Here is a 55,838-nt window from a genome sequence, read left to right on the forward strand (position 1 = left end):
GAGATTTTGCAAGCACTGACGATCAAGAAACCGACCCTTCCCGCCCAGTTGACCCTTTTGTAGTGGCACACGCGCGGGGCGCACCTATATAAATCAACACGTTACAAATTTAACTGTCGAACTCGGGTGGGCTTTCTTGTAATTTGTCGGGTAGTCCGGACTGAACAGCACCGAATTATTCAGCCTGCTAGACCATGACGGCAAACTTCCAGACAAACAAGACGCGTCGAAGCACCGAGGTGTTAGCCTAACACTTGCCGTCGTGGCCGCGCCTGGTTGGATGCCATTCCAATAGGTTGGCCGGATGCGGGAACAGCGCGGTCTCTACCCCAGGCACGAATGCTGTCAATCTGCTCAGGAGCGGTTTTTGACAAAGGCACAACATTAATGAAACTGCGGCGAAATAGATCTGACGTGACCGCCTGTTACCGGCTGAACATCCGCGAGTGTCTAAACAGCGCTTATTGGCAGTTCTGATCAGCGTGCCGCAGCTGCCCTGCTGTCTGTCGGCTAGCCGGACAGTGGCTCAACTCGCTGGCGGTTCAGCGTTGTCCCACAAGCGCGCGCCTGCCACCTCAAGGTGCGTCAGGTAAACACGCACCTCGAATTCGAGCTGGTGGTAGCGCGGCTCCATGTAGTTGCAGAGTTGGTAAAACGCCTTGTCATGCGCGCGCTCTTTGAGGTGAGCGAGCTCGTGCACTGCGATCATTTTCAGAAACTCAGGCGGAGCCTGCTTGAACAAACTCGCCACGCGAATTTCACGCTTGGCCTTGAGCTTGTTGCCCTGCACGCGAGCGATCGTGGTGTGGGTGCCCAGCGCGTGCTGCACCACTTGCAGCTTGTTGTCAAACAGCACCTTTGCCAGTGGCTCAGCCCCGCGCAGATGCTCAGACTTCAGCGCCTGCATATAGTCAAACAGCGACCGATCGGTGCGCACGGCGTGGCCCTGCGGGTATTTGCGCAAGAGCCAGTCGGCCACCCGGTCTTCCTGCAGCAGCTTTTCCACCTGCGCTAGCGTGTCTGGCGGGTAGCCTTGCAGGTAGCGCAGCGCTGCGGCTACAGGTTGATTCAGTACTATATTCATAGCTACTAGCGCTTTAAACATAAGGGCTAGAGGCCATTTTGGCTTAAACTTCTCGACGCAGTGCTGGGAACAAAATCACGTCGCGGATGCTGCTGCTGTCGGTCAGCAGCATCATCAGCCGGTCCAGCCCAACACCGCAGCCACCGGTGGGCGGCATACCGTATTCCAACGCGCGGATGAAGTCGTGGTCGTAGTACATGGCTTCGTCGTCGCCACTGTCTTTGGCGGCCACCTGGGCCTGGAAGCGGGCGGCTTGTTCTTGCGCATCGTTCAACTCGCTGAAGCCGTTGCCGAATTCGCGCCCGGTGATGTAAAGCTCAAAACGCTCGGTGACTTCGGGGCGGTTGTCGTTGGCGCGGGCCAGCGGCGAGATTTCGGTTGGGTGCTCCATGATGAAGGTCGGGTTCCAGAGCTTTTCTTCCACGGTTTCTTCAAAGTAAAACACCTGCAGGCTGGGCAGGCTGCGCTTCGAGATGTGGTGCTTGGCCTCGGTGATGCCCAAGTTGGGCAACACGCTGCGCAGCCAGGTGGCGCTGTCCACCTTCAGGCCCGAGCCGTCGTCGAGCATCTGGCCGGCGTCGGTGTATTTGCAGATGGCTTCATGGATGGTCAGGCGCTCAAAGGGCTGTTCCAGATCGACCGGTTTGCCTGCGTAGCTCAAGTGCAGGGTGCCCAAGGCCTTTTGTGCAGCATCGCGGATCAGGGCTTCGGTGAAGGTCATCAAATCCTGGTAGTCCCAATACGCCGCGTAGAACTCCATCATGGTGAACTCGGGGTTGTGGCGCACGCTGATGCCTTCGTTGCGGAAGCTGCGGTTGATCTCGAACACGCGATCAAAGCCGCCAACAATCAGGCGCTTCAGGTACAGCTCGGGCGCAATGCGCAAAAACATCTGCTGGTCCAGCGCGTTGTGGTGCGTGGTGAAAGGTTTCGCGTTGGCGCCGCCCGGAATCGGGTGCAGCATCGGCGTTTCCACTTCCAGAAAGTCGTGCGCGACCATGAATTCGCGAATGCCGCTGATGGCTTTGCTGCGCGCCACAAAGCGCTTGCGGGTGGTCTCGTCGGTCATCAGGTCGACATAGCGCTGGCGGTATTTGACCTCCTGGTCGGCCATGCCGTGGAACTTGTCGGGCATCGGGCGCAGGCTTTTGGTGAGCAGGCGGATGCTGCTGGCATGAATCGACAGCTCACCGGTCTTGGTCTTGAACACTTTTCCCTCTGCGGCCACGATGTCGCCCAGATCCCAGTGCTTGAAGGCGTTGTAAAGCTCTTCGCCCAGGTCATCGCGCTTGATGTAGATCTGAATGCGTGCGGTGCTGTCTTGCAAGGTGCAAAAGCTGGCCTTGCCCATAACGCGCTTGAGCATCATGCGTCCCGCCACCTTGGCGCTGTGGCCTTGCTCTAGCAGGTCGTCGGGCGCGGTGTCGGCGTGGTCGGTGAGCAGGCTGGCGGCGTGGTGGGTGGGCTTGAAGTCGTTTGGGAAGGCAACGCCTTTGCCCTGCTGCTGTGCCTGGCGCAACGCGGCGAGCTTGTCGCGCCGCTCGGCCATCAACTGGTTTTCGTCTTGGGGCACGGGAGGTAGGAGGGGTTCGGACATGGCTGACAATCAAAAGGCGGGTGAAGGGTGGCGAAAGCCCGCACGCTGTTGGGGCCACGCAAAAAACCCGTTATTTTAAAGTGCCAGGGGTCGCTATCATTGACCGCTCCCTTCTTGATTGGCTTTTGCCCATGCTGTTCCAAATTGTCTCTTTGTTGTTGGAGGTGGTTGTCGCCATTCTGAGTGGTGCCTGCCTGTTGCGCCTGTACATGCAGTACCAACGCATCCCGATGTCGGCGCGCTCGGGGAACCCGTTGGGGCGCTTCGTGTTTGCCCTGACCGACTGGATTGTTCTGCCGCTGCGTAAAGTAATTCCAGCGGTGGGTGCGCTTGACACGGCTAGCTTGGTTGGCGCGTTTGTGCTGCAGTTTGCATCGTTTGGCTTGCTCTGGCTGCTGGTCGGCGGGGTAGGCGGATTTTTTTCCGTGCCGATTTTGGCCTTCTTTGGTCTGCTGCGCATGACGTTGTCAGCCATGACCGCCGCAGTCATCGTGTACGCGATCTTGTCCTGGGTGCAGACAAATTCAGTGTTTGCTGATGTGCTTGAGCGTCTGGTAAGCCCGGTGCTGGCACCCATCCGGCGGGTGGTGCCGCTGATTGGCGGGGTCGACCTGTCACCGCTGGTGCTACTGGTGCTGCTGCAGGTTGCTTCCATCGTGCTGGGAAGTCTGCAGGGTTGGGCGCTGCTGCTGTTTTGACGCGACGGCGCGTGCTTGCAGCTATCCTCGATGCTCAACAACAGGAGATAGATATGACGCAATCGTGGCTGCCCTCATTGATCACTGCCACGCCTCAAGAGGGTTTTGATCTGGTCATCACGCTCAGCCGACGCGGGGTCAAGTACACCCAACCAGACTCGGACAAGCTCATGGCGATGCGTTCGGCATATGCGGAATCTGCAGACGGGCTGACTGCAGCGTCACAAGTCATCGCCATCAACTTCCAGACGATATCGGCTGCCAACAACTATTGGCGCGGCTAGGCCATTGATGCCATGAAGCGCGCGGCGTCGAGGGGCGATGTCATTGATTCAATTCCCACCCCTGTCCAGCCACACCGTTCACGGTTGATGCGTGGGTTTCTGTGGACCGTTGGCAGCGTGTCGCTCATGCTTGGCCTGATCGGTGTGGTGCTGCCCGGCCTACCCACCACCCCCTTCATCCTGCTTGCCGCCGGCTGCTACGCCAAGGCCTCGCCTAAGCTGCACGCCCGTCTGCTCAACCACCGCTGGTTCGGGCCCATGCTGCGCGATTGGGACCGCGACCACAGTCTGACCCAGCGCACCAAGACGGTGGCGTTAGTGTCGATGACGCTGATGGTGGTCCTGTCGATCTGGGGCTTTCAGGGCCGACCGTTACTGCAAGGCGTGCTGCTGGTAACTGGCATCATCGGAGCTGTGGCGGTGCTGAGGATTGCGACGCGCCGATGACGATCCGCCAGCCATTGTTTTCTCCGGGCACCCTGGGCTGGATTACCCCGTTCCTGTAGCGCTGCGACAGATGGCATCTTGTCGCCATGCTTACAAAGCGTTTACGGTCTGGTAGCAGGGATGCAGCCTTTACAGCCTGCGCCAGGCTTAAGCTTCTCCCCAATGTCGGCGCTGTGCCGATTGCACTGGAGGCAATCAAAATGGCAGTGGATCGAAAAACCTTGGACAAGGCCGTTGGCGGCACCTTACTGGTGGGTGTGCTTGGCTTTCTCGTTCTGAGCTCACCTTGGACTTGGTCGCTGACCCATCCGGGCCGAACGCTGCCCGACTTGGCTGGCGCAGATCTGGCCAATGGACGCAATGTCTTACTGGCGTCGCATTGCGCGAATTGCCATGAGAGCGCTGGACAGAACAACGACACGCTGCTCGGCGGCGGTCGCAAACTCGACACCAAGTTCGGGGTGTTTCACATGCCCAACATCTCCCCCAACAAAACCACAGGCATCGGCAACTGGACTCTGGAACAGTTTGATCGCGCCATGCGCGAGGGCGTCGGTCCCGGAGGTATCTTTCCCGACGGGCGTAACCTGTATCCGTCATTTCCCTATACCTCTTACCAGCGCATGACCGGCGAGGATGCGCGCGATTTGTACGTCTCCATGATGAGTCTGGCACCGGTCAGCCATCAGGCGGCTGATCATGAGTTGAAGCTCCCCATCAACCTGCGCCGCGGCGTTGGGGTGTGGCGCTTGGCGTTCCTGGATGGCAAGCGCGGGGAAGAGGGCCCGTCTCCCGAGGGGGTTGATGTGGCACTTTACAAACGCGGTGAATACTTGGTGGAAGGCGCGGGGCACTGCGCCTAATGTCACTCGCCACGCAATTCCATGGGCAACATCATGAAAGACCAGCGCTACGCTGGCGGAACCAATCCGCAGGGTGACGGCTATTTCCCGAACATCACGCCGGATGAAACCGGCATCGGTTTCTGGTCTGTGGCGTCAATCAGCAACTACCTGCATTGCGGCATTAGCCCAATCGGGCGCGCCTCAGACGGCGATATGGCTGAGGTGGTCAAAAATACCTCGTGCTTGCCGCTGAGCGATATTCAGGCCATGGCGGTGTATCTGTAGCACGTCTTGGCGGTGGATCGACGTGCCCCAGGCTTGCCCGTGCCAAACCGGACCGAAACTTTGGCGATGTTGAAAAATGCGGTCCAAGCCAAGCCCAACCTGCCGACCTCGCCTGCCTCGGCCATCAGTGGTGATGCACAAGCCCCGGTGGTTGCGGCTAAAAACGTCTGGCTTGAGGCATCCGGCATCGGCGGATCGACGCCAGAACAGGGCAAGTTGCTCGGTGGTGCGCAGGTGCGCATCGCTCAGCGCGATGGCGACAAATTGCAGCTGGTGCTGAAGGGCTGGCAGATGGAGGAAGCGCCGTCAATCGTCTGCCAAGCCAAGGGGCATCAGGTGATGCCGGCAGTCTTGTCCGACGCGGTGGCGGCCACTGTCCAGCGCGGCACGCCGGAAACCGAACCGGATACCGGCCAGTCCTGGGTGCCCGTTGAAATGACGCTGTGGTCGAACGTTTCGGACTTGAATACAAACCGTCAAGCGCTCTGGGATTACAGCAAGGACTCTTATCAGAAGGCATGCGCCGGGTGCCATGTGCTGGCGCAGAAGACGCACTTCACGGCAAAGCAGTGGATCGGCACCATGAAGTCGATGAAGCGTTTCACCTCATTCACCGATGACGAATATCGCCTGATCCAGGCGTATCTGCAGAATCACTCGAAAGACCTGGGTGGTGGCATCAAGGGGCCAGTGCAAAGACTGGCAGCACCGACAACGGCGCGCCAGAGGCCGCCGATCTTGCCTTCGTGGCTAAGTGGCTGGCGCAGCAATTCCAGAGCGCGCCCTTGCGTCGCACGCCTGCAAGCCATGCGCACGACGCAAGGGCTGGTGGCCCTGCAATAGATCGCAGAGACGCTCGATCAGCCGGCTGTAACGCAGGCAATCTGTGTCGACCTAACCGGTGGCACGCCCGCCGATATGTCTGTGATCCTGCAGCGTCGTCACGCAGCCTTGTTTGAAGGCATCTTTCGCCACCGCAGCGTTGCGCCGAATGCCAGCGTGTGGGATGGCACGGGGCGGCAGTTCGGGCCTGCGGTTGAGCGCATGCAGCAGCTACTGCGCGACCTTGACGTGCGTGTAGCGTGCGATTGCAAAGAGCCGGCTGACCATGTCGCCCTCGAACTGGTGGCACTTGCACAGGCGTTACGGCAAGGCCGCACGCAGAGCATTCAGGCCCTGCTATCTGAGATGCAAGGCTGGACGGCTGGTTTTGCGCCGGCATTGATTCGCGCCGATGGCAATGGCTTCTACGGGCAGGCAGCACAGTTGCTGACCGCACTGCTGGAAAAGATCGCTTTGAAACCGTCACCGCAGCTACCAGGCGTCATGGATTCGCTGTATTCGGAATCGCGTATCCGTTATCCGATGGTGCGTCGTGCCTGGCTGGAAAAAGGCCCCGGGGCCGATCCCGATGGTCGAGGCAAAGGCGATTTCGTCCGCGTCAGCTGGGACAAGGCCATTGAGTTGGTGGCGGGCGAACTGGTCCAGGTGCGAAAGACCTACGGCCAACAGGCGGTATTCGCGGGCTCCTACGGCTGGAAGAGCCCAGGCAAGCTGCACAACTGTCAGACGCTGTTGCGGCGCATGCTGAACCTCACCGGTAGCTTCACGAACAGCGCTGGCGACTGCTTGACCGGGGCTGCGCAGGTGATCCTGCCCTACGTGTCCGGCTCGATCGAGGTGTATGAGCAATGCACCACTTGGAAGAATCTCGCGGAAAACTGCCAACTGATGGTGCTTTGGGGATGCAATCCCATTAACAATTCGCAGATCTCCTGGCAAATCGCTGATCACGGCGCCTGGCCCGGCATCGAGATGGTGAAAAAAGCCGGCACCAAGGTGCTGTCCATCGACCCGCTACGTACCGAGACTTGCGAAGCCCTGAATGGCGAATGGCTAGCCCCGCGCCCGCACACCGACGTGGCGATGATGCTCGGCATCGCCCACACGCTGTATGTCGAGGGCCTTCACAACCAAAAATTCCTGAACCGCTTCACCACAGGTTTCGACAAGTTCTTGCCTTACCTCCAGGGCACGAGCGACGGCACGCCGAAAACGGCCGACTGGGCGGCAAATATCTGTGGCATTTCTGCCGACACGTTGCGCGACCTGGCACGTCGCTTTGCCAAGAACCGCACTATGCTGGCGCTAGGCTATTCGACCCAGCGCCAGCAATTCGGCGAGCAGGTTCACTGGATGCTGATCACGCTGGCTTCAATGCTCTGGCAGATCGGACTGCCGGGCGGCGGCTACGGGCTGAGTTACCGCTATTCGTCGGGCGGCGCACCGACGCACACCACCCCCATTCTGAAGGCCATCGACGATGCCTCAGGGCAGAGTCAGGCGCAGGCGGTCTAGCTGGCAGGGGGCGGTGCGGTGTCGATTTCCGTCTCGCGTTTGTCTGAGACGCTGCTGAATCCTGGCAAGACCATGCAGTTCAACGGGCATCAGCTGAAACTGCCGTTAATCAAACTGGCTTACTGGGTGGGCGGGAACCCGTTCTCTTACCAGCAAGACCGCAACGAGATGCTGCGCGCGTGTCGCGAACTCGACACCTTCATCGTCCACGATGTGCAATGGACCGCATCGGCTCGCCACGCCGATATCGTGCTGCCTGCCACCACCTCTTACGAGCGCAACGATATCGAGCAAGTGGGCGACTACGCCATCAGCCACATCGTGGCGATGAAGAAGATCGTCGAGCCACTGTTCGAGGCACGCAGCAATTTCGACATTTTTGCCGACATCGCGAAAAAACTTGGCAAGGGTTATGCGTTCACCCAGGGTCGCGACGAGATGGATTGGACCCGCGGCTTCTACGAAGCGGCCAAGATCGAATCCCGCGCCAAAGGGATGGAAATGCCAGTCTTCAGTGTTTTCTGGAACAGCAACAAGCCGTTGGCATTTCCCCTGAGCGACGCGCAGGCAGACTGTGTGCGCCACGCCGATTTCCGCGCTGACCCGCTGCTTAACGTATTGGGCACGGCCTCGGGCAAATTCGAACTCTATATCAGGGCGATTGAGAAATACAACTATGCAGACTGCCCGGCGCATGCCACCTGGATCGAACCCATTGAGCGCTTGGATGGCCCTGCCACCAAGTATCCATTGCACGTCGCAGCCAACCATTCGCAAATGCGCCTGCATTCGCAGTTGTGTGGCACCGTTAATCGCCAGAGCTACGCGATCGCCGAGCGTGAACCGTGCGTGATGCATCCTGACGATGCGTAGGTGCGCGGGCTGTCCGATGGCGATGTGGTGAGGGTGCACAACAACCGTGGGCAGATTCTGGCGGGCTTGAAGATCAGCAAAAACATCCGCCAAGGGGTGATCCGCATCAACGAAGGTGGCTGGTTCTACCCGTTGAACCCGGGAGAGATCGGTAGTCTGTGCCGTTACGGCGACGTCAATATCTTGATGACCGGGCTAGCGACTTCGCGCCTCTCTCAAGGAAACTGCGGTCATACCGGTAAGGCCGAGGTTGAACGCTTCAAAGGCACACTACCGCCGGTGACGGTACTCAGCCAACCGGGCTGACTTTCGGCCCGTCCATCAACCGACTGCATCCGCGCTTTGCCGCGTCAGGATGGCCAGCGTGTTGGCGATGGTTGCACGCAGTTCGCGGCGGTCGCAGATCAGGTCGACGGCGCCTTTGGTCTGAAGGAATTCAGCACGCTGAAAGCCCTCTGGCAACTTCACACGCACGGTAGATTCAATCACCCGCGGCCCGGCAAAACCAATCAGTGCCTTGGGCTCGGCAATCACCACGTCACCCAGAAAGGCAAACCCGGCGCTCACACCGCCCATGGTTGGGTCGGTCAACACGCTGATGAAGGGCAGGCCTTTTTTTGCCAGATGGGTGAGTGAGGCGTTGGTTTTGGCCATTTGCATCAGGCTCAGCAAGCCTTCTTGCATGCGCGCGCCACCTGTGGCTGTGAAGCAGATAAACGGTACTTTTTGCTCGATGGCGCTTTGCACACCGCGTGCAAAGCGCTCGCCCACCACGCTGCCCATGCTGCCGCCCATGAATTCAAACTCGAAGCAGGCCACCACCAGGCCAATGCCCATCACCGAGCCGCCCATGACCACCAGCGCATCGGTTTCGCCGGTGTTTTCCATGGCTTCTTTGAGGCGCTCAGGGTATTTGCGGCTGTCTTTGAACTTGAGCGCGTCCACTGGCAGCACTTCCTGGCCAATCTCGTAGCGGCCTTCGTTGTCCAGAAAGAAGTTGAGCCGCGCACGCGCGCCAATGCGGTGGTGGTGGCTGCAAGTGGGGCAGACGTTCTGGTTTTGTTGCAGATCGGTCTTGTAGAGCACGGTTTCACAGGCCGGGCATTTGATCCACAGTCCTTCAGGCACCGTGCGCCGGTCTTTGGGGTCGGTTTGCTGGATTTTGGGGGGAAGCAGTTTTTCGAGCCAACTCATAGGAGTCTCCGGTCAGAGGGATAGGGTTGCCGCATTTTCCGTCATTGCGAGGAGCGCAGCGACGCGGCAATCCATGGGTTCTGAGGGCATGGACTGCCGCGCTGCGTTCGCATTGGCAAGGCGTCGGTTCATTGAGCTGCGGATTATGAATCCAGCGCGGTGCGCATGTCGCGCAGAAAGGCTTGCGCGGTGGCGGCCACCTGGTCGCGCGGCAGAGGCTCGATCAACTGGATGATCTTGCTGCCAATCACCACCGCGTCGGCCACCTTGCCAATGGCGCGCGCGGTGGCAGCGTCACGGATGCCAAAGCCCACGCCCACCGGCACGCTCACATGCGCGCGGATGCGCGGCAACATGGCGCTTACCGCGTCAATGTCGAGCGCACCTGAGCCGGTGACGCCTTTGAGCGACACGTAGTACACATAGCCGCTGGCGATCTTGGCGACCTGGGCCATGCGCGCGTCGGTGGAGGTGGGGGCCAGCAAAAAGATCAAATCCATGTCGTGGGCCTTGAGCTCGGCGGCAAAGTCTAGGCACTCTTCAGGCGGGTAGTCCACAACCAGCATACCGTCCACGCCAGCGGCTGATGCATCTCGGACAAAAGGCGATGTAGCCCTTGTGTCGTCTGCATAGCCTGCTACAGCTTTTGTTGCGCCATGGGTCTGGTTGTAGCGCTCCACCGGGTTGGCGTAGCCCATCAGCACCACGGGTGTGGTTTGATTCTGCGTGCGAAACACCCGCACCATCTCCAGCACCTGCGCCAGGCCGATGCCGAAAGACAGGGCTTTGTCGCCCGCTTTCTGGATCACCGGGCCATCGGCGCTGGGGTCAGAAAACGGCACACCGAGCTCGATCACGTCAGCGCCACCGGCAACAAAAGCGTGCATCAGCTCGGGGGTAACGTCGGCAAACGGAAAACCTGCGGTGACAAACGGGATCAGCGCCTGGCGCCCCTGCGCCTTGAGCTGGCTGAAAGTGGCGGCGATACGGCTCATATAAATGCTCCTGAAACAATAGCTTCTGGCGCTTGTTTTACAAGGGCTACAGGCTTATTTGTCATATCACCTTTGACCGACTGGCCCTGGCAGCTGGGGCGGCAGAAGAAGTCAGCGCCTGACAGATCGGCCACAGTGCCAATGTCTTTGTCACCCCGGCCCGACAGGTTGACCAGAATCGACTGGTCCGGGCGCAGGGTTTTGGCCAGCTTCATGGCGTAGGCCAGTGCGTGGCTGGATTCGAGTGCGGGGATGATGCCCTCGGTGCGGCACAGGTAGTGGAAAGCCGCCAACGCCTGTGCATCGGTGATGCCGACGTATTCGGCACGGCCGATGTCGTTCAAAAAAGCGTGCTCGGGGCCAACGCCAGGGTAGTCCAGCCCGGCGCTGATGCTGTGGGTCTCAGTCACCTGGCCGTTGTCGTCTTGCAGCACATAGGTGCGGTTGCCGTGCAGCACGCCGGGGCTGCCGCGCTGGATGCTGGCCGAATGTTTGCCGCTGTCCATACCCGCGCCGGCTGCTTCCACGCCGATCAGCCGGGTGGCCTCGAATTCGATGTAGGGGTAGAAGATGCCCATGGCGTTTGAGCCGCCGCCGACACATGCCACCACCACATCGGGCTGGGCGCTGCTGCAACCGGCGGCCCGCAGCATCTCGGGCATTTGCACCAGGCATTCCTGGCCGATCACGCTCTGAAAATCGCGCACCATCATCGGGTAGGGGTGCGGTCCGGCTACCGTGCCGATGATGTAGAAGGTGTTGTCCACATTGGCCACCCAGTCGCGCATGGCTTCGTTCAGGGCGTCTTTGAGCGTCTTGCTGCCGCTGGTCACCGGCACCACGGTAGCGCCAAGCAGTTTCATGCGGTAGACGTTGGGGCTTTGACGCTTGACGTCTTCGCTGCCCATGTAGACCACGCATTCCAGCCCGTAGCGCGCGCAGATGGTGGCGGTGGCCACGCCGTGCTGACCAGCACCGGTTTCGGCAATCACGCGCGGCTTGCCCATGCGCTTGGCCAGCATCGCCTGGCCGATGGTGTTGTTGATCTTGTGCGCGCCGGTGTGGTTCAGGTCTTCACGTTTCAGGAAAATTTGCGCGCCACCCGTCTCGCGGCTCATGCGCGCAGCGTGGTAGATGGGCGAGGGCCGACCGACAAAGTGCGCCAGCTCGGACTCGAATTCTTCAATAAAAGCCGGGTCAAACTGGTATTTGGCGTAAGCGTCTTTGAGCTCGTTGACCGCGTGAGTGAGGGTCTCGGAGATGAAACTGCCGCCGTAGATGCCAAAGTGGCCCCGCGCGTCGGGTTGTTGGTAATCAGACATGTTGTTATTAATTTAGTAGCTACTAGCGCAAGTTATATAAGGGCTAGAGGGTTATTTTGTATATAAAGCTTGATCAGCTTGGCGAACTGCTGCGACGAACTCGCGCATTCGGCCTGCGTCCTTGATGCCTTTGTGGCCCGGCACCTCAATGCCCGAGCTGACATCCACCGCCAGCGTTTTACAGCGCGGGCGTACCTGCGTGATGCCGTCGATCACGTTGGCAGCGGTTAGCCCACCACTCAAGACGAGGTGAGCGTTGACGTTTTTTGGAAGCAGTGACCAATTGAATGTGTGCCCGCCACCGCCGAACCCGTCAACCTGCGCGTCCAGCAAAATGGCTTGAGCCTGTGAAAAATCGTGGGCAAATTTTAAGAGATCAAAGCTCACCGCGGTTTCGTCACGGGGAATACGCGCAGCACGCAGAAACGGCCGCTGTCCCAAACCACTCGCGGCCCAGCAATCCTCTGGCGACTCATCACCATGAAATTGGGCGCTAGCCCCCGCCACGCTTGCGCAGGCAGCTATCACATTTGAGGCAGTCTCGTTGACGAACAGCAACACCGGCAGCACAAACGGTGGCAGGCGGCGGGCCAGTTCTGCCGCGCGCTCGGGCGTCACATAACGTGGGCTTTTCGGGTACAGCACAAAACCCAACGCGTCAGCCCCGGCGGCTACAGCGGCATCCACGTCCTCTTCACGGGTGAAGCCGCACATCTTGATGCGGGTGCGAAACGGTGGCGGCGCGTTAGTCTGCGAGACACGGGATGGGTGCGTGGGCGTGCCGTTGACAGGAAGGCTGGGGTCGGTGGTCATCAAAGGGCTCCGGGGAGTCCGTCCAACAGCGTCGGATGCTCGGGCAACCCCCAGCGCGCATCGTAGCGCGGGCCGACAAAATACAGGCCGTAGGGCGAAAACGTGGGCGCTGCGGCATCGCGGTCACGGGCGGCGAGCACCTCCAGCACCCAGTCAGGCGCCTTGCGGCCATCACCCACCATGATCAGGCAGCCCATCAGGTTGCGGATCATGTGGTGCAAAAAGGCGTTGGCCTCAAACTCAAAGCGCCAGTAGGCGCCGCGGCGCGTGATGTCGATGCGCATCAGGGTTTTAACCGGTGACAAGGCCTGGCAGGCACTGGCGCGAAACGAGCTGAAGTCGTTTTCGCCCAGCAAGTGTTCTGCAGCTTGCTGCATGCGCTCCAGGTTCAATGGCTTATAGACCCAGCCGACACGGCCGGTGTCGATGCTGGGGCGCACCGGGGAATCCAGTAGCACATAGGTATAGCGCCGTGAAGTGGCGCTGGCGCGGCAATGGAACTCTGGTGGCACCTCTTTGGCCCACTGCACCGCAATGTCGCGCGGCAGCAGGGCGTTGGGGCCGCGTACCCAGCTCGGCTCAGGGCGCTGGGCGGGCGTGTCGAAGTGGATTACCTGCATCAGGGCGTGCACACCGGCATCGGTGCGGCCCGCACACAGGGTTGAGACGCGCCGGCCAGTGAACTCGCCCAGCGCTTTTTCCAATTTGTCCTGAATGGTCAGGCCAGACGTCTGGCTTTGCCAGCCGTGGTAGGTCAGCCCGTTGTAGCTGATGCCCAGCGCCAGCCTCAATGCGTGACCCCCCAGGCAGAGTAAATGGCGACTCTGAAACGGCTCAAAGCTTGTTCAGCGCGCTCTGGGCTTTGGCGCGCAGGTCGCCCACTGCTTCGGCAATGACCTCTTCAATCAGCGCGCGCGCACCATCTTCGTCACCAATGGCGCGGAACTCGTCGGCCAGGGCCAGCTTGGTTTCCAGGGGATCCATGGATTCGTCGATGAAGTCGCCCGGTACGGTGGCTCTGTCCTCCCCCAAGTCAAGCGACAGTGAGCCCAGGTCAAACGACATCAGTTCGTTCGCTGCAGATGCGTCCGGGCTGGGCTCAGTATCGGTGACAGTAGGTTCTTCAGTCAGGCTGGTGGGGGGGTAGTCAAGCGCCATTCGCAATGATGGCACCTCAAAGTTCAGGTTCTCGTCCAGCGGGTCGCGCACCGTGGTAGGTTCAGGTTGAACGTCGACCGATTCAGAGGAGGTTTCTGCGGCAGGTGGCAACGCTGCCGAAATGGTCGGCAGTGGTGTCCCACCAAACTCGCCCAAACCTGAAAAGGCGGTAGGCACATCGTCGCTGTAGGGCGGTGCTGCTGGGGGTACTGGTGGCGCTGAATCCGGGGCGACGTCGTCTGTCGAAAAATCCAGATCCAGATCCAGGTCGCCAGGCCCGGTGGCAATCGGGGCCTCGTCACGTGCATCGTCGCCCGCCAGTTTGCTGCTGGATGTCGGCGAGAAGACCGGCTCGGCTTTGTCAAAGTCTGGCAGTTGCGAGGTCAGGGGCTGTCCACCAGGCAGGTAAAGCGCATTGTCCGGGTCAATGGTGATGCCTTTTTCGCAAATTTGCTCCCACTCGGTGCCTGTGCCGTCGGTCAGGTTGAAGGCCAGGGCGGCCACTGACTCGAAGGCTTTGACATCACGCCGCTTGGCATAAATATCGAGCAGCTTCTGGTGGATCGCCACCCGCTGCGGGTTGGTGCGCAACGCGTCTTTCAGAATTTCTTCGGCCTGCAAGTCGCGGCCATAGGCCAGGTAGACATCGGCTTCGGCCACTGGGTCAACGTCGTCCACCGCGTCGAGCTGGCTGGGTGAATAGACCATTGACGAGCCGGTGGTCACGCTGTCGCCGGTATCCACATTCTGGCCGCCGCTGGCGCCTGAGAAGGCGAGATCGCTGTTGGCGAAGGTGCTGTCGAGCTGCTCAGCCTTCTTGCGCTGTCTGGCTCGGTACAGACCCAGACCTGCGAGAAGTGCGATCAAGGCTACCGCACCTGCGGGCAGCATGGGGTCGTCCATGAGGTCGTCGATGAAGCTGGGCTCGGCCATCGGTTCTGGCATGACCGGCGGCGGTGCAGGCTTTTTGGGTTCTGCTTCGGCGGTGGGTGCAATCGGCGCTGGCGCAGAGGCGGACTCGGCAGCTTCTGCAGCTGCCAGTGCCTCGGGCGCACTGGCCGCGAGGGCGGGCACGGGTTCAGCGGCTGCCGAGACCGGTGCGCTCGCGGCTGCGGCTAGCTGGTCCAGATCTCTGATGTTTTTCGCCAACTCAGCCGCACGGTCTTCGGCTAATTTGGTGTTGCGTGCCTGTGTCAGCGCTTCTTCGTCAGACTTGCCATGCACCGCACCTTTGGACAGGGTCAGCTTGTCAGGAATGGCTGCGGTCGGCTTATTGTCTTCAACGGTGGCCTCAAGCTTGCCGCTGACAGCGCGGCTGGCAGGCGCCACTTGGGCGGTTCGCACGTTGGCTGCAAACTTGCGACGGTAGTCGTTGAAGTCCTGGCTTTGAGCGGTGATGATCTGTGTGGCTTCAGGTTTTGGGGTTGCGCTGGCCTCTGCTTGGCTGGGCAGGGTCACCACCGCACCGGCCTTCATCCGGTTGACGTTGTTTTGGATGAAGGCGTCAGGATTAGCGCGCAGCAAGGCCACCAGCATCTGGTCGAGCGACACATTGGTGGGCTTGAGGTTGGCGGCGATCTCGCCGGCGGTATCTCCAGGCCTGATTTTGATGGTCTGAGCCACGGCAGCAGGCCCGCGCGCCTGCGGGGGGGGTGCTAAGGCCTGGGCTTTTGGCACGGGTTGAACCTTAGCCACTGGCGGTTTGGTCGCGGTCGGCGTGGGCATGGGCGGTGCTGGCTCGCGCGCCGTGGTGACCGCTGCTGGCGCTGAGGGTGCCGCCGCCACGGCAGCAGGCGGGGCGACGCGGGGCGCGGGGGTGACCCGCTCAGGCTCTGGCGCAGGCAGTTGCGAAGTGACCGGCACACCACTGGTTCTTCCGCGCAAGTTTGGCGGGTCGAACAGCATCGTGTAGTCGCGAACGATGCGTCCGGTGTCCCAACTGGCCTCCAGAATCATGTCGACAAATGGCTCACCGATGGCGCGGTCGCTGCTGATGCGCAGATAAGCGCGACCGTCCGGGCGGCGTTGCAGTGTGGTGCGCAGGTTGCTCAGTGCCGGGTTGTAGTCAAGCCCGGCGGCCTGAAAAGCCTCAGGGGGCGCCACTTTGGTGACCAGGCTGGAGGCTTCCTGGGCATTGATGTCGAGCACATCAATTTCGGCTTTGAGGGGCTCTCCCAAGGCAGACTGCACGGTGATGCGACCCAGTGATAAGGCCGCTGCCGGAGTACCCCAGACGCTCAAGAGTGCAGCGATTGCCATAGCGGTAAGTTGATATTGATGAGACTTGGCAATCAATTGGTGCTCTCCGGTTTTACAGCCAGCCGCAGATGGTCTGTTGCGGGCGTGTAGCCCTGGGACTCGAAACAATAAAAAGTAACATAACATCAATGCGTTAGGCTGACAAGTTAAGTTAGCTTGTGAACAGGTTGGCCGTGCATTTTGTCCCCGGCATGCGCGATTTTATGTTGTAGGGTGGCAACGGGGCCGCAAACCGAAGCCAGTTAACTCACGTATCCAACAAAATTCGCAGCATGCGCCGCAGCGGTTCGGCAGCGCCCCACAGCAGTTGGTCACCCACGGTGAAGGCGCCGACGTATTCTGGGCCCATGGCCAGCTTGCGAATGCGCCCCACCGGAATGGCCATGGTGCCGGTGACGGCCACGGGCGTCAAATCCCGGATGGTGGCTTCACGGGTGTTGGGTACCACCTTGACCCACGGGTTGTCGGCGGCAATCATGGCCTCGATGTCGGCGCTCGGCACGTCCTTTTTCAGCTTGAAGGTCAGGGCTTGGCTGTGGCAGCGCATGGCCCCCACGCGCACACAAAAACCATCCACAGGAATGGCAGCAGAGCCAAAGCCCTCACCCTGGCCGAGAATCTTGTTGGTCTCGGCCATGCCCTTCCATTCTTCCTTGGACTGCCCCCAACCGGCTTCGTCGTGGTTTTTGCCAATCCCAAGATCTTTGTCAATCCAGGGGATCAGTGAGCCACCCAGCGGTACGCCGAAGTTGGCTGTCTCAGCGGCGCTCAGGCTGCGCTGCTTGGCGATGATTTGGCGGTCAATGTCAAGGATGGCGCTCTTTGGGTCGTTCAGCAGGGCTTTGACCTCAGCGTTCAGCGTGCCGTATTGCGTCAACAATTCACGCATGTGTTGCGCGCCGCCGCCGCTGGCCGCTTGGTAGGTTTGCGTGCTCATCCATTCCACCAGGCCCGCCTTGTAAAGCGCCCCGACGCCCATCAGCATGCAACTCACCGTGCAATTGCCGCCAACCCAGTTTTTTCCGCCCTGGCTAAGTGCGGTCTGAATCACTGGCATATTGACCGGGTCGAGAATGATCACTGCCTCTTTTTCCATGCGCAGGGTGGATGCTGCGTCGATCCAGTGGCCAGCCCAGCCGGTTGCGCGCAGCTTGGAAAAAACAGCGGTGGTGTAGTCCCCGCCTTGGGCGCTGATGATGATGTCGCAGCGCTTCAGAGTATCTATGTTGAAGGCGTCATGCAGCACGGTCTCGTTTTTGGCGAATGCTGGAGCCTTGCCGCCCGCGTTGGAGGTGGAAAAGAACATCGGCTCAATCAAGTCAAAGTCACCCTCGGCCTGCATGCGGTCCAGCAAAACCGAGCCGACCATGCCGCGCCAACCCACCAAACCTACCAAATTGCCAACTTTCATCTCATGTCCTCTTGCGTTTGTTGAATGCCGTTTGTTGATGCCCGATGTCAGTCACTAGCCGCCATCTCAGCGCATGGCCTTGACCACTGCGTTGCCCATGTCGATGGTTGAAACGCGGGTCGTGCCTTCGCTGTAGATATCGGCTGTGCGAAGACCTTGCGCCAGCACTTTTTTTACTGCAGCCTCAATGCGCTGGGCGGCTGCTTCCTGGTTCAGACTGAAGCGCAGCATCATCGCTGCACTCAAAATGGTCGCCAGTGGGTTGGCAATGCCCTGGCCCGCAATGTCAGGCGCGCTGCCGTGGCTGGGTTCGTACAGGCCCTTGTGGGCAGCGTTCAGGCTGGCCGAAGGCAGCATGCCAATCGAGCCGGTGAGCATGGAAGCTTCGTCCGAGAGGATGTCGCCAAACATGTTGCCGGTGACGATCACATCAAACTTTTTGGGCGCCTTAACCAGTTGCATGGCGGCGTTGTCCACATACATATGGTCTAGCGCCACGTCCGGATACTGCAGGCCCACTTCGGTGACGATGTCTTTCCAGAACTGAAAGGTTTCCAGCACATTGGCTTTGTCCACGCTTGTCACGCGTTTGCTGCGCTTGCGTGCCGCCTGAAAGGCAACGTGCGCAATGCGCTCGATTTCCGGGCGGCTGTAGCGCATGGTGTCAAAGGCCTCTTCGGATCCCGCGTAGTCGCCTTCGGTGGCGATACGCCGCCCCCGTGGCTGACCGAAGTAAATATCACCGGTGAGCTCGCGGATGATCAGAATGTCAAGCCCAGACACCAGCTCAGGCTTCAGGCTGGAGGCACTAACCAGTTCCGGGTAACAAACCGCCGGACGGAAATTGGCGAACAGGCCCAGGTTCTTGCGTAGCCCCAAGATGGCTTGTTCGGGGCGCAGGTGGCGGGCTAGCGTGTCGTACTTCCAGTCACCAACCGCGCCGAACAAGATGGCATCAGCGTCTTGCGCCAGCTTCAGGGTGGAGGCGGGCAGGGGGTGGCCCAATGCAGCGTAGGCGGCACCACCGACAGGCGCCGTTTCCATCTCGAACGGGAGTTGCAGGGCGTGCAGTACTTTGACCGCCTCAGTCACAATTTCCGGACCAATGCCATCGCCCGGCAAGACTGCAATTTTCATGATGCTTGTGACTTTCTGAAGAAGATGAAGAGAAGGCTCAACCCGCTAGAACAAGGGTCGCGAGGGAGGGCCGGGTAAAAAAGTTCAGTGGTTTGGATTGGCTCGGAGTGGCTTGGTTTGGAGCGTTGGAGTCAGCGGTTGCTGACCACCTTGCACACTGCCAATGTTCGGATAAATATAAAAATAATAGCTATCTACGCAAGCATGGTATGGGCTAACCACGGTTTTTGTGCCAAACGTTCAGCCTCAAAGGCTTTGATCTTGTCGGCGTGACGCAGTGTCAAACCGATGTCGTCCAAGCCGTTGAGCAGGCAGTATTTGCGAAACGACTGCACTTCAAACGGCAATTCTTCGCCGCTTGGCTTGATCACGACCTGCCGTGCCAGATCCACGGTCAGGCTGTAACCCGCAAAGGCAGCCACTTCGTCAAACAATTGACCGACTTGTGCCTCACTCAAAACAATGGGAAGCAGGCCATTTTTGAAACTGTTGTTGAAAAAGATGTCGGCGTAACTCGGCGCGATGATGGCCCGAAAGCCATATTGGTCCAGCGCCCAGGGTGCATGCTCACGTGACGAGCCGCAGCCAAAATTTTTCCGCGCCAGCAAGACCGAGGCGCCCTGATAGCGCGGCAGGTTCAGCACAAAATCAGGGTTGGGGCGACGGCTGGCGGGGTCTTGGCCCGGAAAACCGGCGTCGAGGTAGCGCCATTCGTCAAACAGGTTTTGACCAAAACCCGTCTTGCGAATGGATTTAAGGAACTGCTTGGGAATGATGGCGTCGGTGTCGACGTTTTCCCGGTCGATGGGGGCCACCAGGCCTTTGAGTAAAGTAAATTTTTGCATGGCTTGTTATCGCTTGTTATGGCTTGTTATGGCTTGTTATGGCTTGGCGGCGCCTTCAATGGCTGAGCCGGCTTTTTGCAGGTCCTGACCGACACCCTTGACGGTGTTGCAGCCGGCCAAGCTCAGAAAACTGGCAACCAGCACAGATAAAACGAGGGTTCTCATAAAGCGTTCCTAGTGCAAAGCGTTAGACAAATCTTCTAACATCCACAAAATGGCCGTGCACAGCGGCTGCCGCAGCCATGGCCGGGCTGACCAGGTGCGTGCGCCCACCGGCACCTTGACGGCCTTCAAAATTGCGGTTGCTGGTGGAGGCGCAGCGTTCACCAGGCTCCAGCCGGTCAGCATTCATCGCGAGGCACATTGAGCATCCAGGCTCGCGCCATTCAAAACCTGCTGCCTTGAAAATCTCGTGCAGGCCCTCACGCTCAGCTTGCTCTTTGACCAGGCCGGAGCCAGGCACCACCATGGCAAGACGGATGTTGGGGGCCACCTTGCGCCCCAGGGTTTTCACCACGGCAGCCGCCTCACGCATATCTTCAATGCGGCTGTTGGTACAGGAGCCGATGAACACCTTGTCGACATACAGGTCGTCAATGGCCTTGCCAGGTTCCAGACCCATATAGGCCAGGGCGCGTTCGATGGCACCCCGCTTGTTGGCGTCTTTTTCCTTGTCGGGATCGGGCACGCGGTCATTCACGCCAAGCACCATTTCGGGCGAGGTGCCCCAGGTCACTTGCGGCACCAAGGCAGCGGCATCAAGCTTCACAACCGCATCAAAATGTGCCCCGACGTCGGAGTGAAGTGTTTGCCAATAGGCCACCGCCTGATCCCACTCCACCGCAGCGGCGGTGTCGTTAGCGGCGTTGGAACCAGGCGCCAGAGGCCGTCCTTTGATGTATTGGATGGTTTTGTCATCCACTGCCACCAAACCTGCGCGGGCGCCAGCTTCAATGGCCATGTTGCACACGGTCATGCGGCCTTCCATGCTTAGCGCGCGGATGGCAGCACCGCCAAACTCAATGGTGTAACCAGTACCGCCCGCCGTGCCGATTTTGCCGATGATCGCCAGCACAATATCTTTGCCGCCACAGCCGCGCGGCAGCACGCCATCCACCTGCACCAGCATGTTTTTGGCCTTCTTTGCCAGCAGGGTTTGCGTGGCCATGACGTGTTCCACTTCACTGGTGCCAATGCCGTGGGCCAGCGCACCAAATGCGCCGTGAGTGGAAGTGTGCGAGTCACCGCACACCACCGTCATGCCCGGCAGGGTGGCGCCACTTTCGGGGCCAATCACGTGAACGATGCCTTGGCGACGTGTCAAAAAGGGAAAGTAGGCAGCCGCACCATATTCCTTGATGTTGGCGTCCAGCGTCATGACTTGCTCTTTGCTGGTAGGGTCGGTGATGCCGTCGTAGCCGCGCTCCCAGCCTTGGGTGGGCGTGTTGTGGTCGGCTGTGGCAACGATCGAGCTGACCCGCCACAGCGGGCGATGGGCCTGCCGCAGCCCTTCAAAAGCCTGCGGGCTGGTGACCTCATGCACCAGATGCCGATCAATGTACAGCAGCGTCGTACCATCTTCTTCAGAATGAACGACATGCTCGTCCCAAAGTTTGTCATACAGGGTGCGGGCGTGTTTTGTTTCCATGCGTGCGGTGGTGTTGGTGTGCAATCACTTGATTTTAATCGGCCCAGGGCAATGGGCGTTCCCCATAAAAAAGCCCGCCGATGTTTGCAATCGGCGGGCTCGGTATGAGGCAGACTTTAGCGCTGACCGACGGGTTTGACGTCGCGAGGGGTGTAGCCTACAAACAGCTGACGCGGACGTCCGATCTTGTACTCGGGATCGCTGATCATCTCATTGAGTTGCGCTATCCAGCCGACGGTGCGGGCCAGGGCGAAGACACCGGTAAACAAGTTGACCGGAATGCCGATGGCGCGCTGCACGATACCGGAATAGAAGTCCACGTTCGGATACAGCTTGCGCGACACAAAGTACTCGTCCTCCAGGGCGATTTTTTCCAGCTTTTTGGCCAGCTTGAACAGAGGATCATTTTCCAGACCGAGTTCCGCCAACACCTCGTTGCAAGTTTCTTGCATCAGCGTGGCGCGTGGGTCGTAGTTCTTGTACACGCGGTGGCCAAAGCCCATGAGCTTGACGCCGGAGTTTTTGTCCTTGACCTGCTCCATGAACTGGCCCACCTTGGCCACGCCACCCTGGCGCTGGATGTCTTCCAGCATGTTCAGGCAAGCTTCATTTGCGCCACCATGAGCAGGACCCCACAGGCAGGCGACGCCTGCGGCGATGGCCGCAAACGGATTGGTGCCGGATGAGCCGCACAGGCGTACCGTCGAGGTTGAGGCATTTTGCTCATGGTCGGCGTGCAGGATGAAGATGCGGTCGACGGCACGTTCGAGCACCGGATTGACCTTGTAGTCTTCACAAGGTGTGCCAAACATCATGCGCAGGAAGTTGCCGGCGTAGCTGAGATCGTTTCTGGGGTACATGTAGGGCTCACCCTTGCCGTACTTGTAGGCCATGGCCACCAAAGTGGGCATCTTGGCGATCAGGCGGATGGCGGCAATCTCACGGTGCTGAGGGTTGTTGATATCGGTGCTGTCATGGTAGAAAGCCGACATGGCGCCCACCAGACCGGTCAGTACGGCCATAGGGTGAGCATCACGGCGGAAGCCGCGCAGGAAGAACTGCATTTGCTCGTTGACCATCGTGTGTTTGAGCACCAGTTTGTGGAAGTCCGAGCGCTGGGGGGCATTGGGAAGCTCACCCTTGAGCAACAAGTAACAGGTGTCAAGATAATCGCAGTGGGTAGCCAATTGCTCAATCGGGTAGCCACGATAGAGCAACTCGCCCTTGTCGCCGTCAATGTAGGTGATGGCTGACTGGCAGGCTGCCGTCGACAAAAAACCGGGGTCATAGGTAAACATACCGGTTTGCGCGTAAAGCTTGCGGATGTCGACGACATCTGGACCGACGCTGCCGTGATACACAGGCAGTTCAACGCTGGGGCTGCCGTTGGAAAACGACAGGGTGGCTTTGTTTTCAGCTAGCTTCATTTTGGCCTTTCGGGTTTGCTCTCAACATGTTCAACACTTCGGATACATCTTCGCGATCCAGATCTGGCTGAACCTGGGCCATCGTTTTGCGCCCCAAATGCAAATCGAGCAGATCGTTATCACTCAGCTCCATTAGAGCCATCAGACCTTGCGCTTGCTTGACAGTTATCAAGGTTTCGAAGCGTTTGAAAAATCGCTCAATAAAAATATCATTTTCGAGCAAGCCCCGGCGACTGCGCCACTTGAGCTTGCTCAGCGTTCTTTCATCAATCAGATCGTTTGGCGAGGTTGCTGCCAGGTGCTGCATGGTTCGTTCAGGTCAGATGGCGCGTCGCACCATCAGTTCTTTGATTTTGCCGATGGCCGCGGTGGGGTTGAGGCTCTTGGGGCAGACGTCAACGCAGTTCATGATGGTGGTGCAGCGGAACAGGCGGTAGGGGTCTTCCAGGTTGTCCAGTCGCTCGCTGGTCCCTTCGTCGCGGCTGTCGGCGATGAAACGGTAGGCTTGAAGCAAGCCTGCCGGGCCCACAAACTTGTCCGGGTTCCACCAGAAAACCGGGCAGGCGGTGGAGCAACAGGCGCACAAAATACACTCGTACAGGCCGTTCAGTTCCTCGCGTTCTTCGGGGCTTTGCAGGCGCTCTTTTTCTGGGGGACGGGTTTCGTTGATCAGGTAGGGTTTGATCGAGTGGTACTGCTGGAAGAACAACGTCATGTCAACGATCAGGTCGCGAATCACCGGCAGGCCTGGCAGCGGCTTGAGGGTGATCGTATCGGGCAGGGTCCGCAGATTGATCAGACAGGCCAGCCCGTTCTTACCGTTGATGTTCATCGCGTCAGAACCGCAAATGCCCTCGCGGCAGGAGCGGCGGTAAGACAAGGTCGGGTCTACTTGTTTCAACTTGACCAGTGCATCCAAAAGCATGCGTTCGCTGCCGTCGAGCTCCATCTCGATGGTCTGCATGTAAGGCTTGGCGTCGGTGTCCGGGTTGTAGCGGTAGATATTGAAAGTGCGTTTTGCCATGATGTGCTTTACTTCGGTAGGGGTCAGAACGTACGGACTTTTGGGGGCACGGACGCCACCGTGAGTGGCTTCAGGTTCACCGGTTTGTAGCTCAGACTGTTGGTGTCACGATCCCATAAGGTGTGCTTCATCCAGTTGACATCATCGCGGCCGAGGGGGCAGGTAGCGTCATCGGCCGGACGGTCGTAGTCCAGCACGGTATGGGCGCCACGGCACTCTTTGCGAGCCGCAGCGGAAACCATGGTGGCTTGTGCCGCTTCAATCATGTTGTCAACTTCCAGCGCTTCGATACGCGCGGTGTTGAAAATCTTGGACTTGTCTGCCAAAACGATGTCATTAACCCGCTCGCGCATGTCAGCGATCTTGACCACCCCGTCGTCCATACTGGCCTGGGTACGGAACACACTAGCGTGGGTTTGCATGATGTTGCGGATGTCGTCGGCCACATCTTGAGCGTATTCGCCGGATTGGGTGTTGTCGAGGCGGTTCAGGCGCTCCAAAGAGATATCAGCACCATTTTCCGGCAGCGGCTTGTGGGTGTCGTTCTCATTGTTGAACTGGACAATGTGTTTGCCAGCCGCACGTCCGAACACCACGATATCGAGCAGTGAGTTTGTACCCAGGCGGTTAGCCCCGTGGACACTCACGCAAGCACATTCACCCACCGCGTACAAGCCTTTGACAACCGATGTTGGGTTACCTTCCTTGGGCACCACCACCTGGCCATGGATATTGGTCGGTATACCGCCCATTTGGTAGTGGATGGTGGGCACGACAGGAATCGACTCCTTGGTAATGTCGACATTGGCGAAGTTGTGGCCAATCTCGAACACGCTTGGCAGGCGCTTGGCAATGGTCTCGGCACCCAGGTGGGTCATATCGAGGTTGATGTAACTCTTGTTGGGGCCACAGCCCCGACCTTCCTTGATTTCCTGGTCCATGCAGCGCGAAACGAAGTCACGAGGCGCCAGGTCTTTCAAGGTTGGGGCGTAGCGTTCCATAAAACGCTCACCGTTGCTGTTGCGCAGAATAGCGCCTTCGCCGCGGCAGCCCTCTGTCAGTAGCACACCCGCACCGGCCACGCCGGTTGGGTGGAACTGCCAGAACTCCATGTCTTGCAGGGGGATGCCAGCGCGCGCTGCGATGCCCAGGCCGTCGCCAGTATTGATGAATGCATTCGTCGATGCAGCAAAGATGCGACCCGCGCCACCGGTGGCCAGCAGCACGGTTTTGGCGCGTAGCACGTGAATCTCACCGGTTTCCATCTCCAGCGCCGTGACACCCACCACGTCACCTTCGGCATCACGAATCAAGTCCAGAGCCATCCACTCGACGAAGAAATTGGTGTGTGCCTTCACATTTTGCTGATAGAGCGTGTGCAGCATGGCATGACCGGTGCGGTCGGCGGCAGCGCAAGCGCGTTGCACGGGCTTTTCGCCGTAATTGGCCGTGTGACCGCCAAACGGGCGTTGGTAGATGGTGCCATCTGCATTACGGTCAAAGGGCATACCAAAGTGTTCTAACTCATAGACCACCTGAGCGGCTTCACGACACATAAATTCAATGGCGTCTTGATCGCCCAGCCAGTCCGAGCCTTTGATAGTGTCGTAAAAATGGTAGTGCCAGTTGTCGTCGGCCATGTTGCCCAGGCTGGCGCCAATGCCGCCTTGCGCAGCCACAGTGTGTGATCTTGTCGGAAAAACCTTGGTCAACACCGCCACGTTCAGGCCGGCATTGGACAAGCGCAGGGATGCGCTCATGCCGGAGCCGCCGGCCCCGACGATGACAACGTCAAATTTGCGCGTGGTGAGTTTGGAGGTAGCAGTCATGATGAATCTTGTGTTTTATTGATGGATAGCGCCGTGCCTGGCCCTTTGCAGCCAGTAAGGCTGAGGCCTGCTGAGCGGTCAAAAAGCTTACAGGCGCCACAGAACCTGGATCGCCCAGCCGGTGCAGCCAGCGAGCCAGACAATGGCAAACACGTGCATCACAAACCGGAACGCGTAGGGTTTGACGTAATCCATGAAGATGTTTCGCATACCCACCCACACATGGTAGAACAGGGACAGCAAGACGACAAAGGTCAGTGTCTTCATCCACTGGGCGGCAAAAATACCTGCCCAGAGTTCGTAGCTGATCGGGCCCTTGCTGAAGATCACCTGCGCCAAAACCAGAATGGTGAATGCTGCAAGCAGCACAGCGGTCACACGTTGTGACAGCCAGTCGCGCATACCGTAATGCGCGCCCACCACTGTGCGATGAGAACCGTAGTTAACAGACATGTATTGCTCCTGAATTAATAAAGACCAAACAGCTTGGCACCGAGTACCACCGTCAGGCTGAGCGTCAGAGCGATGACCAGAGCCGCTGTCTGGCGGCCAATATCTTTTGTCACGTGGTGATGATGGGTATCAAACCAGAGGTGGCGTATACCGGCGATGAAATGATGCAGGATGGCCCAGATCAAGCCCAGTACGACCAACTTCCACAAAAATCCAGGGATGCCAAGCATGCCAATATTGAATGCGGCTTTGAAGCGGGCAAAAGAAATTTCGGACGAAATGGAGGTGTCAAACATCCAGATCACAAACGGCAGCAGGAAAAACATGATGGCGCCGCTGACCCGGTGCATGCCTGACGCGAGCGAAGCCAGCGGCCAGCGATAACTGATCAGACTGGCACTGTCGATATTGCGGAATTCAGGACGTTTTTTTGACGTGCTCGTCACGGTTTCAGACATAACTTACTTTCTTGTTTTGGGTGACTGCGCAGCAACCAGCCTGTTGCCAGCCATCGAAAATTTTATTGCAATGCAGCATCATACGCCGCAGCTGAGGGGATTGAAGGGTGCTCAACCTACCCGAAGCCATTGGCAAAGCGCACCCCACGAGTGGGCATTTTCAGTCTGACACACGCATTACACGAGGCGTCTGGTTGGGGTTCAATTCATGTCGTTTTGGTAGTGGTGGGTGTCAGTGCGGTAATAGCCCTTGCGCAATTCCATGGGCTCTCGCTGGTAGGTGTAGGCAATGCGTTCTACGCTCAATAGTGGGCCACCCACGGCCACTTTGAGCAAGTCGGCGTGCGTTTCAGTTGCCGCTACAGCGCGGATTTTTTCTTCGGCACGCACCATGCGCACGTTGAATTCAGTCTCGAACAGGGCGTACATCGGACCCTTGCACGTGGCCAGTCTCTCTGCAGTCAGGCCCTTGAAGGGCGCTGCAGGCAGCCAGATATCTTCCAAAATAGCAGGCGCGCCGCCAAAACTCAGTACCCGGCGCACTTGCAACACGGTGTCGCCACAGCGCAGAGCTAAGGCTTTGGCCACATCGGCGCTGGCGCGGACTCTGCGGCATTCGATGATGTCGCGCTGCGCTGGCCCCTCGCTGCCCCGAGAACCACTGTCGGGTACCAATTTAAGGAACCTGAACTGCACCTGCTGCTCGGCGTGTGTGGCTACAAACGTGCCCTTACCCTGACGGCGCAACAGCAGGTTTTCAGCGGCCAACTCGTCAATGGCTTTGCGCACCGTGCCCTGGCTGACCCGAAAACGCGCAGCCAGTTCGATCTCGCTGGGGATCACTTCACCGGGCTTCCACTCGCCAGATCGCAAGCTGCCCAGAATCAGGGCCTTGATCTGTTGGTAGAGTGGGCTGAACGTTGGTGTGGCATGGGCTGCGGCTGATACCACTTCAGGTGCCAGGGACATCTCAGGCTCCTCGCTGGTATCGGGCAGGGCTGGCATGAACAGAGTCTCCAAGTAGTCGATTTAGTTGTCAGCAATCATATCTTATATAAGACATAAGACAAGTTGACGACGGGGTGTTTTCACGGCTACACTCCAACTGCCTGGCGGTGATGGCTATAGATCATCTGCCCGACAACCGCTGAATTTTTCCCTAAATTTCTGGAGTCCTACTATGAGCAAGAAGCCCGTTCGTGTTGCTGTTACCGGTGCTGCCGGTCAAATCGGTTATGCCATTTTGTTTCGTATCGCATCGGGCGAAATGCTGGGCAAAGATCAGCCTGTGATGCTGAGTTTGCTGGAAGTGCCGGTTGAAAAAGCCCAGCAAGCGTTACAGGGTGTGATGATGGAGCTGCAAGACTGCGCTTTCCCGTTGTTGGTGGGAATGCAAGCCCATAGCGACCCCATGACGGCTTTCAAAGATGTGGATTACGCCTTGTTGATTGGTTCGCGTCCACGTGGCCCAGGGATGGAGCGCGCCGAGTTGTTAGCTGTTAATGCTGAAATTTTCACGGCACAAGGAAAGGCGCTCAACGCTGTGGCCAGCCGCGACGTGCGCGTACTGGTGGTGGGCAACCCCGCCAACACCAACGCCTACATCGCCATGAAGAGCGCGCCCGATCTGCCGCGCAAGAATTTCACCGCCATGCTGCGCCTGGACCACAACCGCGCCTTGAGCCAATTGGCTACTAAAACGGGCAAGGCCGTGGCCGACATCGAGAAAATGGCGGTCTGGGGCAACCACTCGCCCACCATGTACGCCGACTACCGTTTTGCCACCATCAACGGCGAAAGCGTCAAGGACATGATCAATGACCAGGACTGGAACGCCAACACCTTCCTGCCGACGGTGGGTAAGCGCGGTGCAGCCATTATCGCTGCGCGTGGCGTGTCTTCAGCTGCTTCGGCTGCCAACGCTGCCATTGACCATATGCACGACTGGGCCTTGGGCACGAATGGCAAGTGGGTCACCATGGGTATCCCTTCCAACGGCGAATACGGCATCCCCAAGGACACCATGTTTGGTTTCCCGGTGACCTGTGTCAACGGCGAGTACACCATCGTTGAAGGGTTGCCGATTGATGCTTTCAGCCAAGAATGCATCAACAAGACCCTGAAGGAACTGCAGGAGGAGCAGGCGGGTGTGGCGCATCTGCTCTGAGCTTGACTTTTACGTTAAGCAGCTGATTCCGACACCGTGACCCATCCGCGCCAGGTGCTGTTGGGCGCTGCAGTCGCAGCGCCCTTGCCTGTATGTGATCACTATTGCGGCACCGAGCCGCGCATGCTTAAGGCGCTCGCCTTGCAGGGCGAGATGATGCAAGCGCTGGGTGCGTGCGTTTTTGATGTCACGCTAGATTGTGAAGATGGTGCTCCGGTGGGGGGTGAAAAAGACCATGCTTTTATGGTCTCAGCCCTTGTGCTTAAAGGGTTAGTAGCTATTGAAAATGAATTAACTCCCCTTCAGCGGCGGGTTGCTGTCAGGGTTCATCCGGTGGGGCATCCTGCCTTCGAGCAAGATATTCAGATCGTGTTGGGTGAGGCCGCAGCGGCCTGGAGCCATTTAATGTTGCCCAAGGTGGATTCGGTGAAAGATGTTGACAGGGCTTTGCAGGTGATAGATACGGCACTGGCTTCTTCCGGTCGTACCCAGTCCCTGCCCATTCATGTGCTGATTGAGTCTCCGCTGGCGGTTCATCAGGCGGCATCGATCGCAGCCCACCCGCGCGTCGAGTCGCTCAGTTTTGGCCTGATGGATTTTGTTTCGGCGCACGGTGGTGCCATACCTGCTTCGGCGATGTCGGTCGGTGGGCTAAGGTCTGCTGATGAGTTCGACCAGTTCAGCCACCCGCTGGTGGTGCGCGCCAAGCTTGAAATCAGTGCGGCCTGCCATGCGTATGGCAAGGTGCCCTCGCATGGCGTGGTGACTGAGTTCAAGCGCCTGGACGTGATTCAGGCGGCGGCACAGCGGGCCAGCCGTGAACTGGGTTTTACCCGCATGTGGAGCATTCACCCGGATCAGATTCGCCCCATTCTGGCGGCTTTTACCCCTAAGCAGAGCGAGGTCGAGCAGGCCAGTCATATTATTTGCGCCGCTCAGGCAGCGGGTTGGGCACCGATTTCAGTCGCAGGCAGCCTGCATGACCGTGCGAGTTTTCGCTACTACTGGCAAGTGCTTGAAAAGGCGCACCAAACGGGTCGCCTGGATCGTCAGGATCCAGCTTATAAGTATTTTGCTTGCTAACCTGGGGCGGTAAAGTTTTCAGGAGAACTTGATCATGAATATTCACAACATACATAAATCGCTCGCTTGGCAACCTCGATTGCTGGCTGCCATCGGCGCCTGTATGGCGGTGTCAGCGCTTGCCTTTGCACATGTCGAGGCGCACGCCGAGAGTAAAAAGGTCACCAGCAAAACCCTCAAGCCCCTGCTACAGAGCCGTGTCGAACTCAAGAGCCAGGCGAACCAGATGGCGTCTGGCATCCGCGCCGCACAGGCAGCGCTCAGCCCGGACGAGTTGGTGATTGCTCAGCGCGTTGAAGTCGGTCGGATCCCCTGCGAACTGGGCGCGTTTGTGACGGTGGAGGCAGACCTGCACGAGCCGGGCTACTTTGATATTTCCGGGAAAAAATTCAAATTTCGCATGGTGCCTGTGGTCAGCAGTACCGGTGCCATTCGTCTGGAAGACACAACAGCAGGTGCCGTGTGGTTGCAGTTGTCCAATAAGTCCATGCTGATGAACCACAAGACGGGTTCCCGCATGGCTGACGTCTGCATGACGCCAACGCAAGTCGTTGTAGCAGACGCCATGCTGAAAAATCCTCCGCCCAGTCTGCTGGAGCCATTGCCAGTTGCACTGAGTCCCGTACCCCATCCGACGGCACAGGTGCCTTTTGCGCCAGGCATGGTTCGCTAGGCTGCGCCAGGTTTTCCCAGAAATTTTTGCTTGATTCAATTTAAGAAGGAGTTCATTTATGTTGCAAGCCTACCGTGCTCATGTTGCTGAGCGCGCCACACTCGGAATTCCCGCACTGCCATTGACCGCTCATCAAACTGCAGAGTTGATTGAGTTGCTGAAGACCCCGCCCGCAGACGAAGAGGCTTTTCTGGTTGAGTTGATCACCCACCGTGTGCCTGCTGGCGTGGATAATGCCGCTAAGGTCAAGGCCAGCTATCTGGCTGCTGTAGCGCATGGCACTGAAAAATGCACACTGATCAGCCGCGAAAAAGCGACTGAGTTGCTGGGCACCATGCTAGGCGGCTACAACCTGACGCCGCTGATTGACATGCTTGACGATGCAGCCGTGGCCGCAGTGGCGGCCCAAGCGCTGAAGAAAACCCTGCTGATGTTCGACCAGTTTCACGACGTCAAGGAAAAAGCTGACAAGGGCAACACTTACGCCCAAGCCGTGCTGCAAAGCTGGGCTGATGCTGAATGGTTCACCAGCCGCCCCGAAGTGCCGAAAAGCATCACTTTGACCGTCCTCAAGGTCACTGGCGAGACCAATACCGACGACCTCAGCCCTGCGCCCGATGCCTGGAGCCGCCCCGATATTCCACTGCATGCGTTGGCGATGCTGAAAAACAAGCGTGACGGTATCACCCCTGAAGAAGACGGTAAACGCGGCCCGGTCAAGTTCGTTGAAGACCTGCGTGCGCGTGGCAACCTGGTCGCCTATGTGGGCGACGTGGTCGGCACGGGGTCGAGCCGCAAGTCGGCCACCAATAGCGTGCTGTGGTTCACCGGTGAAGACATCCCGTTTGTACCGAACAAGCGTTTCGGTGGCGTTTGTCTGGGCGCCAAGATCGCTCCGATTTTCTACAACACCATGGAAGATGCGGGTGCCTTGCCGATCGAACTCGACGTCAGCCAGATGAATATGGGCGACACCATCGAGTTGCGTCCTTATGAAGGAAAAGCGCTCAAAGACGGCGTAGTCATTGCGGAGTTCACTCTCAAAAGTGAAGTACTTTTTGATGAAGTGCGTGCTGGTGGCCGCATTCCCTTGATCATTGGCCGTGGCCTGACCACCAAGGCCCGTGAGTCATTGGGCTTGCCTGTATCCACCCTGTTCCGATTGCCACAAAACCCCAAGTCCAACGGCAAAGGCTTTACCTTGGCGCAAAAAATGGTTGGCCGTGCCTGTGGTCTGCTCGAGGGACAGGGCGTGTTGCCTGGTACTTACTGTGAACCCAAGATGACCTCGGTCGGCTCACAAGACACCACCGGCCCGATGACCCGTGACGAGCTGAAAGACTTGGCCTGCCTGGGCTTCAGCGCCGATCTGGTCATGCAGTCCTTCTGCCACACGGCTGCCTACCCCAAGTTAGTCGATGTGAAGATGCACCACGAATTGCCCGAGTTCATCAGCAACCGTGGCGGCATCCCGTTGCGCCCTGGTGACGGCATCATCCACAGCTGGCTCAACCGCATGTTGTTGCCTGACACCGTCGGCACCGGCGGCGATAGCCACACCCGTTTCCCAATTGGCATCAGTTTCCCAGCGGGCTCAGGCTTGGTGGCCTTTGGTGCCGCCACCGGTGTCATGCCGCTGGACATGCCTGAGAGCGTGCTGGTGCGCTTCAAAGGCCAGATGCGGCCCGGTGTAACACTGCGTGATCTGGTGAATGCCATTCCGCTGTACGCCATCAAGTCAGGTGAGCTGACCGTGTCCAAGCAAGGCAAGAAGAATGTGTTTTCCGGTCGTATCCTGGAAATTGAAGGCTTGCCAGACCTGAAAGTTGAGCAAGCTTTCGAGCTAAGCGACGCCTCTGCAGAGCGCAGCGCTGCAGGCTGCACCGTGCATCTGAACAAAGAGCCGATCATTGAGTACATCAACAGCAACATCGTGATGTTGAAGTGGATGATCGCCAGCGGTTATTCGGACGTGCGTACCATCACCCGCCGCATCAAGGCCATGGAGGCCTGGCTGGCCAATCCGGAGTTGCTGAAAGCCGATGCGGATGCGGAGTACGCCAGCGTGATCGAAATTGATCTGGCTGACATTCATGAGCCGATCGTGGCTTGCCCGAACGACCCAGACGATGTCAAAACCCTGTCAGACGTAGCCGGTACCCAGATCGACGAAGTGTTCATTGGCTCTTGTATGACCAACATCGGTCATTTCCGCGCAGCCTCCAAGTTGCTGGAAAACAAGCGTGACATTCCCGTCAAACTGTGGATGGCACCGCCCACCAAGATGGATGCCAAACAACTCACCGAAGAAGGCCACTACGGCGTGCTGGGTAGCGCGGGCGCGCGCATGGAAATGCCGGGCTGCAGTCTCTGCATGGGCAATCAGGCTCAGGTCAAGGAAGGCGCCACGGTGTTTTCCACCTCCACACGTAACTTCCCGAACCGTCTGGGCAAGAACAGCAACGTTTATCTGGGCAGCGCCGAACTGGCGGCTATTTGCGCCAAGCTCGGCCGCATTCCGACCAAAACCGAGTACATGGCCGACATGGGCGTGCTCACCGCTGCAAGTGGCAAGATCTACCAGTACCTGAATTTTGACAAGGTGCAGGATTACACCGATGCGGCCAAAACTGTGGGCATCGCGGTATAAAGTCACGTTTTTTAGTCGCACTAACGAGTTTCTGAAGGCGCTCTGAGGGCGCTGGCGAGGGTCGTCCGGTAGCTGCACTGAAAGTTTTAAAAGCCTCACATACGAAACCTAGCCGGTAGCTTAAAGTGTTGACGAGTTGATTGAGAGCCGCGCCCAGCTTGGGTTTGCGGCTCTTATCTTGTCCAGATATTTTTCAGGCGAAAGAAAACCCGCAGACGCTAAGCGACATGCGTGTTTCGGAAGGATCAGGCCCTTCCAATCAACACTTTAAGCCACCGGCTAGATACGAAACTGCGGGGCTTTTTTTGTTAAAGCGCCACAATGTCTCAAGGTTAAACTGCGCGAATTCATAGCTTGTTCGTCAAGCTATCCTTTTTTCAGGAGCCTTCTGTGTTTTTTGGCAAACTGCTACCGCGTGACACCAATTTTTTCATTCTGTTTGACCAACACGCGAAGCACATCGTCGAAGCAGCCCATGCGTTTTCCAATTTGGTCATCCACTACGCCGACCTTGAATTGCGTCAGAAGTACCACCGTCAGGTCAACCAAGCAGAAGGCGCTGCCGACCGGATCACCCATGAGGTGAACCAGGCGCTGCACAAGACGTTCATCACACCGATTGACCGCGAGCAAATTCACAGTTTGATCAACACGATGGACGACGTGGCCGATCTGATTCAGGATTCGGCTGAAACCATGTCCCTCTACGACGTGCATCACATGACCGACGAGATGCGTCGCCTGACAGATTTGAGTGTGAAATGCTGCGAAAGCTTGCTGAGCGCGGTGAATCTGCTCAACAAGATTGCCGAGGCGCCAACCGCAGACGCGGCCCTGAGAATCTGCGATGAAATCGACGTCCTGGAAAGCGATGCAGATAGCGTCATGCGAAACGCGATGAGTAAACTGTTTCGAGAAGAGTCTGACGTGCGCGAACTCATCAAACTCAAGGCGATTTACGAATTGCTGGAGAGCATCACCGACCGGGTTGAAGATGCGGCCAATCTGATCGAGGGCATCATCCTCGAAAACTCCTGATAGCCCGCGAATTCAGATCATGGAAAACGCGCAAGCTGCTTTGTGGGTGGTCGCCGTCCTGGTGGTGATGGCGGTGGTGTTTGACTTCATGAACGGGTTTCATGACGCGGCCAATTCGATCGCCACGGTGGTCTCTACCGGTGTTCTAAAACCTGGTCAGGCCGTTTTGTTTGCGGCATTTTTCAATGTTGCCGCCATCTTCGTATTTCACCTCAGCGTGGCCGCCACCGTGGGTAAAGGCATTGTTTTGCCTGGCATTGTGGATACCAACGTGGTTTTTGGCGCGTTGGTGGGTGCCATCACCTGGAACTTCATCACCTGGTACTACGGTATTCCCAGTAGCTCTTCGCATGCGTTGATTGGTGGCATTGCTGGCGCCGCGATTGCCAAGGCCGGTGTCGCGTCCTTGATTGTCTCGGGCATTATGAAAACCGTCATTTTCATTTTCGTCTCGCCGTTGCTGGGCTTTTTGCTTGGGTCGCTGATGATGGTGCTGGTGTCCTGGGTCTTTAGGGGATTTCGTCCGCTCAAGGTTGACAAGTGGTTTCGCCGTTTACAACTGGTTTCTGCAGGCGCCTACAGCTTGGGGCACGGGGGCAATGATGCCCAGAAGACCATCGGCATCATCTGGATGCTGCTGATTGCCACCGGTTATACCAATGCGCAGGACCGTGCGCCGCCGAATTGGGTGGTGATCATCTGCTACTCGGCGATCGGTTTGGGCACCATGCTGGGGGGCTGGCGTATTGTGAAAACCATGGGTCAGAGAATTACCAAGTTAAAGCCAGTGGGTGGTTTTTGTGCCGAAACGGGCGGTGCCATCACCCTGTTTGTCGCAACGGCGATGGGCGTGCCGGTTTCGACGACGCACACCATCACCGGTGCCATCGTCGGCGTGGGCTCTACCCGGCGTGCCAGCGCGGTGCGTTGGGGTGTGGCCGGTAACATCATCTGGGCCTGGATTTTGACTATTCCCGCAAGCGCCTTCGTGGCTGCTGTGGCTTATTGGATCAGTCTGCAACTGTTCTGACGCCGGCTGGCGCGGCGGATGACAGCGGCGCGACGGTGGTGCCTAGCCCCAAGGCTTTGTCCATCAGGACCACGTCAAGCCAGCGCTCAAACTTCCAGCCGCAGGATGCCAGCGTGCCAACGTGGGTAAAGCCTGCGCTGCGGTGCACACCGATTGAGCCCAGGTTGGCTGAATCACCAATGACCGCGATCAGTTTGCGCACACCAGCGCGCTCGGCCTGATTGCACAGTTCAGCCAAAAGCGCCCGTCCCAGGCCGCTGCCAGTGGCTTGTGGCGCAAGATAAATGGAATCTTCGGCTGAATAGCGGTAGGCCGGGCGGGGTTTGAACCAATTGCAATAAGCATAGCCCAGCACCTGCTCACCCTCTGTCGCAACAAGATAGGGCAAACCTTTACCAAGAACGTCCTCGCGGCGCTGCAGCGTTTCAAGCTCACTGGGGGGATCGATTTCAAACGTGCCCGTGCCGTGCATCACATGATGCGTGTAAATGGCGGTGATTTGCGCGATATCGGTTACTAGGCTGGGTCGAATGATTGGCATGGTTAGTTACTGGATATAATGCTGGGTTGTCTGGCGTGTCGCTGACCGGGTGGTCAAGTCGCGTGTCTCAAACGTCGGGCTAAGTGCAAATTTTCGTGGAATTAAAATGCCACTTCCCAAAGGATAAATCATGGTCGTCATCCGACTCGCCCGTGGCGGAGCAAAATCTCGCCCGTTTTTCAATATTGTGGTTGCAGACAAGCGCACTCGCCGCGACGGCCGCTTCATTGAGCGCATTGGTTTTTATAACCCAACGGCCACTGCCAGCGAAGAAAGCATCCGTATCGCCCATGACCGCCTGACCCACTGGCGCAGCGTGGGTGCGCAGGCGTCTCCCACGGTGGAGCGGCTGGTGAACCAGGCAGCCAAAAAAGCAGCCTGAACGTGAGTATGCTGCCCGGCCTTGAGGCTGCCGAATTACCGGCAGACGCTATCGAGGTCGGGCGCATTGCAGATGCCTGGGGCATCAAAGGGTGGTTCAAAGTTCTACCCTATAGCGCCAACCCTGAGGCGCTTTTTTCTTCCAAAAGCTGGTTCTTGCTGCCCACCGGAAAAGGTACAACAACCTTCGAAGGCGTTGGAAGATTAAATATCAAGGAAGCCAAAGCCCACTCGGACACCGTTGTCGCTTCAGCGCACGGGGTGGACGACCGCAACGCTGCCGATGGACTGCGTGGCGCTCGCATTTTTATCGCCAAGTCGAGTTTTCCGACACCCCAGAAAGATGAGTACTACTGGGTTGATCTAATTGGCCTGGCGGTGGTTAACCGTGAAAGTGTGGTACTGGGCGAGGTGCGCGAGTTGCTGTCAACCGGGCCGCAAACCGTGCTGGTGATCGACGATCTGGTGGACGGGCAAACGCTGCAGCGGATGATTCCTTTTGTAGCGGCCTATATTGACGACGTCGATTTGATTACCCGTCGAATTCTGGTGGACTGGCAACCCGACTACTGAACGGCACATCATGCAATTTGATGTTGTCACGCTGTTTCCTGAACTTTTCGTGCCGTTTTTGACGACCGGTATCACCCGGCGGGCATTTGAGTCTGGGCAAGTCAAAGTCAAACTGACCAACCCGCGCGACTTTGCCGAGGGTAACTACCGTCGCGTGGATGATCGGCCTTTTGGCGGTGGCCCGGGCATGGTCATGATGGCGCAGCCACTATCGCAATGTGTGACGCGCCTGCGCGCTGAGCGTGCTGACAACCCGCCGGTGGTGCTGTTTTCGCCGACAGGCCAGCCATTGACTCACGCGATGGTGACCCGCTGGGCGAATAGCCAGGGTGCCGTGCTGCTGTGTGGTCGCTATGAGGGGCTGGATCAGCGATTCATTGACGCCCATGTCACCGAGCAGATCAGCCTGGGTGACTTCGTATTGTCGGGCGGGGAAATTGCGGCGATGGCTTTACTGGATGCGGTGGCGCGTCTGCAGCCCGGCGTCCTCAGCGATGCCGAGAGTCACGCGCAGGATAGTTTCAACCCGGCGCTGGATGGCCTGCTGGACTGCCCGCACTACACCCGCCCCGAGGTTTGGCAGGGCAGGGCCGTGCCAGAGGTTCTGTTGTCGGGCCACCACCTGCATATTGAGCGCTGGCGGCGTGACCAGCGTCTGGCGCTCACCGCCCGCCTGCGTCCCGACCTGATTCGGCTGGCCAGGCAAACCGCCAGGCTGACAGCCCAGGATGAGTTGGTATTGGCCGGGCTATAATGGCGGGCTAACCGATCCTCTGCGAGGCCGCTCAAGTGCTTTAAGCGCTGAGCCTGCATCAATCCTGATGCTGGTGCTTGCAAGATCATTTGAGGTCTTCCATGAACCTGATTCAAATCCTTGAGCAAGAAGAAATTGCTCGTTTAAACAAAACCATTCCAGACTTTGGCCCAGGCGACACCGTGATCGTGAGTCTGAATGTGGTTGAAGGCACGCGCAAGCGGCTCCAGGCCTATGAAGGTGTGGTGATTGCCAAGCGTAACCGTGGTCTTAACAGCGGCTTTACGGTTCGCAAAATTTCCAGTGGTGAAGGCGTTGAGCGGACATTTCAAACCTACAGCCCGCTGATCGCCAAAATCGAAGTCAAGCGCCGTGGTGACGTGCGTCGCGCCAAACTGTACTACCTGCGTGAACGCAGCGGTAAATCGGCGCGTATCAAAGAAAAGTTGCCCGCTCGCAAGGTGAAGGTCGCCGCGGTTGCCGCATAAGGTCATACGTGTTTAAAAAAAACCGCCTGCTGGTGACAGTGGCGGTTTTTTTTCGCTTTGCGTCCTTGCCAGTGGCGCCAGTCTGAGTGGTGCGCACGTTCAGACGCTTCGCAACCCGGCGCCTTCGGCGACGCGATGAGTGACCCCCTTTCGCTAAACGTTTCCGCGCCAGCCCTGGATCCGCGCCAGGTGCCGGTGATTCAGGTGGACACGCAGTTGCCGGCGGTGGCTGCTGCGGCCTTGTTGCCGCAGGCACTGCGTCAGCGATTTTTGACACCCCCCAACTGGCAACCCGAGTTGGTGGTTGAGAAGAGGTTCATGGACCGCGCGCCGATGCACGCTGCGGTTCTGATTCCCATCGTGATGCGTACCGAGCCGACGGTGTTGCTCACCCTCCGAACCTCGCATCTGTCCACCCATGCCGGGCAGATCGCCTTTCCGGGGGGCAAAGTGGACGAAACCGATGCAGATGCCGCTGCCGCAGCCCGGCGTGAGGCTTTTGAAGAGGTCGGTCTGGCGCCTGACTGGATGGAAGTGCTGGGCCAACTGCCGCTGTACACCACGGGTTCGGCCTTTATGGTGACGCCGGTGGTGGCGCTGGTTCGACCCGGCTTCACCCTGAAACCCAATGCCTATGAAGTGTCTGATGTGTTTGAAGTGCCGCTGGGTTTTTTGATGAACCCGACCAACCATCGCCACCATCAGATGTTGTGGCTAGGTGAGCAGCGTCAATGGTTGTCCATGCCCTATAGCGATGGCGTGCATGAGCGTTTCATCTGGGGTGCCACGGCCGGCATGCTGCGAAACTTTTACCGGTTTTTGGCTGCCTGAACCCAGTGCCCACAGGGTGCAGCCGCTATGATCATTGCATGAGCTTCATCTCGGTGATTTTGGCCCTGCTGCTCGAACAAGCCCGGCCTTTGAAACGCGGCAACATCATTCACGCGTCGATGCGCGCTTGGGTTCGCTGGTGTACGCGCACACTCGACGCCGGTCGGCCCATGCACGGCTGGCTGGTGTGGGGTTTGGCGGTGGGCGGCCCGGCGCTGGCGGCGCTCGCGATTTATCTGCTGCTCCAATTCTTGGTGGGCTGGCCGCTGGCGGTGCTGTGGAGCGCGCTGGTGCTGTATGCGTCGCTGGGATTTCGTCAGTTCAGCTTTCACTTCACCCAGATTCGCGATGCCCTGGCCGAAGGTGACGATGCTCTGGCCAATAGGCTTCTGGCTGACTGGCTGCGAACAGAGGCCATCGACCTGCCGCGCACCGAGATCATCGGCCGGGTGATTGAAAACTCGGTCCTGGCGTCGCACCGCCACGTCTTTGCTGTGCTGGTGTGGTTTTCAGTGCTGGCCGCTCTGGGGCTTGGGCCGTTGGGCGCGGTGTTGTATCGGCTGGCAGAGTTTGTGGTGCGCTACTGGCAGCACCAGAGTGAATCAAACCACCAGCCTGTCAGCGTGGCCTTGATGTTTGACGCCAGAAAAGCCTGGGATGTCGTGGACTGGCTACCTGCCCGAGCCACGGCCATCAGTTTTGCGGTGGTTGGCAATTTTGAGGAAGCGATTGACGCCTGGCGGCGCTACGCCCAGCAAGGCAGCCCCAGTAACGACGGCTTGGTGCTGGCCGCCACAGGCGGTGCCGTCAACATTGCGCTGCGCGGCACCGATACACGGCCGTACCCGCCAACGCAGGCGGCCGCAGCGCCATTGTTGGACGATGTTCTGGCCGGGCGCCCCACGCCCGAATTGCCGCACCTGGCCATTGTGGTCGGGCTGGTCTGGCGCACGGTGGTGATGTGGGTGCTTTTGCTGGCTTTGCTGACGCTGGCGCGGCTGCTCGGTTAATTTATAAGAAATAGGCCTCCAGCCCTTATCGAATAAGCGCGAGCAGCTATTGTTTTTAAGTAATCATTGATGCCAGTACTTGCGCATCAGTGTGGGCACGCCAGAGCAGCGTGATGCCTTGGTGCAGGCGCTGATGAAGGTGCATGCAGAGGTGCTTTAGTAGCGCCGAATCTGCTTGAGTTCGGCGTACAAGTCGCTATAAATTTTGTATCTGTTGGCGCTTATGGCATCTGGGCTAGAGCCTGATTTGACACTTGCCATCACACCACAGCCTGGCTCGTGCAAATGGCTGCAGTTGTAAAACTTGCACTGCGCCACGTGCGGTTTCAGGTCGGGCATGTAGGCGGCCAGCTGCGCTGGGTCGATGTGGTTCAGGCCAAACTCCTGAAAACCTGGCGAGTCCAGCAGTGCGGTGGTCTTAGTGGCGTCCAGCCAATACCAGGTGGTGCTGGTGGTGGTGTGTTTGCCCGAGCTTAAAGCCTGCGACAGCTCACCGGTTTGCGCCAGCGCACCGGGTATCAGGCAATTGATTAGTGTGCTTTTGCCAGCACCTGAGGGGCCCAGTACCAGCGTGGTTTTGCCGGTCAGACGTTGCAGCAATGTGGCGCGGTCGGCCTCGGTATTTTTCCCCATCGCCAGCGGAATCACGTCGTAACCCATCTGCCGGTAAGGGGCAAGCCAATCCCAGGCGCGGGCAAAGGGCGTTGTCAGGTCACTTTTGTTGAGCGCAATGATTGGCGTGATGTGCTGCTCTTCAGCGGCGATCAGCGCGCGTGAGAGCTGGCTGCTGGAGAACTCGGGCTCGGCGGCGATCAGGATCAGCACCTGGTCCAGATTGGCAGCAAAGGATTTGGTACGCACCTCGTCCTGGCGGTAAAACAGGTTGCGCCGGGGCTCGATTTTCTCGATGGTGCCTTCGTCCTGCGAGGCCTGCCACAACACCCGGTCACCCACCACACCCTGACTTTTTTTGCCGCGTGAGTGGCAGATGCGCCGCTCGCCCGAAGCGTCTTCCACCAGGAAATGGCGGCCATAGTTGGCCACGATCAGGCCGGTTTGCAGGTGTGGTTGCGGCATCAGGCGGTGGCTGCCTCAGGCTGCAAGGCGTCCACGTGCCGGGCGCATTCAAAGTCTGACAGCGAGATGCCGCCCGCATCGTGGGTACGCCAGCGCACCAGGCATTGGTTGTACTGCACCAGCAGTTCGGGGTGGTGGTCTTGGGCGTGGGCGATGAAAGCTACCGCGTTCACAAACGCCAGCGTCTGGTAGTAATTGGCAAAGTCGAAGGGCTTCTCAATGGCCAGGGTGTCGCCGTCACCAGAGAGCGTCCAGCCCTCAAGTTTGGCCAGATGCGCTACTATTTCAGTAGCTTTTAGCGCTCGTGGTGTATGGGCTTTAGGCATATTTCCTTCTTAAGTTTGCGAGAGTGGCTGTGGCACCGCTACGCTGCCAGCCAAGCCACCTGGCAGCATACGCGCCAGTCGCTCCGAGGCACCTGGGTGCGAGTAGTAAAACGACACATATACCGGGTCAGGCGTCAGGGTAGAGGCATTGTCCTCGTAGAGTTTGAGTAGCGCGGTGGCCAGATCCTGCCCGCTGGTCTGCAGCATGGCGTAGGCGTCGGCCTCAAACTCGTGTTTGCGTGAAAGCTGGGCAAAGATCGGCGAGATAAAGAAGCTGAACACCGGCATCACCAGCATAAACAACAGCAGCGCCAGCGCGTCATTCGGTGCCGCCAGATTGGGCATGACGCCTAAGCCGGTGTAAAACCATGGCTGCTGTGCCAGCCAGCCGAGCAGGGCAAAGCCGGCAAAACTCATGGCAAACATCGCCACAATGCGTTTAATGATGTGTTTGTGCTTGAAGTGGCCCAGCTCATGCGCCAGCACCGCATCCACCTCTGGCGGGCTCAGCTTGGCCAGCAAGGTGTCATAAAACACCACCCGTTTGGCGGCACCAAAACCGGTGAAATAGGCGTTGGCATGGGCGCTACGTTTGCTGCCGTCCATCACAAACAGGCCCTTGGCTGAAAAGCCGCAGCGCTGCATCAGAGCGGTCACCCGCGCTTTCACCGTGGCGTCTTGCAGCGGGGTGAATGTGTTGAACATGGGCGCGATCAGCGTGGGGTAAATCACCAGCAGCAGCAGGTTGAACCCCATCCACACGCACCAAGCCCACAGCCACCACAGGCCACCGCTGGCACCCATCATCCACAAAAACAGCGCGGCAATCGGCAGGCCAATCAGCGCGCCCATTAGGCTGCCCTTGAGCATGTCCAGCAGCCACAGCTTGAGCGTCATCTTGTTGAAACCAAAGCGTTCTTCCAGCACAAAGGTCTGGTACAGCGACAGCGGCAGGTCAATCAGCCCGTTGATCAAAGCAAAGCCTGCCAGCAGCGCCAGTTGCTGCACCATGCCTGTGCCCAGCCAGGGCATCAGCCCATCATTCAGCGCCGACAAGCCGCCCAGCAGCGTCCAGCCGATCAACACCGCTGCGCCCAGCGCTGTCTCCAGCAAGCCCAGCCGCGCCTTGGCCACGGTGTAGTCTGCGGCCTTCTGATGCGCCGCCAGGGTGATGGTTTGGGCAAACGCCGCAGGCACCTGCCCACGGCGCAGCGCCACATGCTGGATTTGCCGGGAACTTAGCCAGAATTTCAGCAACAGGCCCAGTACCAGCGCCACGGCAAAGACCGTGCTTAAGCGCAGGGACGGGTCAGAAAAGAAGGGGGTGTCTTGCATGGCGGGGGAGTTTAGGTGATCAGCGACAATTTGCCTCATGCCCACACCCCACGTCCCTACCTCTTCCCCGGTTGCCGAGTCAGCCGCCCCTTTGGCCAAATCGGATCAAAACCTGGTCTGGCTTGACTGTGAAATGACCGGGCTTGACCCCGAGGTTGAGCGCATCATCGAGATTGCCGTCATTGTCACCGGCCCCAAGCTGGAAAACCGCACCGAAGGCCCGGTGCTGGTGGTGCATCAAAGTGATGCGCTGCTCGACGGCATGGACAAGTGGAACAAAAGCACCCACGGCAAAAGCGGCCTGATCGATAAAGTGCGCGCTACCACCCTGACCGAGGAGGAAGCCCAAGCGCAGATCCTGGCGTTTTTGAGCCATTACGTGCCAAAAGCCACGACCCCGATGTGTGGCAACAGCATCGGCCAGGACCGGCGTTTTCTGGCCCGGTACATGCCCAAACTTGAAGCGTTTTTTCACTACCGCAACCTGGATGTGAGCACGCTCAAAGAGCTGTCCAAACGCTGGGCGCCCGAGGTCTACAAGGGCTTCAAAAAGAAGCAGCGCCACACCGCGCTGGCCGACGTGCATGAGTCGATTGACGAGCTGGAGCACTACCGCACGCACTTTCTGAAATTCCCGGTTTGACGCGGTCCCCGCGCCAACTTTCATGCACGCGAGTGCTTGCATACCGAAGCATGATGGTTGTTTCAGGTTAATGCGGCATCAGCTTGCAGCCTGCGATTGTGGTGATGAACCTGCAAAACACCTGTGTCGGCTGATTTTTGGGTCAGTGGCGTTGCAGAATGACTGCAGATAACTATGAAAATAATAGCTACTCGCGCTTTATTGATAAGGGCTAGAGCACGATTTCGTATAAATTCAGAGCCAGCAGTGCTGGCGCACCGTTTAAGGCGACTTGCACCCAACCGGACTCAGGCGCGCACCGCCCAGTGCGCAATGACGGCTTGCACCGCAGCGTCGTCGCCCAGCGGTTTCGCTACCGACAGTTGTAGCTCGCGGTGCTTCGCGGCAAAGCTGTCCACCATGGCGGTCAGGTCACGGGTGACATGCTTGCCTGCCGCCCAGAAAAGGGGCATCACCCGCAGGCTTTGGCAACCCGCTGCGGCCAGCTCGGCCAGGGCGGCGGGCAGGTCGGGCTGCATGAATTCCAGAAACGCCAGTCGGCAAGGGCTGCCGTGCTGGATTTGCACTTGCTCGGCAATGGCCTGCAGTGGCAAGCGCCAAGCCGGGTCGCGCGAGCCATGGGCAAACAAAACAATGCCGGTGCCAGTTGCGGTGATGTTCATGCGTTGCCTTAAGGTGAGAGAGCTTGTCGGTCCCGAGGGTATCCGGAATCCATCAATGACAGGCCGACAGGTATTGCGCATGGGTGTGCAGCGCCACCAGCAGTCGGCAATGCCAGGGCCCGCCGCGCAGTTCAGGAACGGGCGTACCGGCTGGAGGGTGAAGGCATTAGGTAGAAACCCGAATGTGTGCCATAATCACAGGCTGCGCTGCAAACAGCGGTGCATATTTGTACATCTCCCAACATTCACCGGGTCCAATGTCTACCTGCTTGTAGGCTGCGACAAAAAGGACCCCCGGCGCTGAAGATACTCAACACTTTGAGTCAGAGCTGGTTCCGTTTGATGGTTGATGTTTTTTAACCATAAACGGAGCTACCGCTTACCCTGCGGCGCTCGCGCATGAAAGAAATCCATGACTGACGCTACCCTAGCGACAGGCGACTTGTCGTCTGCCGAAAATTTGTCCAATGATCTGCAATCGATCCCCAGCGACACCCCTGACACCGCTTCGGCGGATGACGCCGCCGCTGCCGAAGTAGTGGCCGTTGCGCCCGAAGTACCCAACGGCTTTGTCACCCTGGGCCTGGCCCCGGAGTTGATCGCCGCTGTGAAAGACCTGGGCTTTACCCAGCCCACCACCGTGCAGCTGAAAACCATTCCTCTGGCCATGCAAGGCCACAGCGAAGGTGCCAAAGACGCACGTTTCATCGACCTGATGGTTTCCAGCCAGACGGGCAGTGGCAAGACCGCCGCCTTTTTGCTGCCCGTGCTGCACACTCTGCTGACGCAAATGGCCCAGGCGGAAACCAAAGAACGCGAAGACTACCAACGCGCCGTGGCTGAAGCCGCTGAAAAAGGTGAAGCACCTCCGAAGCGCGCCAAGCGCAAAGACCCGACCAACCCGCGCCACTTCACCGCTCCAACACCCGGCGCGCTGATTGTTTGCCCGACCCGCGAGCTGGCCCAGCAAGTCGCCCATGATGCGATCGACCTGGTACAGCATTGCCGTGGTCTGCGTGTGGCCAACATCGTCGGTGGCATGCCTTATCAGTTGCAAATTGCCAAGCTGCAAAACGCCAACCTGGTGGTGGCCACCCCGGGCCGTTTGCTTGACTTGCAACGCTCGATGCAAATCAAGCTTGACCAAGTGCAATTTTTGGTGGTGGACGAAGCCGACCGCATGCTCGATCTGGGCTTCTCCGATGACTTGGCCGAAATCAATCAGCTCACCATCGGCCGCAAGCAAACCATGATGTTCAGCGCCACCTTTGCGCCGCGCATCCAGCAGCTGGCCGCCCGCGTCATGCGCGAGCCACAGCGCATCACCATCGACAGCCCACAAGAAAAACACGCCAACATCAAGCAGGTGCTGTTTTGGGCTGACAACGCTCAGCACAAACGCAAGTTGCTGGACCACTGGCTGCGCGACACCACCATCAACCAGGCGATTGTTTTTGCCAGCACCCAGATCGAATGTGACGGCCTGGCCAACGACCTGCAGCAAGATGGCTTTGATGCTGTCGCGTTGCACGGTGCGCTGAGCCAAGGCTTGCGTAACCGCCGTTTGATGGCGCTGCGGCAAGGTCAGGTGCAGATTTTGGTGGCGACCGACGTGGCTGCCCGTGGTCTGGATGTGCCTACCGTGACCCATGTGTTCAACTTTGGTCTGCCAATGAAGGCCGAGGACTACACCCACCGCATTGGCCGCACCGGCCGCGCTGGCCGCGATGGTCTGGCAGTGACGTTTGCCGAGTTCCGCGACCGCCGCAAAATTTTTGACATCGAGGCTTTCAATCGTCAGCCGATCAAGGCCGAAGTGGTCCCTGGCCTGGAGCCGCAACAGCGCATGCCCGACGCGCGCCCGAGCGGTTTTGGTGGCCGTGACAACCGTGGTAACGACCGTGACCGCAAGTTTGGCGGCGGTGGCCGTCCGGCAGGTGGTGGTTTCGGTGGCAACCGTGGCGGCTTTGCCGAGAACCGCGGTGGCTTCAATGAAAACCGTGGTGGCGGCTTCGCAGAAAACCGTGGCGGTTTCGGTGACAGAAACGCCTCTGGCCCCCGCGTAGTCGGCCCGGACAGCTATCAAAATAATAAGCCCAGTGGCTTTGGTCAGCGTGACGAGCGCCCAGTTGCCCCGCGTGAAGGTTTCAGCTACGAGCGCAAGGGCGGCTTCAACGACCGCTTTGCCGGTGACCGCAACTCAGGCGCCCCGGCCCCGCGTGGTGACTTTGCCCCGCGTGGCGATTTTGCAGACCGCAAACCGGCTTTTGGCAAACCTGCCTTTGGCAAACCTGCGTTTTCCAAACCGGCTGGTGGCGGCAAGGTGTTTGTGCCACGTGATGCGCAAAAGCGTTTCTCCAAGAACGACCGCTGATTAACACCTCAGCAAAAAAAGGCCGCAGGCATTTAAACCTGCGGCCTTTTTTATCTGAAAAATTGGCGGCTGTCGCCCCAGGTAGTTGGCTCGTAGTCAGCGGGTTTTTCGTGCAATTCCTGAATGTTCAATAGCGCTGCCATGACCTCAGGCGAAAAGCCTTTGCGCTGGTTGTCGCGGCTATCGTCGAACAACCGCGCGATGTAGGTATGCACTTGGTGATGCCCCCACAGCAGCTTGATCGCCTTGGCGATGTGCGGATGCGCAGCCTCAAGGAGTTGAAGGTCAGGATTTGGATTCATAAAAGTGGCGGGAGCCAAGAGATTCGAACTATCTACCTACGGATTAAGAGTTCAATCGGTAGCGTACTCGTCTGCATCGATTGAATTGGTCGACATTCGGAAAAGCGTTTCACCGCCACCTTTTCGACTGGGTGGATGTAAAAATTTGTAAAACTTGCAAGAAACGATTATCGCCAAAGTCGTTGCCATCGCAAGACGTTTCTCAGTGTTTAAGCGAGACCCTGAAAAGTGATGGGTTTTTTTGCGAGACGCGATCGGTAACGGACCTGCATCTTTGAGACTGACAAAAAGTCAGGCATCCGACCTGATCACGCGTCTGAATTGGCGCGGCTGCTATCCCGCTTGAATGCGTCAGTAGTGGCTGACGACTTGAACCTGCGGGTCTGGGGCTTGCATCTGCTTCAAGGGCGTGCGGGTACGACCTGCGCCAACAACAGCTGCATGGGTTTTTACACACGCCTGCAGCAACAATAAAACACCTTGACTTGAGGCCTAAGTGCTTGATTTACAAGTGTATTTGGTGGGAACTGAGAGATTCGAACTCTCGACCTACGGATTAAGAGTCCGCTGCTCTACCAGCTGAGCTAAGTTCCCGATCTGGCTAGGCTGAATAACCTAGCGAAGCTCCCGATTATAGCGAGAAATCCGCGGTGTTTCGGCAGGGTCGGCAGGCGACGGCTCGTATCCGCGCTGGCTTTTGGCGTGTCCGGGGGGGCGGCTAAGAACGCCAAGTCCTATTTCGATTTGTTTGTTTGTTTGTCCTGTTGCACCAATTGCTTGAGCGTTGCCAATTGGGCTAGCAATTCTGCTGAATCCGCATCTGCGTCAGATTGCTCACTGATGGTTTGAGCGCGGGCCCCTTTTTCTGCATCTTGCACGCGAGGCGCTGCATCCATCGGGTTGCGCTTTTTCAACTCAACGGCAGAGCCGGACGCGGCCTGAACAGGATTTTGCATTTCATGGGGCTCTGCAGCAGGCGGTCCGCTCTTCGTGTCGCTTTCTACTCCCGGTTCCACGCCATCGGACTGACGGGAAACGATGAGGCCATACAAGATCGGCCACAAGATGGTTAAAACAATGGTCAGGGTCATCGTACCTACACCCAGCTGAATGCCGACCCATCCGATCACCGTTGCAAAAACCAGGCCGACCGCCATCGCCAGCAACATTTTGGGGAGCGATGCGCTTCGAAAGTTTCCGAGCCAGCTACTTGGTTTTTGGATGTTGGTCATGGACTGATAAGGCCTTTGGCCATTACGGGTTAGAAAACCTTGGCAACCAATTGAGTGCTGAGGCGACAAATAACTCCGACATTACATCAGCAGATGCTCCCCCGCGTTGTCACCACCCAGCGTGACGTAATTCACTTTGCGGATATCCATCAGCTTTTTGCCGCCAGAGTAGCTAATGGAGCTTTGCACGTCTTGCTCCATCTCGATCAGCGTGTTGGTCAGTTTGCCCTTGATCGGCTCCAGGATGCGCTTGCCCTCGACGTGTTTGTACTCGCCCTTGTTGAAGTCGCTGGCTGAGCCGTAATATTCTTTGTATAGCCTGCCATCCACCTCCACGGTCAGGCCAGGGCTTTCTTCGTGGCCGGCAAAAAGCGAGCCAATCATCACCATGGTCGCGCCAAAGCGCACGCTTTTGGCAATGTCGCCGTGGTCGCGGATACCGCCGTCGGCAATGATGGGCTTGGTGGCCACGCGAGCGCACCACTTCACAGCGCTGAGCTGCCAGCCGCCGGTGCCGAAGCCGGTTTTGAGCTTGGTGATGCAGACCTTGCCCGGGCCAATGCCCACCTTGGTGGCGTCCGCGCCCCAGTTTTCCAGGTCAATCACGGCTTCGGGCGTGGCCACGTTGCCGGCAATGATGAAGGTGCTGGGGATTTTTTCGCGCAGGTAGGCGATCATGTTTTTCACGCTGTCAGCATGGCCGTGGGCGATGTCGATGGTGATGTATTCGGGTGCCAGGCCCAGGGCAACGAGTTGGTCGACCGTGTCGTAATCGGGCTTCTTGACACCCAGCGAGATGGACGCGTACAGGCCCAGCGCTTTCATCTCCTGGACGAACGCGAGGTTGTCCAAATCAAAGCGGTGCATCACATAAAAGTAGCCGTTTTGCGCCAGCCAAATACAAATGTCCTTGCTGACCACCGTTTTCATGTTGGCGGGAACCACCGGAATGCGAAAGCGCCGCGGGCCCAGTTCCACGCTGGCATCACACTCGGCCCGGCTTTCTACCCGGCATTTGCGGGGCAGCAGAAGGATGTTGTCGTAGTCAAAAATTTCCATGGTCAAGCGCCTTATCAATAGGTTGAAACAAGAGCGCTTGGATGGCAACCGGTTGCTGCTGGCTACGGCGCGTGGGGCCGTGCGGGCAAAAAAAACCGGGCTGCAATTACTTGGGCCCGGTGACTGATTCTATCGAGTTAGGCGGGCCTGGCGTCTAGGCTCAGTTTTTATCTTCCGGCTGGCAGGCCGACTGCACGGCCGTCAGAATCTGGCCATGCGCGTCCTGCACCCAACTCGCCACCCGCAGGCGACGCGCGTCTACGCCCTGCGGGATACCCATCGCGCGCAAGTCATTGAAGCTCAAGGTTTCCTGATTTGATAGCTGCTCGCGCTTATCCCATAAGGGCTGGAGGGCATTTCTGACCAAATATCTTGGTACGGATGAGCCCTCTGTGCCCACAGGCAATGCCTCCAGCAAAACCACCCAGCCCGACAGCGGCAACGCCAGTGCGCTGCTTTGCGGCAGGCTCAAGGCAATCAGCAGACCCATGTAGTCACCCACCGCAGGTCCATGCGCCACACGCAGGGCGGCTTTTGGCCAGCCCTTGATGGCGGAGACAGGCTGGGTTTGCATGGCCGGGCGCGCCACTTGCAGCTCCGCGAGGCGCGCCAGTGCATCCGTACTGGCGGCTGCGGCCAGCGGCGCATCGTCACCCCGGCTGCCGGGCACGATCCAGTCCAGTGCCAGCGCGTCGCGTGGGGCAGGCGGCGCGGCTGGGTCGCGCCAACAGGTGTCGCAATCGGCGTTGATGAAGCGCTCAAACAGCGCGCTGGGCAGGGGTTGGTTGTCGCTGCTGCAAGCGCTTTGGCTGTGCGCCAGGGGTGACGCCAGCGTCGCCAAAAGCAGCAAGCTGGTCAGCACCCAATGTCTGAAAGTGGGAATTTGCAGAGGTGATGTCATCAAGCGCCTTTCTACAATGAACCCATGTTTTCTACCATGACCCCCCAAACCGCTGATGCCGGTCTGCTGCATAACCTTAACCCCGAGCAGTTGGCCGCTGTCACGCTGCCAGCCGAGCACGCACTGATCCTCGCCGGCGCCGGTTCCGGCAAGACCCGGGTGCTGACCACCCGCATTGCCTGGCTGCTGCAAACCGGGCAGGTGTCGCCCGGCGGCATTCTGGCGGTGACGTTTACCAACAAGGCCGCCAAAGAGATGATGACCCGCCTGGGTGCGATGCTGCCGGTGAACGTGCGTGGCATGTGGATTGGCACCTTCCACGGCCTGTGCAACCGGTTTTTGCGCGCACATTACAAGCTGGCGAATTTGCCGCAGGCTTTTCAGATTCTCGACACGCAAGACCAACTCTCCAGCATCAAGCGGCTGTACAAACAGTTTGGCGTGGACGACGAACGCTATCCCGCCAAACAAACGCAGTGGTTCATTGGCGGCTGCAAGGAAGACGGGTTGCGGCCCAATGCCGTCGTGGCCCGCGACGACGAAACCCGCAAAAAGGTCGAGCTTTACCAGCTCTATGAAGAGCAATGCCAGCGCGAAGGCGTGGTCGATTTTGGCGAGCTGATGCTGCGCAGCTACGAGCTGCTGCAGGGCAACGACCCGATCCGCGAGCATTACCAGCGGCGCTTTCGGCACATCCTCATCGACGAGTTTCAAGACACCAACAAGCTGCAATACGCCTGGATCAAGATGCTGGCTGGCACCGGCGCGCACAGCAGTGTCGACGGCGCCTTTCAGCCCACCGGTTGTGTGCTGGCGGTGGGCGACGATGACCAGAGCATCTACGCTTTTCGCGGCGCGCGGGTGGGCAACATGGCCGACTTCGTGCGCGAATTCGGCGTGCAGCATCAGATCAAGTTAGAGGAAAACTACCGCAGCGGCAGCAACATTCTGGACAGTGCCAACGCGCTCATCAGCCACAACAGCAAGCGCCTGGGCAAAAACCTGCGCACCGCGCAAGGCCCGGGTGAGCCGGTGCGGGTGTTCGAGGCCAGCAGCGACTTTTTGGAAGCGAATTGGATGGTCGACGAGATGAAACAGCTGGTGCGTGAAGACGTCGAGCGCAAAGAGATCGCCGTGCTGTACCGCTCTAACGCCCAAAGCCGGGTCATTGAGACCTCACTGTTCAACGCGGGCATGCCCTACAAGGTCTACGGTGGTCTGCGGTTTTTTGAGCGCGCCGAAATCAAGAACGCGCTGGCTTACCTGCGCTTGCTGGAAAACCCGCGCGACGACACCAGTTTCATGCGTGCGGTGAACTTCCCGCCGCGCGGCATTGGCGCGCGCAGCCTGGAGCAGTTGCAGGACGTGGCGCGTGCCAGCGGCTGCGCTTTGAGCGACGCGGTTAGCGCACTCACTGGCAAGGCGGGCGCCAATATTGGCGCGTTTTTGGCAGGCATTGACGTGCTGCGCGAGCAAACCCAGGGCCTGAGCCTGCGCGACATCATTGCCGCCACACTCGACCACAGCGGCTTGATTACCCACTACAAGGCCGACCGCGAAGGCGCTGATCGCGTGGAAAACCTGGAAGAACTGGTCAACGCCGCCGAGAGTTTTGTCAGCATTGAAGGTTTTGGCCGCGACGCGGTAGCACTGCCAGTGGACGAACTCGGTCAAGCCTTGACGCAATCCCCCGCATCACAAGGCCTGGACCTGAACCAGCCGGTGCTGGACATGCCCGCGCCCGATGCTGATACCGGCGAAACCCTGTCGCCGCTGGCCGCATTTTTGACCCACGCCGCGCTTGAAGCTGGTGACAACCAGGCGCAGGCCGGGCAAGACGCCATTCAGCTCATGACCGTGCACGCCAGCAAAGGCCTGGAGTTTGACTGCGTGTTCATCACCGGCATGGAAGAAGGCCTGTTCCCGCACGAAAACTCGATGACTGACCGCGACAGCCTGGAAGAAGAGCGCCGCCTGATGTATGTGGCCATCACTCGCGCGCGTAAACGCCTGTACCTGAGCCACTCGCAAACCCGCATGCTGCACGGCCAGACGCGTTACAACCTGAAAAGCCGCTTTTTTGAAGAGCTACCCGAAGAAGCCTTGAAGTGGATCACGCCCAAGCAATCCGGCTTTGGTGGGCACAGCTCAGGCGGTTTTGGCGGTGGTTTTGGTTCAGGATACGCTTCACATTCAGGAGCTACTGGCGCATATCCTGAAAGGGCTAGAGGCCAATTTGGCACTGATTATTCAAAATATGCCGCACCCGTGCCGCCGCAGCGCCAGGAGGCCTCTGGCCACAGTTTCAAGGTGGGCCAGAAGCTGTTTCATGCCAAGTTTGGCGAAGGCAAAGTAACGGCGCTGGAAGGCAGTGGCGACGATGCCCGTGCCCAGATCAACTTCCCGCGCCACGGCGTGAAGTGGCTGGCGCTGAGTGTGGCCAAGCTGACGCCGCTGCCGTAAACCCGTTAACTGCCACGGGCGACAGGCCTGTACAGCGGTCGCTAAATCAGCGCTTGCGGCTCAGCAGCAGGTGCAGGAACACCGCGCCAAAGGTCGCGGTTCCAATGCCACCGAAGGCGAAGTCACCGAACTTCAGCGTGTAGTCGCCTGTGCCCAAAATCAGGGTAATGGCAGCCACCAGCAGGTTTTTGTTGTCAGAAAAATCGACCTTGTTGTCGACCCAGATCTTGGCGCCGGCAATGGCGATCAAGCCGAACACCACGATCGACACACCGCCCATCACGGGCAGGGGAATGGCCTGGATCAACGCGCCAAACTTGGGGCTGAAGCCCAGCAAGATGGCCATGCAACCGGCCACCATGAACACAGCGGTGGAGTAGATCTTGGTGGCAGCCATCACGCCAATATTTTCCGCGTAAGTGGTCACGCCGGTGCCGCCTGCGCTGCCGGCCACGATGGTGGCAATGCCGTCGCCCATGAAAGCGCGGCCCATGAACTTGTCCAGGTTCTTACCTGTCATTGCCGTCACGGCCTTGATGTGACCTAGGTTCTCTGCCACCAAAATAATAGCAACGGGAGCAATCAAGCTCATCGCCTTGGCTTCAAATACGGGCGCTGCAAAATGCGGCAGGCCAAACCAGGCAGCGCTGGCAATGCCCGACAGACTCAAAGGCGTGCCAAAACCCATGCCGTTGGTGAGCACCGCGTAAATCAGGCTGGCCAGGATCAGACCCACCAGAATCAGCAAGCGTTGAACCATGCCCGAGGTGAACACCGCCACCAGGGCCACGCAGACAAAAGTGATGCCCTGCATCCAGGCGTCAAAGTTCGTGGGTGCCATGTTTTTGATGGGGATGCCAGCCAGGTTGAGGCCGATCACCGCCACCACCGCGCCAGTGACCACCGGTGGCATCAGCTTTTCGATCCAGAGCGTGCCAATCGCCTGCACCAGCACGCCGATGAGCGTGTAAACCACGCCGCAGGCGATGATGCCGCCCAGCGCCACGCCGATGTTGGCATTCGGCCCGGGGCCGGTGTATCCGCTAGCGGCAATCACCACACCGATGAAGGCGAAGCTCGAACCCAGGTAGCTGGGCACCTTGCCGCCGGTGATGAGGAAAAAGATCAGGGTGCCGACGCCGCTCATGAGGATGGCGACATTGGGGTCAAACCCCATCAGGATGGGTGCCAGCACCGTGGCGCCGAACATGGCGATCAGGTGTTGCACACCCATCACCGTGGTGGAAGGCCAAGGCAGGCGCTCGTCGGGGCCAATCACACCACCGCTTTGCAGCGTGGCGCAAGGCTTCTCTGTCCAGTGAAACATGCTCATGCGAAAAAAATCCAATCTTTGTTTGTTATGCATGGGATTGTCCAAGCAGACCGCACCGCTCATCAGCCAAGAGGCGATTTTCTTTCGCTGTGCCCGGTGGGTTTGCGCGAAGACAAGGCAGCGTTGGTGTTTTGGCTCGTAAAACGCTTCAAATTCAGGAGCTACTGGCGCTTATTCTGAAAGGGCTAGAGGCCATTTTGGTTCTTATTCTTCTAAATACGCCGATCCGGTGTCGCCGCTGAGCGTGGCTAAGCTGACGCTTTAAAGCTGCGCACAACGGCCAGATGGAGCTGTATTTGAAATGGCTGGACAAGTTTGAACGCCAGCCAGGCGAAGAAGCCCCCATTGGCCTCATCCTCTGCGCTGAATCCAGCCGCGAACAAGTGGAACTGCTGCAAATGCACAAAGACGGCATCACCGTGGCCGAATACTGGACCGAGCTGCCACCCAAGGCGGAGCTGGAGCAGCATCTGCACCAGGCTTTGGTCGAAGCGCGGGAGCGGCTGGCGCGCCGCGGGGTGTTGTTGGCGGTCCAGTGACCCCAGCTGGCGCCAGAGCCTGGCAAGCGCCGGGCTACTCTTTGGTGGGGGTGGCATCCCCCGGCGCCTCAAAACTATCCCGGTAGGTGAAAAACAGCGAGGTGAAAAACATCGCTGCCACCAAAAGCAGGGCAGGCAAGAGCATGACGCTGCCCAGAGTGGGCGCGTTGAGCGCGCCAGACAGCGCGGTCAGCATCAGCACCGCGCCAACCATCACCCCCATCCACAAGGCGGCGAACACGGCCAGTGCCCAAAAATTACGCAGGCAGGCCACGATGCTGAAAAACATGGCTTTGACCGGCGTAATGTCTTGCCAATAGACCAGCGCTGGTGCGTGCCAGAACAGCAAGGACAGCGGCAGATGCAGGCCGATAAACGTCCACATGGCCATCTGAAAGCTGCTGTTTTCCATCAGTTCGGCGGTAGGCGCTTTGCCGCCCAGGTACATGGTGGCAAAGCCACCGCCGTCCACTAGGTACGACGCGCCCATCGCGCAGAGGAAACCCACCGCATAGATGGCGCCCAGTGTCAGCATGGCACGCAGTTTCACCGGCCCGGCGCGAAAGCCGGTGAGCAGGATCAGCGGCATCGGAAAGCGGCCTTGAGTGGCTTCACGGCTGGCGACCATCAGGCCCAAAGTGACGGCGGGCAGCAAAGTCATGGCCAGCGGCAAGCCAATCAGCGGCACCATGGTGGCCACCGACATCAGCGCCATGAACATGAAAAACAGCCCGGCCAGCGCCAGCGGCTGTTTGAAAAAGGTTTGCATGCCAAGCTTGACCCAGACAGCGCCCGTGCGGGCTGGTACCAGGGTGAGCTTCATGCGGCACCTGCCATTTGTTCAACGTTCATAGCGTGGCGGGTGCGCTCGCGCAGCACGCGCTCAAAGTGGTCTGGGTCGTGCGCCTGCAGCACGCTGGCAGGGCGCGGCAGATACAAATCGCGCAGGCGCGACACCCAAAAGCGCAGGGCACCAGCGCGCAGCATGGCCGGCAGCAGTGCGCGCTCCGCCTCTTGCAGCGGTCGCACTACGTTGTAAGCAGCTATCAATGCATGCGCACGCTGGGCATGATGGACGCCGGTTTCAGGGTCAATACACCAGTCATTGAGGCACACCGCCAAGTCAAAGGCATAGGTGTCAACACCGGCAAAGTAAAAGTCAAAAAAGCCGCTCAAGTGCGGCTGGCCATTGCGCGTGTCAAACATCACGTTGTCACGAAACAGGTCGGCGTGAATCGGGCCACGGGGCAGGGCGGTGTAGTCTGGCCGGGTCGCGATGCTGTTTTGGTAGGCCAATTCGCCCTGAATCAGGGCTTTTTGGCTGTCTGTCAGGTGTGGCAGCACCACTGGCACCATGACATTGCACCAGCTGAGTCCGTGCAGATTGGGTTGGGCCAACTCAAAATCTCGCCCCGCCAAATGCATGTGCGCCAAGGCCGCACCCACTTGGGCGCAGTGCACCTCGGTGGGGTTGAGCTCGCTTTTACCGCGCAATTTGTCGACCACCGCTGCGGGCTTGCCGTTGACTTCAAACACCAGCTCACCAGACGCATTGGCGTGCGGCTCAGGCACCGCAACGCCACGCAGCGCCAGATGTTTCATCAGCCGCAGGTAAAACGGCAGTTGCTCAAAGGTCAGCCGCTCAAACAGTGTCAATACAAAGTCGTGGGTCTGGCCAGAGAGCTCGGTCGAGGCAAAGTAGTTGGTGTTTTCTATTCCGCCAGCGCAAGCTTTCAGGCTAGTCATTTCCCCCAAGCCCAGCGCACGCATCAGACTGCGCGCCTCTTGCTCAGAGACTTCCGTGTAAACCGCCATCGTTTAAAACCCCAGGACTTTCCAGGTGCGCTCGCCGCTGGCGGGTGCCACCTGGTAGCTGGGCATACCGTTTTTGGGTTTCACGTCGATGCTTTTGGTTTCGCTACCCACACG

At 58.6% G+C, this 55,838-nt stretch carries 58 protein-coding genes, 1 tRNA gene and 1 pseudogene (2 of these 60 cut by a window edge); 26 read left to right on the forward strand and 34 right to left on the reverse strand.

The genetic code is table 11. The features are described 5' to 3' along the window. Positions 1-63: the final stretch of an IS1634 family transposase gene (locus tag BLL52_RS09765; RefSeq protein ID WP_075586487.1), read on the forward strand. It extends 1,641 nt beyond the left edge of the window; only the last 63 of its 1,704 coding nucleotides appear in the window; its start codon lies off the left edge, out of view; it ends in the stop codon at positions 61-63. A gap of 463 nt (positions 64-526) precedes the next feature. On the opposite strand, the gene BLL52_RS09770 is transcribed toward BLL52_RS09765, so the two are convergent. Both BLL52_RS09770 and lysS read right to left on the reverse strand, forming a co-directional pair. Beyond that, complete coding sequence (locus tag BLL52_RS09770; RefSeq protein WP_075586488.1) at positions 527-1,084, reverse strand: YgjP-like metallopeptidase domain-containing protein; 558 nt, start codon at positions 1,082-1,084, stop codon at positions 527-529. Positions 1,085-1,127: 43 nt separating this feature from the next. Next, positions 1,128-2,681, reverse strand: coding sequence for a lysine--tRNA ligase (gene lysS / locus BLL52_RS09775; protein WP_075586489.1), 1,554 nt, complete (start codon positions 2,679-2,681; stop codon positions 1,128-1,130). 131 nt (positions 2,682-2,812) lie between these two features. On the opposite strand from lysS, the gene BLL52_RS09780 reads away from it, so the two are divergent. The 9 genes from BLL52_RS09780 to BLL52_RS21390 all read left to right on the forward strand — a co-directional run bounded on the left by BLL52_RS09780 (position 2,813) and on the right by BLL52_RS21390 (position 8,777). Then, positions 2,813-3,379 carry a YggT family protein gene (locus tag BLL52_RS09780; RefSeq protein ID WP_075587176.1) on the forward strand — a complete coding sequence of 189 codons (567 nt, stop codon included), beginning with the start codon at positions 2,813-2,815 and terminating at the stop codon, positions 3,377-3,379. A 53-nt stretch (positions 3,380-3,432) separates the two neighbouring features. Next, positions 3,433-3,663, forward strand: coding sequence for a hexameric tyrosine-coordinated heme protein (locus BLL52_RS09785; RefSeq protein WP_075586490.1), 231 nt, complete (start codon positions 3,433-3,435; stop codon positions 3,661-3,663). 87 nt (positions 3,664-3,750) lie between these two features. After that, complete coding sequence (locus BLL52_RS09790; RefSeq protein ID WP_075586491.1) at positions 3,751-4,110, forward strand: YbaN family protein; 360 nt, start codon at positions 3,751-3,753, stop codon at positions 4,108-4,110. 200 nt (positions 4,111-4,310) lie between these two features. Continuing rightward, on the forward strand, positions 4,311-4,973 hold the full coding sequence (locus BLL52_RS21005) for a c-type cytochrome (RefSeq protein ID WP_198930622.1): 663 nt from the start codon (positions 4,311-4,313) through the stop codon (positions 4,971-4,973). A gap of 21 nt (positions 4,974-4,994) precedes the next feature. Continuing rightward, on the forward strand, positions 4,995-5,240 hold the full coding sequence (locus tag BLL52_RS21010; protein ID WP_075586493.1) for a hypothetical protein: 246 nt from the start codon (positions 4,995-4,997) through the stop codon (positions 5,238-5,240). Positions 5,241-5,300: 60 nt separating this feature from the next. Further along, on the forward strand, positions 5,301-6,083 hold the full coding sequence (locus tag BLL52_RS21015; RefSeq protein WP_198930623.1) for a hypothetical protein: 783 nt from the start codon (positions 5,301-5,303) through the stop codon (positions 6,081-6,083). Positions 6,084-6,158: 75 nt separating this feature from the next. After that, the gene (locus tag BLL52_RS21845; protein WP_338065732.1) at positions 6,159-7,598 is read left to right on the forward strand and encodes a molybdopterin-dependent oxidoreductase; all 1,440 of its coding nucleotides are present in this window, start codon (positions 6,159-6,161) and stop codon (positions 7,596-7,598) included. 18 nt (positions 7,599-7,616) lie between these two features. Next, on the forward strand, positions 7,617-8,471 hold the full coding sequence (locus BLL52_RS21850; RefSeq protein WP_338065733.1) for a molybdopterin-dependent oxidoreductase: 855 nt from the start codon (positions 7,617-7,619) through the stop codon (positions 8,469-8,471). Continuing rightward, positions 8,472-8,777 (forward strand): molybdopterin dinucleotide binding domain-containing protein, encoded by a 306-nt coding sequence (locus BLL52_RS21390; RefSeq protein WP_241839106.1) that lies wholly within the window; start codon positions 8,472-8,474, stop codon positions 8,775-8,777. A gap of 15 nt (positions 8,778-8,792) precedes the next feature. On the opposite strand, the gene accD is transcribed toward BLL52_RS21390, so the two are convergent. The 18 genes from accD to BLL52_RS09905 form a co-directional block, all read right to left on the reverse strand. Further along, positions 8,793-9,665, reverse strand: a complete 873-nt coding sequence (accD, locus tag BLL52_RS09820; RefSeq protein ID WP_075586495.1) for an acetyl-CoA carboxylase, carboxyltransferase subunit beta — start codon at positions 9,663-9,665, stop codon at positions 8,793-8,795. A 143-nt stretch (positions 9,666-9,808) separates the two neighbouring features. After that, positions 9,809-10,660, reverse strand: coding sequence for a tryptophan synthase subunit alpha (gene trpA, locus BLL52_RS09825; RefSeq protein WP_075586496.1), 852 nt, complete (start codon positions 10,658-10,660; stop codon positions 9,809-9,811). Next, the gene (trpB, locus tag BLL52_RS09830; RefSeq protein WP_075586497.1) at positions 10,657-11,982 is read right to left on the reverse strand and encodes a tryptophan synthase subunit beta; all 1,326 of its coding nucleotides are present in this window, start codon (positions 11,980-11,982) and stop codon (positions 10,657-10,659) included. The genes trpA and trpB overlap by 4 nt, the downstream gene beginning before the upstream one ends. A 51-nt stretch (positions 11,983-12,033) precedes the next feature. Then, the gene (locus tag BLL52_RS09835; RefSeq protein WP_075586498.1) at positions 12,034-12,795 is read right to left on the reverse strand and encodes a phosphoribosylanthranilate isomerase; all 762 of its coding nucleotides are present in this window, start codon (positions 12,793-12,795) and stop codon (positions 12,034-12,036) included. Next, on the reverse strand, positions 12,795-13,586 hold the full coding sequence (gene truA, locus BLL52_RS09840; protein WP_075586499.1) for a tRNA pseudouridine(38-40) synthase TruA: 792 nt from the start codon (positions 13,584-13,586) through the stop codon (positions 12,795-12,797). Before truA ends, BLL52_RS09835 begins: the two co-directional genes overlap by 1 nt. 43 nt (positions 13,587-13,629) lie before the next feature. Next, complete coding sequence (locus BLL52_RS09845; protein ID WP_075586500.1) at positions 13,630-16,212, reverse strand: motility hub landmark protein FimV; 2,583 nt, start codon at positions 16,210-16,212, stop codon at positions 13,630-13,632. 247 nt (positions 16,213-16,459) lie between these two features. Further along, complete coding sequence (gene asd / locus BLL52_RS09850) at positions 16,460-17,623, reverse strand: aspartate-semialdehyde dehydrogenase (RefSeq protein ID WP_075586501.1); 1,164 nt, start codon at positions 17,621-17,623, stop codon at positions 16,460-16,462. Between the two features lie 66 nt (positions 17,624-17,689). Continuing rightward, complete coding sequence (gene leuB, locus BLL52_RS09855; protein ID WP_075586502.1) at positions 17,690-18,760, reverse strand: 3-isopropylmalate dehydrogenase; 1,071 nt, start codon at positions 18,758-18,760, stop codon at positions 17,690-17,692. A 194-nt stretch (positions 18,761-18,954) separates the two neighbouring features. Then, the gene (leuD, locus tag BLL52_RS09860) at positions 18,955-19,605 is read right to left on the reverse strand and encodes a 3-isopropylmalate dehydratase small subunit (RefSeq protein ID WP_075586503.1); all 651 of its coding nucleotides are present in this window, start codon (positions 19,603-19,605) and stop codon (positions 18,955-18,957) included. Positions 19,606-19,641: 36 nt separating this feature from the next. Beyond that, a complete protein-coding gene (locus BLL52_RS09865) occupies positions 19,642-19,770 on the reverse strand; it encodes an entericidin A/B family lipoprotein (protein WP_075586504.1) in 129 nt (42 codons plus the stop codon). A 22-nt stretch (positions 19,771-19,792) separates the two neighbouring features. Further along, positions 19,793-21,253, reverse strand: coding sequence for a 3-isopropylmalate dehydratase large subunit (gene leuC, locus BLL52_RS09870; protein ID WP_075587177.1), 1,461 nt, complete (start codon positions 21,251-21,253; stop codon positions 19,793-19,795). 116 nt (positions 21,254-21,369) lie between these two features. Then, entirely contained in the window at positions 21,370-22,680 is a 1,311-nt protein-coding gene (locus BLL52_RS09875) for a citrate synthase (protein WP_075586505.1), read from the reverse strand. Further along, complete coding sequence (locus tag BLL52_RS09880) at positions 22,667-22,987, reverse strand: FAD assembly factor SdhE (RefSeq protein WP_075586506.1); 321 nt, start codon at positions 22,985-22,987, stop codon at positions 22,667-22,669. Before BLL52_RS09880 ends, BLL52_RS09875 begins: the two co-directional genes overlap by 14 nt. A gap of 12 nt (positions 22,988-22,999) precedes the next feature. Further along, positions 23,000-23,704, reverse strand: a complete 705-nt coding sequence (locus BLL52_RS09885) for a succinate dehydrogenase iron-sulfur subunit (RefSeq protein ID WP_075586507.1) — start codon at positions 23,702-23,704, stop codon at positions 23,000-23,002. 23 nt (positions 23,705-23,727) lie between these two features. Then, complete coding sequence (sdhA, locus tag BLL52_RS09890; RefSeq protein WP_075586508.1) at positions 23,728-25,533, reverse strand: succinate dehydrogenase flavoprotein subunit; 1,806 nt, start codon at positions 25,531-25,533, stop codon at positions 23,728-23,730. 87 nt (positions 25,534-25,620) lie between these two features. Further along, positions 25,621-25,986: a succinate dehydrogenase, hydrophobic membrane anchor protein gene (gene sdhD, locus BLL52_RS09895; RefSeq protein ID WP_075586509.1), complete on the reverse strand. Its 366-nt coding sequence runs from the start codon at positions 25,984-25,986 to the stop codon at positions 25,621-25,623. A gap of 14 nt (positions 25,987-26,000) precedes the next feature. Further along, on the reverse strand, positions 26,001-26,444 hold the full coding sequence (sdhC, locus tag BLL52_RS09900; RefSeq protein ID WP_075586510.1) for a succinate dehydrogenase, cytochrome b556 subunit: 444 nt from the start codon (positions 26,442-26,444) through the stop codon (positions 26,001-26,003). Positions 26,445-26,645: 201 nt separating this feature from the next. Then, a complete protein-coding gene (locus BLL52_RS09905) occupies positions 26,646-27,413 on the reverse strand; it encodes a GntR family transcriptional regulator (protein ID WP_075587178.1) in 768 nt (255 codons plus the stop codon). 211 nt (positions 27,414-27,624) lie between these two features. Between BLL52_RS09905 and BLL52_RS09910 the strand changes: the two genes are divergently transcribed. The 6 genes from BLL52_RS09910 to BLL52_RS09935 all read left to right on the forward strand — a co-directional run bounded on the left by BLL52_RS09910 (position 27,625) and on the right by BLL52_RS09935 (position 35,085). After that, the gene (locus tag BLL52_RS09910) at positions 27,625-28,611 is read left to right on the forward strand and encodes a malate dehydrogenase (protein WP_075586511.1); all 987 of its coding nucleotides are present in this window, start codon (positions 27,625-27,627) and stop codon (positions 28,609-28,611) included. A gap of 36 nt (positions 28,612-28,647) precedes the next feature. Beyond that, complete coding sequence (locus BLL52_RS09915) at positions 28,648-29,694, forward strand: HpcH/HpaI aldolase/citrate lyase family protein (RefSeq protein ID WP_075586512.1); 1,047 nt, start codon at positions 28,648-28,650, stop codon at positions 29,692-29,694. Between the two features lie 34 nt (positions 29,695-29,728). Then, the gene (locus tag BLL52_RS09920) at positions 29,729-30,367 is read left to right on the forward strand and encodes a hypothetical protein (protein WP_139313362.1); all 639 of its coding nucleotides are present in this window, start codon (positions 29,729-29,731) and stop codon (positions 30,365-30,367) included. A gap of 58 nt (positions 30,368-30,425) precedes the next feature. Further along, complete coding sequence (gene acnB, locus BLL52_RS09925) at positions 30,426-33,017, forward strand: bifunctional aconitate hydratase 2/2-methylisocitrate dehydratase (RefSeq protein WP_075586514.1); 2,592 nt, start codon at positions 30,426-30,428, stop codon at positions 33,015-33,017. A gap of 390 nt (positions 33,018-33,407) precedes the next feature. After that, positions 33,408-34,055: a DUF47 domain-containing protein gene (locus BLL52_RS09930; RefSeq protein WP_075586515.1), complete on the forward strand. Its 648-nt coding sequence runs from the start codon at positions 33,408-33,410 to the stop codon at positions 34,053-34,055. 19 nt (positions 34,056-34,074) lie between these two features. Beyond that, entirely contained in the window at positions 34,075-35,085 is a 1,011-nt protein-coding gene (locus tag BLL52_RS09935; protein WP_075586516.1) for an inorganic phosphate transporter, read from the forward strand. Here the strand turns inward: BLL52_RS09935 and BLL52_RS09940 are convergent. After that, positions 35,066-35,626 carry a GNAT family N-acetyltransferase gene (locus BLL52_RS09940; RefSeq protein WP_075586517.1) on the reverse strand — a complete coding sequence of 187 codons (561 nt, stop codon included), beginning with the start codon at positions 35,624-35,626 and terminating at the stop codon, positions 35,066-35,068. The two genes, BLL52_RS09935 and BLL52_RS09940, sit on opposite strands and share 20 nt — an antisense overlap. A gap of 130 nt (positions 35,627-35,756) precedes the next feature. Between BLL52_RS09940 and rpsP the strand changes: the two genes are divergently transcribed. The 6 genes from rpsP to ampE all read left to right on the forward strand — a co-directional run bounded on the left by rpsP (position 35,757) and on the right by ampE (position 39,663). Further along, positions 35,757-36,008 (forward strand): 30S ribosomal protein S16, encoded by a 252-nt coding sequence (rpsP, locus tag BLL52_RS09945; protein ID WP_075586518.1) that lies wholly within the window; start codon positions 35,757-35,759, stop codon positions 36,006-36,008. A gap of 8 nt (positions 36,009-36,016) precedes the next feature. After that, positions 36,017-36,580: a ribosome maturation factor RimM gene (gene rimM, locus BLL52_RS09950; RefSeq protein WP_075586519.1), complete on the forward strand. Its 564-nt coding sequence runs from the start codon at positions 36,017-36,019 to the stop codon at positions 36,578-36,580. 10 nt (positions 36,581-36,590) lie between these two features. Continuing rightward, positions 36,591-37,334, forward strand: coding sequence for a tRNA (guanosine(37)-N1)-methyltransferase TrmD (trmD, locus tag BLL52_RS09955; RefSeq protein ID WP_075586520.1), 744 nt, complete (start codon positions 36,591-36,593; stop codon positions 37,332-37,334). Between the two features lie 101 nt (positions 37,335-37,435). After that, positions 37,436-37,822, forward strand: coding sequence for a 50S ribosomal protein L19 (gene rplS / locus BLL52_RS09960; protein ID WP_075586521.1), 387 nt, complete (start codon positions 37,436-37,438; stop codon positions 37,820-37,822). A 135-nt stretch (positions 37,823-37,957) separates the two neighbouring features. Next, on the forward strand, positions 37,958-38,653 hold the full coding sequence (locus tag BLL52_RS09965) for a CoA pyrophosphatase (protein WP_075586522.1): 696 nt from the start codon (positions 37,958-37,960) through the stop codon (positions 38,651-38,653). A 38-nt stretch (positions 38,654-38,691) separates the two neighbouring features. After that, positions 38,692-39,663 carry a regulatory signaling modulator protein AmpE gene (ampE, locus tag BLL52_RS09970; protein WP_075586523.1) on the forward strand — a complete coding sequence of 324 codons (972 nt, stop codon included), beginning with the start codon at positions 38,692-38,694 and terminating at the stop codon, positions 39,661-39,663. Between the two features lie 156 nt (positions 39,664-39,819). Here ampE and rsgA read toward each other — a convergent pair whose 3' ends face one another. Genes rsgA through BLL52_RS09985 form a run of 3 tightly spaced genes read right to left on the reverse strand, consistent with a single transcriptional unit; the run spans position 39,820 to position 42,401 of the window. Further along, positions 39,820-40,740: a ribosome small subunit-dependent GTPase A gene (rsgA, locus tag BLL52_RS09975; protein ID WP_075586524.1), complete on the reverse strand. Its 921-nt coding sequence runs from the start codon at positions 40,738-40,740 to the stop codon at positions 39,820-39,822. Then, a complete protein-coding gene (locus BLL52_RS09980; protein ID WP_075586525.1) occupies positions 40,740-41,066 on the reverse strand; it encodes a 4a-hydroxytetrahydrobiopterin dehydratase in 327 nt (108 codons plus the stop codon). Before BLL52_RS09980 ends, rsgA begins: the two co-directional genes overlap by 1 nt. Positions 41,067-41,075: 9 nt before the next feature. Beyond that, positions 41,076-42,401, reverse strand: a complete 1,326-nt coding sequence (locus tag BLL52_RS09985) for a M48 family metallopeptidase (protein WP_075586526.1) — start codon at positions 42,399-42,401, stop codon at positions 41,076-41,078. A 37-nt stretch (positions 42,402-42,438) separates the two neighbouring features. Here BLL52_RS09985 and orn point away from each other — a divergent pair, with 37 nt between their 5' ends. Beyond that, positions 42,439-43,044 (forward strand): oligoribonuclease, encoded by a 606-nt coding sequence (orn, locus tag BLL52_RS09990; RefSeq protein ID WP_075586527.1) that lies wholly within the window; start codon positions 42,439-42,441, stop codon positions 43,042-43,044. Positions 43,045-43,331: 287 nt separating this feature from the next. Here orn and BLL52_RS09995 read toward each other — a convergent pair whose 3' ends face one another. After that, on the reverse strand, positions 43,332-43,787 hold the full coding sequence (locus BLL52_RS09995; RefSeq protein WP_083633890.1) for a sirohydrochlorin chelatase: 456 nt from the start codon (positions 43,785-43,787) through the stop codon (positions 43,332-43,334). Positions 43,788-44,118: 331 nt separating this feature from the next. Between BLL52_RS09995 and BLL52_RS10000 the strand changes: the two genes are divergently transcribed. Continuing rightward, positions 44,119-46,080, forward strand: a complete 1,962-nt coding sequence (locus BLL52_RS10000) for a DEAD/DEAH box helicase (protein WP_075586529.1) — start codon at positions 44,119-44,121, stop codon at positions 46,078-46,080. A 50-nt stretch (positions 46,081-46,130) separates the two neighbouring features. Here BLL52_RS10000 and BLL52_RS10005 read toward each other — a convergent pair whose 3' ends face one another. From BLL52_RS10005 to BLL52_RS10025, 5 genes are all read right to left on the reverse strand, one after another. After that, the gene (locus BLL52_RS10005; RefSeq protein WP_075586530.1) at positions 46,131-46,382 is read right to left on the reverse strand and encodes a hypothetical protein; all 252 of its coding nucleotides are present in this window, start codon (positions 46,380-46,382) and stop codon (positions 46,131-46,133) included. 518 nt (positions 46,383-46,900) lie between these two features. Beyond that, positions 46,901-46,976: transfer RNA gene (locus BLL52_RS10010), tRNA-Lys, on the reverse strand. A gap of 140 nt (positions 46,977-47,116) precedes the next feature. Further along, complete coding sequence (locus BLL52_RS10015; RefSeq protein ID WP_075586531.1) at positions 47,117-47,614, reverse strand: hypothetical protein; 498 nt, start codon at positions 47,612-47,614, stop codon at positions 47,117-47,119. A gap of 81 nt (positions 47,615-47,695) precedes the next feature. After that, entirely contained in the window at positions 47,696-48,673 is a 978-nt protein-coding gene (locus BLL52_RS10020) for a GMP reductase (RefSeq protein ID WP_075586532.1), read from the reverse strand. 160 nt (positions 48,674-48,833) lie between these two features. Continuing rightward, positions 48,834-49,574: a hypothetical protein gene (locus BLL52_RS10025; protein WP_075586533.1), complete on the reverse strand. Its 741-nt coding sequence runs from the start codon at positions 49,572-49,574 to the stop codon at positions 48,834-48,836. Between the two features lie 24 nt (positions 49,575-49,598). On the opposite strand from BLL52_RS10025, the gene BLL52_RS10030 reads away from it, so the two are divergent. After that, complete coding sequence (locus BLL52_RS10030) at positions 49,599-52,037, forward strand: UvrD-helicase domain-containing protein (protein ID WP_075586534.1); 2,439 nt, start codon at positions 49,599-49,601, stop codon at positions 52,035-52,037. Between the two features lie 46 nt (positions 52,038-52,083). On the opposite strand, the gene BLL52_RS10035 is transcribed toward BLL52_RS10030, so the two are convergent. Further along, a complete protein-coding gene (locus BLL52_RS10035; RefSeq protein ID WP_406681437.1) occupies positions 52,084-53,364 on the reverse strand; it encodes a solute carrier family 23 protein in 1,281 nt (426 codons plus the stop codon). A gap of 275 nt (positions 53,365-53,639) precedes the next feature. Here BLL52_RS10035 and BLL52_RS10040 point away from each other — a divergent pair. Further along, positions 53,640-53,909, forward strand: a pseudogene (locus BLL52_RS10040) (PDDEXK nuclease domain-containing protein); the annotation flags it as partial. 34 nt (positions 53,910-53,943) lie between these two features. Here the strand turns inward: BLL52_RS10040 and BLL52_RS10045 are convergent. The 3 genes in view from BLL52_RS10045 to BLL52_RS10055 are tightly spaced (at most 3 nt apart) and all read right to left on the reverse strand, a layout consistent with a single transcriptional unit that may run on beyond the window. Next, on the reverse strand, positions 53,944-54,732 hold the full coding sequence (locus BLL52_RS10045; protein ID WP_075586535.1) for a BPSS1780 family membrane protein: 789 nt from the start codon (positions 54,730-54,732) through the stop codon (positions 53,944-53,946). After that, positions 54,729-55,724 (reverse strand): homoserine kinase, encoded by a 996-nt coding sequence (locus BLL52_RS10050; protein WP_075586536.1) that lies wholly within the window; start codon positions 55,722-55,724, stop codon positions 54,729-54,731. The genes BLL52_RS10045 and BLL52_RS10050 overlap by 4 nt, the downstream gene beginning before the upstream one ends. A 3-nt stretch (positions 55,725-55,727) precedes the next feature. After that, positions 55,728-55,838, reverse strand: the 3' end of a protein-coding gene (locus tag BLL52_RS10055) for a hypothetical protein (RefSeq protein WP_139313363.1). 228 nt of this gene lie beyond the right edge of the window; 111 of the gene's 339 nt are visible here — the last part of the coding sequence; its start codon lies beyond the right edge, outside the window; the stop codon is at positions 55,728-55,730.

The organism is Rhodoferax antarcticus ANT.BR (genome assembly GCF_001938565.1).
Taxonomy (GTDB): domain Bacteria; phylum Pseudomonadota; class Gammaproteobacteria; order Burkholderiales; family Burkholderiaceae_C; genus Rhodoferax; species Rhodoferax antarcticus.

Bases quoted from the DNA above. Each gene is read 5' to 3' on its own strand.
- trpB (WP_075586497.1), bottom strand. From the start codon at position 11,982: ATGTCTGATTACCAACAACCCGACGCGCGGGGCCACTTTGGCATCTAC.
- rplS (WP_075586521.1), top strand. From the start codon at position 37,436: ATGAACCTGATTCAAATCCTTGAGCAAGAAGAAATTGCTCGTTTAAAC.
- BLL52_RS09770 (WP_075586488.1), bottom strand. From the start codon at position 1,084: ATGAATATAGTACTGAATCAACCTGTAGCCGCAGCGCTGCGCTACCTG.
- BLL52_RS09835 (WP_075586498.1), bottom strand. From the start codon at position 12,795: ATGACCACCGACCCCAGCCTTCCTGTCAACGGCACGCCCACGCACCCA.
- BLL52_RS09780 (WP_075587176.1), top strand. From the start codon at position 2,813: ATGCTGTTCCAAATTGTCTCTTTGTTGTTGGAGGTGGTTGTCGCCATT.
- leuB (WP_075586502.1), bottom strand. From the start codon at position 18,760: ATGAAAATTGCAGTCTTGCCGGGCGATGGCATTGGTCCGGAAATTGTG.
- BLL52_RS10045 (WP_075586535.1), bottom strand. From the start codon at position 54,732: ATGAAGCTCACCCTGGTACCAGCCCGCACGGGCGCTGTCTGGGTCAAG.
- BLL52_RS09940 (WP_075586517.1), bottom strand. From the start codon at position 35,626: ATGCCAATCATTCGACCCAGCCTAGTAACCGATATCGCGCAAATCACC.
- BLL52_RS09880 (WP_075586506.1), bottom strand. From the start codon at position 22,987: ATGCAGCACCTGGCAGCAACCTCGCCAAACGATCTGATTGATGAAAGA.
- BLL52_RS21005 (WP_198930622.1), top strand. From the start codon at position 4,311: ATGGCAGTGGATCGAAAAACCTTGGACAAGGCCGTTGGCGGCACCTTA.
- BLL52_RS09845 (WP_075586500.1), bottom strand. From the start codon at position 16,212: ATGGCAATCGCTGCACTCTTGAGCGTCTGGGGTACTCCGGCAGCGGCC.
- BLL52_RS09965 (WP_075586522.1), top strand. From the start codon at position 37,958: ATGAGTGACCCCCTTTCGCTAAACGTTTCCGCGCCAGCCCTGGATCCG.
- BLL52_RS09785 (WP_075586490.1), top strand. From the start codon at position 3,433: ATGACGCAATCGTGGCTGCCCTCATTGATCACTGCCACGCCTCAAGAG.
- rpsP (WP_075586518.1), top strand. From the start codon at position 35,757: ATGGTCGTCATCCGACTCGCCCGTGGCGGAGCAAAATCTCGCCCGTTT.
- trpA (WP_075586496.1), bottom strand. From the start codon at position 10,660: ATGAGCCGTATCGCCGCCACTTTCAGCCAGCTCAAGGCGCAGGGGCGC.
- BLL52_RS09875 (WP_075586505.1), bottom strand. From the start codon at position 22,680: ATGAAGCTAGCTGAAAACAAAGCCACCCTGTCGTTTTCCAACGGCAGC.
- sdhD (WP_075586509.1), bottom strand. From the start codon at position 25,986: ATGTCTGTTAACTACGGTTCTCATCGCACAGTGGTGGGCGCGCATTAC.
- sdhC (WP_075586510.1), bottom strand. From the start codon at position 26,444: ATGTCTGAAACCGTGACGAGCACGTCAAAAAAACGTCCTGAATTCCGC.
- BLL52_RS10030 (WP_075586534.1), top strand. From the start codon at position 49,599: ATGTTTTCTACCATGACCCCCCAAACCGCTGATGCCGGTCTGCTGCAT.
- BLL52_RS10050 (WP_075586536.1), bottom strand. From the start codon at position 55,724: ATGGCGGTTTACACGGAAGTCTCTGAGCAAGAGGCGCGCAGTCTGATG.
- rsgA (WP_075586524.1), bottom strand. From the start codon at position 40,740: ATGCCGCAACCACACCTGCAAACCGGCCTGATCGTGGCCAACTATGGC.
- BLL52_RS09790 (WP_075586491.1), top strand. From the start codon at position 3,751: ATGCGTGGGTTTCTGTGGACCGTTGGCAGCGTGTCGCTCATGCTTGGC.
- orn (WP_075586527.1), top strand. From the start codon at position 42,439: ATGCCCACACCCCACGTCCCTACCTCTTCCCCGGTTGCCGAGTCAGCC.
- BLL52_RS10020 (WP_075586532.1), bottom strand. From the start codon at position 48,673: ATGGAAATTTTTGACTACGACAACATCCTTCTGCTGCCCCGCAAATGC.
- leuD (WP_075586503.1), bottom strand. From the start codon at position 19,605: ATGCAAAAATTTACTTTACTCAAAGGCCTGGTGGCCCCCATCGACCGG.
- sdhA (WP_075586508.1), bottom strand. From the start codon at position 25,533: ATGACTGCTACCTCCAAACTCACCACGCGCAAATTTGACGTTGTCATC.
- BLL52_RS10035 (WP_406681437.1), bottom strand. From the start codon at position 53,364: ATGTTTCACTGGACAGAGAAGCCTTGCGCCACGCTGCAAAGCGGTGGT.
- BLL52_RS09935 (WP_075586516.1), top strand. From the start codon at position 34,075: ATGGAAAACGCGCAAGCTGCTTTGTGGGTGGTCGCCGTCCTGGTGGTG.
- BLL52_RS09885 (WP_075586507.1), bottom strand. From the start codon at position 23,704: ATGGCAAAACGCACTTTCAATATCTACCGCTACAACCCGGACACCGAC.
- BLL52_RS09865 (WP_075586504.1), bottom strand. From the start codon at position 19,770: ATGAGAACCCTCGTTTTATCTGTGCTGGTTGCCAGTTTTCTGAGCTTG.
- BLL52_RS10005 (WP_075586530.1), bottom strand. From the start codon at position 46,382: ATGAATCCAAATCCTGACCTTCAACTCCTTGAGGCTGCGCATCCGCAC.
- BLL52_RS09910 (WP_075586511.1), top strand. From the start codon at position 27,625: ATGAGCAAGAAGCCCGTTCGTGTTGCTGTTACCGGTGCTGCCGGTCAA.
- lysS (WP_075586489.1), bottom strand. From the start codon at position 2,681: ATGTCCGAACCCCTCCTACCTCCCGTGCCCCAAGACGAAAACCAGTTG.
- accD (WP_075586495.1), bottom strand. From the start codon at position 9,665: ATGAGTTGGCTCGAAAAACTGCTTCCCCCCAAAATCCAGCAAACCGAC.
- BLL52_RS10000 (WP_075586529.1), top strand. From the start codon at position 44,119: ATGACTGACGCTACCCTAGCGACAGGCGACTTGTCGTCTGCCGAAAAT.
- rimM (WP_075586519.1), top strand. From the start codon at position 36,017: ATGCTGCCCGGCCTTGAGGCTGCCGAATTACCGGCAGACGCTATCGAG.
- BLL52_RS10015 (WP_075586531.1), bottom strand. From the start codon at position 47,614: ATGACCAACATCCAAAAACCAAGTAGCTGGCTCGGAAACTTTCGAAGC.
- BLL52_RS10025 (WP_075586533.1), bottom strand. From the start codon at position 49,574: ATGACATCACCTCTGCAAATTCCCACTTTCAGACATTGGGTGCTGACC.
- BLL52_RS21845 (WP_338065732.1), top strand. From the start codon at position 6,159: ATGTCTGTGATCCTGCAGCGTCGTCACGCAGCCTTGTTTGAAGGCATC.
- acnB (WP_075586514.1), top strand. From the start codon at position 30,426: ATGTTGCAAGCCTACCGTGCTCATGTTGCTGAGCGCGCCACACTCGGA.
- BLL52_RS09920 (WP_139313362.1), top strand. From the start codon at position 29,729: ATGAATATTCACAACATACATAAATCGCTCGCTTGGCAACCTCGATTG.
- BLL52_RS09905 (WP_075587178.1), bottom strand. From the start codon at position 27,413: ATGTCCCTGGCACCTGAAGTGGTATCAGCCGCAGCCCATGCCACACCA.
- BLL52_RS09980 (WP_075586525.1), bottom strand. From the start codon at position 41,066: ATGCCTAAAGCCCATACACCACGAGCGCTAAAAGCTACTGAAATAGTA.
- leuC (WP_075587177.1), bottom strand. From the start codon at position 21,253: ATGGAAACAAAACACGCCCGCACCCTGTATGACAAACTTTGGGACGAG.
- BLL52_RS21010 (WP_075586493.1), top strand. From the start codon at position 4,995: ATGGGCAACATCATGAAAGACCAGCGCTACGCTGGCGGAACCAATCCG.
- BLL52_RS09985 (WP_075586526.1), bottom strand. From the start codon at position 42,401: ATGCAAGACACCCCCTTCTTTTCTGACCCGTCCCTGCGCTTAAGCACG.
- trmD (WP_075586520.1), top strand. From the start codon at position 36,591: ATGCAATTTGATGTTGTCACGCTGTTTCCTGAACTTTTCGTGCCGTTT.
- BLL52_RS09995 (WP_083633890.1), bottom strand. From the start codon at position 43,787: ATGCGCAATACCTGTCGGCCTGTCATTGATGGATTCCGGATACCCTCG.
- ampE (WP_075586523.1), top strand. From the start codon at position 38,692: ATGAGCTTCATCTCGGTGATTTTGGCCCTGCTGCTCGAACAAGCCCGG.
- asd (WP_075586501.1), bottom strand. From the start codon at position 17,623: ATGAAAGTTGGCAATTTGGTAGGTTTGGTGGGTTGGCGCGGCATGGTC.